At 26.2% G+C, this 44,670-nt stretch carries 40 protein-coding genes (1 of these 40 only partly in view); all 40 read left to right on the forward strand.

Features of this window, described 5'->3' with window-relative positions:
* Positions 1-294: the end of a UDP-N-acetylmuramoyl-L-alanine--D-glutamate ligase gene (gene murD, locus VJI77_RS03970; protein WP_323988361.1), read on the forward strand. 1,032 nt of this gene lie to the left of the window's left edge; 294 of the gene's 1,326 nt are visible here — the last part of the coding sequence; its start codon lies off the left edge, out of view; its stop codon occupies positions 292-294.
* Between the two features lie 71 nt (positions 295-365).
* The gene (locus VJI77_RS03975) at positions 366-1,397 is read left to right on the forward strand and encodes an FtsW/RodA/SpoVE family cell cycle protein (RefSeq protein ID WP_255260942.1); all 1,032 of its coding nucleotides are present in this window, start codon (positions 366-368) and stop codon (positions 1,395-1,397) included.
* A 1-nt stretch (position 1,398) separates the two neighbouring features.
* Entirely contained in the window at positions 1,399-2,508 is a 1,110-nt protein-coding gene (murG, locus tag VJI77_RS03980) for an undecaprenyldiphospho-muramoylpentapeptide beta-N-acetylglucosaminyltransferase (RefSeq protein WP_323988362.1), read from the forward strand.
* A gap of 2 nt (positions 2,509-2,510) precedes the next feature.
* The gene (locus tag VJI77_RS03985; protein ID WP_323988363.1) at positions 2,511-4,019 is read left to right on the forward strand and encodes a cell division protein FtsQ/DivIB; all 1,509 of its coding nucleotides are present in this window, start codon (positions 2,511-2,513) and stop codon (positions 4,017-4,019) included.
* An 80-nt stretch (positions 4,020-4,099) separates the two neighbouring features.
* Positions 4,100-5,155 (forward strand): cell division protein FtsZ, encoded by a 1,056-nt coding sequence (gene ftsZ / locus VJI77_RS03990; protein WP_293439060.1) that lies wholly within the window; start codon positions 4,100-4,102, stop codon positions 5,153-5,155.
* Positions 5,155-5,601, forward strand: coding sequence for a transcriptional regulator NrdR (nrdR, locus tag VJI77_RS03995; protein ID WP_009354837.1), 447 nt, complete (start codon positions 5,155-5,157; stop codon positions 5,599-5,601). The genes ftsZ and nrdR overlap by 1 nt, the downstream gene beginning before the upstream one ends.
* Positions 5,602-5,787: 186 nt before the next feature.
* Positions 5,788-6,279 carry a hypothetical protein gene (locus VJI77_RS04000; protein WP_323988364.1) on the forward strand — a complete coding sequence of 164 codons (492 nt, stop codon included), beginning with the start codon at positions 5,788-5,790 and terminating at the stop codon, positions 6,277-6,279.
* Positions 6,280-6,293: 14 nt separating this feature from the next.
* A complete protein-coding gene (gene prmC / locus VJI77_RS04005) occupies positions 6,294-7,094 on the forward strand; it encodes a peptide chain release factor N(5)-glutamine methyltransferase (protein ID WP_323988365.1) in 801 nt (266 codons plus the stop codon).
* Between the two features lies 1 nt (position 7,095).
* On the forward strand, positions 7,096-7,617 hold the full coding sequence (locus tag VJI77_RS04010) for a chromate transporter (protein ID WP_323988366.1): 522 nt from the start codon (positions 7,096-7,098) through the stop codon (positions 7,615-7,617).
* Between the two features lie 9 nt (positions 7,618-7,626).
* Positions 7,627-8,163, forward strand: coding sequence for a chromate transporter (locus tag VJI77_RS04015; RefSeq protein ID WP_323988367.1), 537 nt, complete (start codon positions 7,627-7,629; stop codon positions 8,161-8,163).
* Between the two features lie 42 nt (positions 8,164-8,205).
* A complete protein-coding gene (lepB, locus tag VJI77_RS04020; RefSeq protein ID WP_323988368.1) occupies positions 8,206-8,778 on the forward strand; it encodes a signal peptidase I in 573 nt (190 codons plus the stop codon).
* Between the two features lie 3 nt (positions 8,779-8,781).
* Positions 8,782-10,590 (forward strand): translation elongation factor 4, encoded by a 1,809-nt coding sequence (gene lepA / locus VJI77_RS04025; RefSeq protein ID WP_004832078.1) that lies wholly within the window; start codon positions 8,782-8,784, stop codon positions 10,588-10,590.
* 48 nt (positions 10,591-10,638) lie between these two features.
* Positions 10,639-11,778 (forward strand): radical SAM family heme chaperone HemW, encoded by a 1,140-nt coding sequence (gene hemW / locus VJI77_RS04030; RefSeq protein WP_323988369.1) that lies wholly within the window; start codon positions 10,639-10,641, stop codon positions 11,776-11,778.
* A gap of 4 nt (positions 11,779-11,782) precedes the next feature.
* Positions 11,783-12,862, forward strand: a complete 1,080-nt coding sequence (locus VJI77_RS04035; RefSeq protein ID WP_323988370.1) for a hypothetical protein — start codon at positions 11,783-11,785, stop codon at positions 12,860-12,862.
* Between the two features lies 1 nt (position 12,863).
* Positions 12,864-13,535 carry an HAD family hydrolase gene (locus tag VJI77_RS04040; protein ID WP_323988371.1) on the forward strand — a complete coding sequence of 224 codons (672 nt, stop codon included), beginning with the start codon at positions 12,864-12,866 and terminating at the stop codon, positions 13,533-13,535.
* An 87-nt stretch (positions 13,536-13,622) separates the two neighbouring features.
* Positions 13,623-14,555, forward strand: coding sequence for a phosphate ABC transporter substrate-binding protein (locus VJI77_RS04045; RefSeq protein ID WP_323988372.1), 933 nt, complete (start codon positions 13,623-13,625; stop codon positions 14,553-14,555).
* Positions 14,556-14,637: 82 nt separating this feature from the next.
* Positions 14,638-15,501, forward strand: coding sequence for a phosphate ABC transporter permease subunit PstC (gene pstC, locus VJI77_RS04050; RefSeq protein ID WP_323988373.1), 864 nt, complete (start codon positions 14,638-14,640; stop codon positions 15,499-15,501).
* The gene (locus VJI77_RS04055; RefSeq protein ID WP_323988374.1) at positions 15,488-16,345 is read left to right on the forward strand and encodes a PstA family ABC transporter permease; all 858 of its coding nucleotides are present in this window, start codon (positions 15,488-15,490) and stop codon (positions 16,343-16,345) included. Before pstC ends, VJI77_RS04055 begins: the two co-directional genes overlap by 14 nt.
* Positions 16,317-16,979: a phosphate ABC transporter ATP-binding protein gene (locus VJI77_RS04060; RefSeq protein ID WP_314720367.1), complete on the forward strand. Its 663-nt coding sequence runs from the start codon at positions 16,317-16,319 to the stop codon at positions 16,977-16,979. Before VJI77_RS04055 ends, VJI77_RS04060 begins: the two co-directional genes overlap by 29 nt.
* Before the next feature lie 126 nt (positions 16,980-17,105).
* Positions 17,106-18,845 (forward strand): ABC transporter ATP-binding protein, encoded by a 1,740-nt coding sequence (locus VJI77_RS04065; protein ID WP_323988375.1) that lies wholly within the window; start codon positions 17,106-17,108, stop codon positions 18,843-18,845.
* Positions 18,835-20,667: an ABC transporter ATP-binding protein gene (locus tag VJI77_RS04070; RefSeq protein ID WP_323988376.1), complete on the forward strand. Its 1,833-nt coding sequence runs from the start codon at positions 18,835-18,837 to the stop codon at positions 20,665-20,667. The genes VJI77_RS04065 and VJI77_RS04070 overlap by 11 nt, the downstream gene beginning before the upstream one ends.
* Before the next feature lie 149 nt (positions 20,668-20,816).
* Positions 20,817-21,716 (forward strand): hypothetical protein, encoded by a 900-nt coding sequence (locus VJI77_RS04075; protein WP_323988377.1) that lies wholly within the window; start codon positions 20,817-20,819, stop codon positions 21,714-21,716.
* Between the two features lie 36 nt (positions 21,717-21,752).
* Positions 21,753-22,064 carry a hypothetical protein gene (locus VJI77_RS04080; protein WP_323988378.1) on the forward strand — a complete coding sequence of 104 codons (312 nt, stop codon included), beginning with the start codon at positions 21,753-21,755 and terminating at the stop codon, positions 22,062-22,064.
* 88 nt (positions 22,065-22,152) lie between these two features.
* Positions 22,153-25,611, forward strand: a complete 3,459-nt coding sequence (locus VJI77_RS04085; protein WP_323988379.1) for a PD-(D/E)XK nuclease family protein — start codon at positions 22,153-22,155, stop codon at positions 25,609-25,611.
* Positions 25,611-29,396 carry a helicase-exonuclease AddAB subunit AddA gene (addA, locus tag VJI77_RS04090; RefSeq protein WP_323988380.1) on the forward strand — a complete coding sequence of 1,262 codons (3,786 nt, stop codon included), beginning with the start codon at positions 25,611-25,613 and terminating at the stop codon, positions 29,394-29,396. Before VJI77_RS04085 ends, addA begins: the two co-directional genes overlap by 1 nt.
* Before the next feature lie 182 nt (positions 29,397-29,578).
* On the forward strand, positions 29,579-31,267 hold the full coding sequence (locus VJI77_RS04095) for an ABC transporter ATP-binding protein (RefSeq protein WP_323988381.1): 1,689 nt from the start codon (positions 29,579-29,581) through the stop codon (positions 31,265-31,267).
* Positions 31,239-32,951, forward strand: a complete 1,713-nt coding sequence (locus VJI77_RS04100; protein WP_323988389.1) for an ATP-binding cassette domain-containing protein — start codon at positions 31,239-31,241, stop codon at positions 32,949-32,951. The genes VJI77_RS04095 and VJI77_RS04100 overlap by 29 nt, the downstream gene beginning before the upstream one ends.
* 37 nt (positions 32,952-32,988) lie before the next feature.
* Positions 32,989-33,468 carry a hypothetical protein gene (locus VJI77_RS04105; protein WP_323988382.1) on the forward strand — a complete coding sequence of 160 codons (480 nt, stop codon included), beginning with the start codon at positions 32,989-32,991 and terminating at the stop codon, positions 33,466-33,468.
* A 212-nt stretch (positions 33,469-33,680) separates the two neighbouring features.
* Positions 33,681-33,938, forward strand: coding sequence for a zinc-ribbon domain-containing protein (locus VJI77_RS04110; RefSeq protein WP_323988383.1), 258 nt, complete (start codon positions 33,681-33,683; stop codon positions 33,936-33,938).
* 300 nt (positions 33,939-34,238) lie between these two features.
* On the forward strand, positions 34,239-34,565 hold the full coding sequence (locus VJI77_RS04115) for a hypothetical protein (protein WP_029949386.1): 327 nt from the start codon (positions 34,239-34,241) through the stop codon (positions 34,563-34,565).
* Positions 34,555-35,595, forward strand: coding sequence for a V-type ATPase subunit (locus tag VJI77_RS04120; protein ID WP_323988384.1), 1,041 nt, complete (start codon positions 34,555-34,557; stop codon positions 35,593-35,595). Before VJI77_RS04115 ends, VJI77_RS04120 begins: the two co-directional genes overlap by 11 nt.
* Before the next feature lie 20 nt (positions 35,596-35,615).
* Positions 35,616-37,598, forward strand: coding sequence for a V-type ATP synthase subunit I (locus VJI77_RS04125; protein ID WP_323988385.1), 1,983 nt, complete (start codon positions 35,616-35,618; stop codon positions 37,596-37,598).
* Positions 37,599-37,608: 10 nt separating this feature from the next.
* Positions 37,609-38,031 carry an ATP synthase subunit C gene (locus tag VJI77_RS04130; RefSeq protein WP_269721045.1) on the forward strand — a complete coding sequence of 141 codons (423 nt, stop codon included), beginning with the start codon at positions 37,609-37,611 and terminating at the stop codon, positions 38,029-38,031.
* Between the two features lie 9 nt (positions 38,032-38,040).
* Complete coding sequence (locus tag VJI77_RS04135) at positions 38,041-38,349, forward strand: V-type ATP synthase subunit F (RefSeq protein WP_004832024.1); 309 nt, start codon at positions 38,041-38,043, stop codon at positions 38,347-38,349.
* 11 nt (positions 38,350-38,360) lie between these two features.
* Positions 38,361-38,963, forward strand: a complete 603-nt coding sequence (locus VJI77_RS04140) for a V-type ATP synthase subunit E (protein ID WP_323988386.1) — start codon at positions 38,361-38,363, stop codon at positions 38,961-38,963.
* 27 nt (positions 38,964-38,990) lie between these two features.
* Complete coding sequence (locus tag VJI77_RS04145; protein ID WP_293438987.1) at positions 38,991-40,766, forward strand: V-type ATP synthase subunit A; 1,776 nt, start codon at positions 38,991-38,993, stop codon at positions 40,764-40,766.
* Between the two features lie 9 nt (positions 40,767-40,775).
* On the forward strand, positions 40,776-42,146 hold the full coding sequence (locus VJI77_RS04150) for a V-type ATP synthase subunit B (RefSeq protein WP_029949394.1): 1,371 nt from the start codon (positions 40,776-40,778) through the stop codon (positions 42,144-42,146).
* 1 nt (position 42,147) lies between these two features.
* Positions 42,148-42,765, forward strand: coding sequence for a V-type ATP synthase subunit D (locus VJI77_RS04155; RefSeq protein WP_009354515.1), 618 nt, complete (start codon positions 42,148-42,150; stop codon positions 42,763-42,765).
* An 89-nt stretch (positions 42,766-42,854) separates the two neighbouring features.
* On the forward strand, positions 42,855-43,655 hold the full coding sequence (locus VJI77_RS04160) for an NAD(+)/NADH kinase (RefSeq protein WP_009354632.1): 801 nt from the start codon (positions 42,855-42,857) through the stop codon (positions 43,653-43,655).
* Positions 43,656-43,898: 243 nt separating this feature from the next.
* Positions 43,899-44,363: a pyridoxamine 5'-phosphate oxidase family protein gene (locus VJI77_RS04165; RefSeq protein WP_323988387.1), complete on the forward strand. Its 465-nt coding sequence runs from the start codon at positions 43,899-43,901 to the stop codon at positions 44,361-44,363.
* Positions 44,364-44,670 lie beyond the last annotated feature (307 nt).

A 44,670-nucleotide genomic window follows, 5' to 3' on the forward strand; every position in this document is an offset into this window, starting at 1 on the left:
GGTGGTTATGATAAAAATGTTGATTTTAATCCATTATTTGAAAGTTTTAATGGAAAGGTAAAGGCATTAATTTTAGTTGGAGATACAAAATATAAATTTTGTGATACTGCGAAGAAGAATGGGTTTGAAAATAATATAATTGTTAATGATTATAAAGAAGTTATAGAAAAATGTATTGAAATTGCTGAAAGAGGTGATAATGTTTTACTTTCTCCTGCTTCTGCAAGTTGGGATATGTTTAAAAGCTATGAAGAAAGAGGAAATTTATTTAAGAAGTTGGTAAATGAATTATAATGAATAAATATGATAAATACACTAAGAAATTAGTCATGGTTGTACTATTTCTACTTCTGTTTGGAGGTATAATGGTATTTAGTACAAGTTGGCCATATAGCTATAGACTAAAAGGAAATGAAATAGAAATAATAAAAAAGCATACATTATTTGTAGCTTTATCTATTATATCGATATTTATTTTTTCACAAGTGAATATTTTGAAATTAAAAAAATATAGTAAAATAATTTTTATATTAGTTTTTTTAATGGGTTTTTTAGTGTATTCTCCAATAGGAATTAATGTTTATAATGCGAGAAGATGGATAAAAATAGGACCTTTAACATTTATGCCTTCTGATTTCATGAAAATTGCATCTATAATGTTAATGGCATATATTATTGATAAATATAAAAATAATTTTACTTTTAAAAATGTATTTTTTAAATATTTAGTAATTGTTGGGTTAGCATCATTCTCTGTTATGATTCAACCTGATTTTTCGAATACATTGATAATTATAGGGACTATAACAGCTATGTATATAATAGCAGGTATGGATAAAAAGGCAATAATGTTTTCTGGACTTGGAATATCTATTGCGAGTTTTGGAGTAATATATTTATTAAATTCAGGATATAGTAGAACTAGTAGAATTCAAGCTTTTATAAATCCTTTAAAGTATAGAGATTCAAAATCTTGGCAACTTATAAAGTCTCTTTTTGCTATAACAAATGGATCTCTTTTAGGTGTTGGTTTAGGAAATGGAAGACAAAAGTATACTTTATCAGAAGCTCATAATGATTTTATTTTTGCAACTATTGCAGAAGAATTTGGATTTATAGGTTCTGTGTTCTTAATTGGAGTATATATTTACTTGGCATATTTAGGAATAATGATTTCAAGAAATATTAAGAACTTATATGGAAGAATGGTAATACTAGGAATAACATTTTCAATAGGATTACAAACATTAGTCAATATTGGAACAGCTACTGGGTCAATTCCTCCAACAGGAGTAACTTTACCTTTTGTAAGTTACGGTGGTTCATCATTGGTTATGACTTCAATAATGATTGGAATTATTCTAGGAATTGTTAGACATGATACTAAAGGGAGATAATATGAAAGTTGTAATATCAGGAGGCGGAACAGGAGGACATATATATCCTGCTGTTGCGATAATTGAAGAATTAAAAAAAAGAGATGAAAATATAGAAATTTTATATATAGGTTCTAAGAACAGTATGGAAAGTGAATTAATTCCAAGTTTGAATATAAATTTTAAATCAATTGAAGTAATGGGATTACCAAGAAAAATTAATAAAAAGTTTTTTAAATCAATTTTTATTCTGTTTAAAGGACTATCACAAGCAAAGAAGATATTGAAGGAGTTTAAACCAGATATTGCAATAGGAACAGGGGGGTTTGTAACAGGACCAGTTTTGTATAAAGCTCATAAACTTGGAATTTATACAATATTTCACGAACAAAATAGTTATCCTGGAATAACTAATAGAATCTTATCTAGATATGTAGATTCAATGGCTGTTACATTTAAAGAATCAATAAAATTTTTTAAGAACAATGAGAAATGTGTAGTTACTGGAAATCCAATTAGAAATAGATTTCAAAATTTGAATAGAGAAGAATCAATAAAATTTTTTGAACTTGATGAAAATTCCAAGAATATTTTTTCTTTTGGGGGAAGTAACGGTAGTGAAGAGCTTAATAAAGCAATTTTAGGAATTTTAGATAAATTCTATGATAATAATAAAATTTCTTTAATTCATGTAACTGGAAAAAGCAATTATGATAAATTTTTAGAAGATATAAAAAATAAAAATATTAAATTAGGAAAGAATGTAAAAATTTTGCCGTATATGATTGAAATGGATAAAGCTTATGGAGTTTCAGATTTGGTTATAACAAGTTCTGGAGCAATAACATTAGCTGAAATATCAAAAATAGGCTTAGCAAGTATACTAATACCAAAAGCATATACTACAGAAAATCACCAAGAATTTAATGCAAGAGCGTATAAAGATATTGGTGCTGCTGAGCTTATACTCGAAAAAGACTTAAATTCTGATTTATTATGGGAAAATATAGAAAAAATAATTTTTGACAATAATAAACTTGAACAAATGAAAAATAGTGCAAAGAAGTTAGCAACTCCTAATGCAGTAAATGATTTTGTTTCAATTTTTTATGATAAATTTAAAGGGAGATAGATATGGCTGGAGATAACAGAAAAGGTAAGAAGCCTAAAATATTTGTAAAGAGTAACAATTCTGATAGTTCAGTAAATGATGAATTTTACGAATATGATAAGTTAAAGGCTAGCAGTAATGTTTTGGATGAATCTTTTTTTGAAGATTTCAAAAGTGTAGATTTTGAAAAATTAAATTACGAGAAAGAACATCCTGTTTCTGAAGAAATGGGGGAAGACACTTTTTCTTCTAATGATAATATTGAAGATGAAGTTATTCAAGAAATTCCTGAAAAAGATAATATGGCAGAAAATGAATTTCAAAGTTCTAGCTATTTAAATTTGAATGATACTAATTCAGATAAACAAGTTGAGTTAGAAGATGATGATGATTTTGGCAGTTTGGAATCCAATGAAAGCATTACACAAAAAGAAGCATCTGAAAATCTTTTTTATGATGAAGAAAATGGAGAAGAAGGTTCAATTTTTAATCAATATGAGATAGCTAATACAGAAGAATCAAGTAAAGAAAATAATTATGAATCATTGTTTGAAACTAGTCAAGTTGTAGCTAATGAATCAGAAGATGATGACGACTTTGGAAGTATAGAAGAAAATAATACTGAAGAAGATGATGATTTTGGCAGTCTAGATAATGATATTGATATGACTCAAACTACTTATGTGAACGTAAATCAAAAGGCAAATTATTATGATGAAGTTATTGATAGTCATAATGAATCAGAAGAAGATGATGACGAAGAAGATGATGATGATGAGTATTATATAGATAAAAAAGGTAATAAAAAGAAGAGAAAAAGAGGATTAAGACTTTTCTTGAAGTTTATGTTAACTTTTTTATTGGCCTGTGCAGGGATAATGGTTTATTTTGGACTTACTCATGATTTATTTAAGATTGATTATGTAAAAGTAGTTGGAAATGTAGCAAATGAAAAAGAACTTATAGTTTCTAAAAGTGGTGTAAATATTGGAGATAATATATTTTTAACATCTTCTAGTAAAATTGAAAAAAATTTAAAGGCTCTTCCAAATATTGAGAATGTAAAGGTTAGAAAAAATTATCCTAATATAATTGAAATAGAAGTAAAAGAAAATTATGTTAGTTCTTATATTAATACTGCTAGCGGGTTAACAACTATTGATAATTACGGTAAGGTAAAAGAGGTTGCAACTGACAATTCTAAGGCATCGGGAGCTCAATTAAAGGGAATTTCAGAAACTGATTTAAAAGTTGGAGAAGATTTTTCAAATGATACTACTAAAGTTAAATTCTTAGTAGACATTTTGTCCAAAGAATATTATCCAAATGTAGTTAGTATTGACTTTACAAATGATAAAGAAATAGTAATCCAAATGAAAAATTCTTTAAAAGTTACATTTGGTGATTTAAATGATTATGCAAAAAAGACACAAATAATTGGAATTTTACTTAAGAAAATTCAAGTAGAAGGAATAAATGCAAAAGAAATTATATTAAATGTTGGAGATAATCCAATAATAGTAAAAAAATAGTGGAATTTTATTTAAAAATTTAGTATAATAACAGTGGTTACCTAAAAAATAAGTAGAAAAGAATATAGGAGGAAATTAAAATGGCATTTGAAATGGAAGTATGTGGAAGTGGCTTAGCTAAAATTAAAGTCTTTGGTATAGGTGGTGGCGGAAACAACGCTATCTCAAGAATGAAACAATCTGGTTTAAGAGGTGTTGATTTCGTTGCAGTAAATACTGATAGACAAATTTTAAATTCTATTGACATAGAAACAAAAATTCAAATAGGAGAAAAGTTAACAAGAGGACTTGGTGCAGGAGCTAACCCATCAATTGGAGAAAAAGCAGCTGAAGAAAGTAAAGAAGAAATAATGAAATCTCTTGAAGGAACTGATATGGTATTTATTACTGCTGGAATGGGTGGTGGAACTGGTACAGGTGCTGCTCCAGTAGTTGCTGGCATTGCAAAGGAAATGGGCGTTTTAACTGTTGGTGTAGTTACTAAACCATTTACATTTGAAGGTAAAAAAAGAGCTGTTCAAGCTGAACAAGGAATTGAAGCACTTAAAGAAAAAGTAGATACATTAATTACTATTCCAAATGATAAATTGATTCAAATTTCTGAAAAGAGAACAACAATGTTAGAAGCTTTTGCTATGGCAGATGAAGTTCTAATGAATGGTATTCAAGGTATTTCAGATTTAATTGCTATTCCTAGTATAATTAATTTAGATTTTGCAGATGTTAAATCAGTAATGCAAGATCAAGGTGTTGCTCATATGGGTATTGGTATTGCAAGTGGAGATAATAGAGCTGTTGAAGCTGCTAAAATGGCAATTAACAGTCCATTACTTGAAACTTCTATAGATGGAGCAAGTGCTGTTCTTCTTAATGTTACTGCAGCTAATGTTGGACTTTTTGAAGCTCATGAAGCTGCCGAATTAATTAGAGAAGCAATAGATGGAGATGCAAATGTAATTTTCGGTACAGGTGTTGATGAATCTCTTGGAGATGATATTAAGATTACTGTTATAGCTACTGGATTTGACCCTCTTGTAGCAGGTGGAATTAGAAAATCATCCGGTATTGAAAAAAAACTTGCATCAGATAAAAAAGATGATGGATTAGAGTTAGATATTCCAAGTTTCTTAAGATAATGAAATGTCCTAACTGCGGAGCGGAAACTACTAGAGTTCTAGATTCTAGAAATTCTATTGATAAAACTTATGTTAAAAGAAGAAGAGTTTGTGAGATTTGTGATTATAAATTTACAACATATGAGAAAATGCCTGAGTTTGTAATTTTTGTGTTAAAAAAAGATGGATCTAGACAAATTTTTTCTAGAAATAAAGTTTTTGCCGGTATAAAAAAATGTTGTGAAAAAAGAACTATTAAAGACAAAGAGATAGAGTCTGTTATAGATAATATTGAAAAAGATATTAGACAAAATTACAAAAATGAAATTAAATCTACTCAGATTGGGGAATTGGTTTTGAAATATTTAAAATCACTTGATGAGGTTTCTTATGTTCGTTTTGCAGCAGTTTATAAGGATTTTAAAGATATAAAATCATTTATGGAGTATTTACAAAAAGAATTTTAAGAGATGAATAAAAAATTCATCTCTTTTTTTGTCAAAAATTTTATAACTATATTTAAACATAATAATTAGAGTTTATGTACTTATTGTCAATTTTAATTTATTTTTTTTCTAAATTGTGATAAAATAATAGTGGATTAAGATTAATATTTTAATTTGTTTGAGGCATAATTGTCAGGGGAGTATTTTATGAAAAAAAATATTAAAAATATTATTATAATAGTTTTTATTATAGAAATTATTGGATTAGGATTAATTACTTATAATTCAATTGTTGAAAGAGGAAGAATTAGAAAAGAGAGAGAAAAGTATTATATTGTTACAGATATAAATCATAATGATGTTTTAAAAATTGAAAAAAAATACCTATCTCCGCAAGAATTAAATAAAATAGTAATTACTAAAGTAGAAAATGATAAAAAATATATTATTGAAGATAAAAAATTAATGGATGATGTTATTTCAAAGTTAGAGTTTAATAAATTTGTTTCTGATTCTAAACTTACTATGGATAACGAAGATATAACAATATCTTTTGAAAGTAATAATAATATTCTTAGTATTACATTATCCTCTGAAGGTAGGACTGCTAGTTTAAAATATAATGATGCGTCATTTTTAATAACTATTTCAGATGATTTTTATAATTTTATTTATGAGTTATATTCTAAAATTTCTTAGGATTGGAGTTTTCTATGAACATAAAAGAATTAATTGAAAAACATGGTAATTCTAATGAAAATTGGTTAATTTTAGAATTTTTAACGGGTAAAAAATCTGTTGAATTAAAAATGGAATTGACATTTTGTGTTGATTCTATATACAATGAATTTCTAGAAATAATAGAAAAAAGAAAACAAAATTATCCATTACAATATATATTTGGAAAATGGGAATTTTATGGTTTGGAGTTGTTTGTTGATGAATCTGCTTTAATTCCAAGATTTGAGACGGAAATTTTGGTTGATGAAATTTTAAAATTGGATTGTAAAAAGGATAAAATTTTAGATATAGGCTGTGGAAGTGGAGCTATAAGTCTTGCACTGGCTGATAATTTGAAAAAATCGTATGTTTATGGTATTGATATAAACAAAGAAGCTATAAAATTATCAAATAAAAATAAAGAGAAGTTGAATCTAAAAAATGTGGATTTTTTTGAAAGTGATATTTTTTCAAATATAAAGGAGAAAAATTTTGATATTATAGTTTCAAATCCTCCTTATATTGATGAGGTCGACATGAAAACACTGGAAAAAGAATTATCTTTTGAGCCTCAAAATGCCTTATATGGTGGAAAAGATGGATTATTCTTTTATAAAAAAATAATTTCGGGTTCTTTGGATTATTTATCTGCAAATGGAGTTTTAGCTTTTGAAATAGGATATAATCAAATGAAAATTATTTCTAATTTACTAATTGAAAATGGATTTGAAATTTTACTTCAAAAAAAAGATTTTGCAGGTTTTGATAGAATAATAATAGGTAAGAGGAGATAAAATGAGTTTAATTAGCTTGTTTTTAGTGTTTTTATTCATTGGAGCATATAATTTTGGTGGAGGATATGCAATGATTCCACTGATTATATCTATGGTTGTAGATAAATATGATTGGATTGGAATGAATGACTTTATAAATTTTGTTACAATTTCACAAATAACACCAGGTCCAATTGCGATAAATCTTGCAACATTTGTAGGATATACTGTAGGTAACGGAGTTATTGGATCTATTATAACTACTATGGCGGTTGTTTTACCAAGTTTTATTTTAATTACTTTAATTGTTTTTTTTATGCAAAAATTTAAAGATAATGTACATATAAAGAACTTTTTTGTTGGGATTAGACCTGTCGTACTTGGATTGATTGCATCTAGTTGTGTGTCTGTTATTGATTCTGACTTTTATACTATATATTCGATAATTACTTTTGGAATAATATTTTACTTAACTACTTATAAAAATTTACATCCGATAATTGCAATTTTTTTAACTGGTATAATCGGAATGTGGATTATTTAGGAGGTAATTATGTTATTTCAATTATTTAAGACGTTTTTGTGGATAAGCACTCTGACGGTTGGTGGTGGAGCTGCGATGATTCCGGTTATAAATAAAGAAATTGTTGAAAAAAGGAAATATATGACTCAAGAAGAGTTTCTAGATGCACTTGGCATAGCACAAAGTGTTCCAGGAGTTTTGGGTTGCAATATTAGTATTATTGTAGGATATAAGATAAAAGGGTTGGCAGGAGCATTAGTTTGTTTATTCTGTTCAATTTTACCTGCATTTTTATCAATTCTTATAATAGCGATGTTTTTTAAGGATATGAGTGCGAATTACTATGTCAGTAAATTTTTTATTGCAGTTAAACCAGCTTTAATAGCAGTGCTAGCTTCTGCTGTTGTAATACTTGGAAAAAAAACAAAGTTAAAGGCTGTTCACTATATTTTTAGTTTATTAGTTTTAATATTAGTTAGTTATTTTAAAATAAGTCCATTTCTAGTAATATTTTTAGGCGGATTTGGTTATGTTTTATATTGTAAGTTTTTAGTGGATAGACATTAATTAAAGATGATAAAATAATTCTATCTGAATTTGGAGGAAATTATGATTGATGATAGATATGATGAAGAAGAGAAAAATAGTCATGAACAGGAAGAAAAGAATTTTTGGAAAATTTTCTTTGATTATGCGAAAGTTATAATTCTTGCACTTTTAATAAGTTTTGGAATAAGAACTTTTGTTGTTACAAGTACTATTGTAGATGGAAGAAGTATGAATCCTACTGTAAATCATGGTGATAGACTTATGGTTAATAAATTGTTTTTTATGAAGAAGAATATAACTCGTGGAGATATTATCGACTTTTATGTTCCTGATGCAAAGAAATACTACTTAAAGAGAGTTATTGCAGTTGAAGGAGATACTGTTGAAATAATTAATGATAGAGTTTATTTGAATGGAAAAATGTTGGAAGAGAACTATGTAAGTACAAATGTTACAACTCCACATAATAATACTACAAAATGGGAAGTTCCTAAAGGCTATGTTTTCGTTTTGGGGGATAATAGGTCAAATAGTAGAGATGGTAGAGATTTAGGAGTTATTCCAAGATCTGACATTGTTGGAAAAATTATATTTAGATACTATCCTTTTAATAATTTTGGAGGTTTAAAATAATTTATGAAAATAGAACAGAAGAATATTAGAAATTTTTCTATAATTGCACATATAGATCATGGAAAATCTACACTTGCAGATAGATTGATAGAAAAAACAGGAATGATGACTAAAAGGGAAATGGAAGAACAGGTTTTAGATAGTATGGATCTTGAGAGAGAAAGAGGAATTACTATAAAGTTAAAAGCTGTAAAACTTTTCTACAAAGCAAAAGACGGAGAAACTTATGTTTTAAATCTTATTGACACTCCGGGACATGTTGACTTTACTTATGAAGTATCAAGAAGTCTTGCTGCTTGTGAGGGAGCTATTTTAGTTGTTGATGCAACTCAAGGTGTTGAAGCTCAGACTCTTGGAAATGTATATTTAGCATTAGAACAAGATTTAGAAATTTTACCAGTTATAAATAAAATAGATTTACCGTCAGCTAGAATTGATGAAGTAAAAGATGAAATTGAAGAAATAACAGGCTTTGATACAGAGGGAATTCCTTTAGTTTCTGCAAAAGAGGGACTTAATATTGAAGATGTACTGGAAGATATTGTAAATAATGTCCCTGCTCCAACTGGAGATGAAAATGCACCACTTAAAGCACTTATCTTTGATTCATATTATGATTCATATAAAGGTGTTGTTTCCTATGTTCGTGTAGTTGAAGGAACTTTAAGAGAGGGAATGACAATTTATATGATGGCAACTAAAGGAAAATTTGAAGTAACTGAAGTTGGTTATACTGCATCAGGAAATGTTCAAACTGGAGAGCTAAAAGCCGGAGATGTAGGTTATGTAGTTGCAAGTATAAAGAATGTAAAAGATGCAAGAGTTGGGGATACTATTACAGATTTTGAAAATATGACTGACTCAGCTTTACCTGGATATAAAAAAGTTATTCCAATGGTTTATTGTGGAATTTATCCCGCAGAAGGGGAGGATTTTAACAGTGTAAGGGAAGCTTTAGAGAAACTTCAAGTAAATGATGCTTCTCTATCTTTTGAACCAGAAAGTTCTGTTGCACTTGGCTTTGGGTTTAGATGTGGATTTTTGGGACTATTGCATATGGAGATTATTCAAGAAAGACTAGATAGAGAGTTTGATTTGAATATAATTACAACAGCTCCATCTGTAATCTATAAAGTTGCCAAAAAAACAGGAGAAATACTTGAAATCCAAAACCCAAGCAATTTGCCTAAAGAAACTGAAATAGAATATATGGAAGAGCCTATTGTTGAGGCAAATATTATGACTCCAAAAGACTATGTCGGAACTATTATGGACTTATGTCAAAACAAAAGAGGAGTTTTTGAAAATATGGAATATCTTGATCAACATAGAGTAAGTCTAAGATATATATTGCCGTTGAATGAAGTTATTTACGACTTTTTTGATGCATTAAAATCAAAAACAAAGGGTTATGCTTCACTTGATTACGAATTAAAAGGATATCAACGTTCAGATTTAGCTAAATTGGATATTTTAATTAATGGAGATTTAGTTGATGCCTTTTCAATAATAGTTCATCGTGAAAAATCTTACGAAAGAGCGAGAAATATAGTTGAAAGACTTAAAGATGAAATTCCTAGACATCAATTTGCAGTACCTATTCAAGCTTCAATAGGTTCTAAAGTAATCGCCAGAGAAACTGTAAGAGCTTTGAGAAAAGACGTACTTGCAAAATGTTATGGTGGAGATATTTCAAGAAAGAGAAAATTACTCGAAAAACAAAAAGAAGGTAAGAAGAAAATGCAACAAATTGGTAGCGTAGAAGTACCTCAACAGGCATTTTTAGCTGTATTGAAATATGATGAAAAATAGATAAGAAAGCCTATTATAAGATAGGCTTTTTGCTTAATAGGAGAAAAAATGAAAAGATTGGGATTATATATTCACATTCCTTTTTGTGATAGAATATGTAATTATTGCGACTTTACAGCATTTCAAGGTGCAAATTCTAAAATTAAAGAGTATGTAGAAGTTTTAAAAAAAGAAATTGAATTAAAAGGAAATAAAAACTTTTTAATAGATTCTATTTTCATTGGAGGAGGAACTCCAAGTTTTATTGACGGAAAATATATCTTTGAAATTTTAGAAAAAGTAAAGAAAAATTTTACAGTTCTTGATAATATTGAAATATCAATTGAAACAAATCCGAAAACTTTTGATGAGAAAAAATTAGAATACTATAAAAAAGCAAAAATAAATAGAATATCAATAGGAGTACAAAGTTTTAATGATGTAATTTTAAAAGAACTTGGAAGAAATCACAATTCCAAAGAAGCCTTTGATAGTATTGAATTGGTAAAAAAATTTGACTTTGATTTAAATTTAGATTTAATTTTCGGTTATCAAAGTCAAACAATAGATGATATTTTGTATGACTTGGAAATGGTAAAAAATATAAATCCTGAACATATCTCTTATTATGCTTTGATTATTGAAGAAAAGACGAAATTTAAGGCATTACAAAATGCAGGAAAATTGGATTTTTTAGATGAAGAAACTGAAAGAAAAATGTATCATCTAATCGTAGAAAAATTAGAAGAAATGGGAATGAATCAATATGAAGTTTCAAATTTTGCTAAAGTCGGGAAAGAATCTGTTCATAATAAAAAGTATTGGAATTGTAAAGAGTATTTAGGACTTGGGATTTCTGCTCATTCCTATTTAAATGATGAAAGATTTTCTAATACAGTTAATCTTTCAAAATACATAAAAGAATTACATAATGGAAATATTCCTGTAGATTTTAGAGAAAAATTGGATATGCCTACAAAAAAATTTGAATATATCATAATGAATATGCGTTTAAAAGAGGGGTTTTTAATTTCAGATTATAATAGACTTTTTGAGTCTGACTTTTTAGAAGAGAATAAAAAAGCTGTAAAAATAGGATTAGAAAATAATGTAGTCGAAATTAAAGATGATAGAATATATTTTACAAAAAGAGGTTTTGACATAATGGACAGCTTTTTTGTAAATTGTAATTTAAAGGAAACAAGGTGATAAAATGGTATTACTTAGAAAAAAATTAGAAAATATCAATTTAAAATATGAAAAAATACTAAGAATTATTAATACCATATTTAATATTTTATGGGTTTTGGTATATTCAATTTATTTTATAATTTCATTTTACTTATTGGATTTTCAATTATCCTATGTGTTTGATTTTTTACAAATTTTATTAGGATTTATTTTTATATTTAACAGTATGAATATGATTTATTTTATGTTAATTAGATATACTAAATTTAAACTTAGTTTTATAAATCCATTAAATATATTAGTAAAAATTTTAGCTTTTTTAAATATGAATTTACTATTATATATTTCTATTTTTAAATCTGAGTTTTTATTTTACAATCACTTTTTAACTTTATTTAATTATTCATATATTATATTTTTAAGTTTTGAGTTATTCTTTATCTTATATAATATTAATGATGTAAAATTTAAAATTAAGGATAATGAATTTCCAAAAAATAATGATGTAAATAAATGGTTTGACAACGAATATTTCGGTTATAGTTTACAACTTAAAGAGTTTCTTAATAGAGATGTAAAAGACTATATTAAGACAAATCACGAGAATTTACAATTTTTAGAAGAATTTATTTTTAGTAAATTTCCAACTGAAAATGATTTGATAAGAGAGAAATTTTTACTTGAAAAAAATAAAAATATTGATATAAATTCATTTGAGCTGATTTCAAAAGCTATAAATAAAGGGGTAACTATAGCAATAGCATTTATAGTAAAAACCGGTTTAATCTCTACAATTATTATTTCATCATTTATTTCTGCTGTTTTTGCGACTATAAGATTAATTTTGACATCAATAGCAGTTAAAATTTCTCTATTTATAGGAAAAAACAATATTACAAAAGCAGAAGATTTGAAAACATATCTAAAGGTAGGATTTTTAGTTTTTTTAATTATGATTTTAATATTGGCTTTGGATAATTTAAATCTTATTATTAAAAATTCAATAAAAAATAAAAAGAATCGAAAATATAAAGAAAACTATTTAAAGCTAGTAAGATATATATGTGATAATTATGATTGTTTAAAAAATAGAGGTAAATAATATGAAAGCTGTACTTTTTGATATGGACGGAGTCCTTATAGATTCAGAAATGTTTTATATGAAGGGAACTTATGATTGGATTTCTAAAAGAGGTTTTAAAGGAAAACTTGAAGACACTTTTAGACTAATTGGTACGAATATGGAAGGAACATATAATTTGCTTTATGAAATGCTCAACAAAAAATATACAATTTCTGAGATAGAAGAAGAAAATAGAAAGTATTTTTTAGAACATCCTATTGACTATAAAGCAATTCTAAAGCCTTTTGTAAAAGAAATTTTAGTATTTTTAAAAGAACATAAACTAAAAACTGCTGTTTGCTCATCAAGTCCTAAAAAGACGATTGAAAAAGCACTAAAAGATTGTGAAATTTTAGAATACTTTGATTTTATAGTAAGCTCAGACGAAGTCAAAAAAAGCAAACCAAATCCCGATGTTTATCTAAAAGCCTGTGAATTTTTAAAAGTTTCCAATGAAGATGCTTTTGTAATAGAAGATTCAACGAGGGGAATAGAAGCAGGAAAAAATGCAAATATAAAAGTAATTGCAATAAAAGATAAATTCTTCGGACAAGATCAAACAAAAGCAGATTATATCTTTGAAGATTTGGGAGAAGTTTTAGAATTTTTTAAAGAAATGAATTTAACAAATTATAATAAGAATTCCTTATAAATAACTAATATCCATTAATAAAATCTATTTTACATTATATTTTCTTTGTTGTAAAATATATGCAGGTATTTATTTTAGGAGGATATTATGAAAAAATATTTAAAAAAATTAACGGCTCTTTTAGCAGTTTGTATTATGTTTACTGCTTGTTCAGGACAAAAACAAAATACTGAAAAGAAAGAGGAAACAAATAAAACTGAAAGCAAGTCTGATACTGTTAATGCACAAATTAGTTTTAGTGGTTCTTCAACTTTAGCTCCTGTAATCAATAAGATTGCTACAGATTTTATTGAAAAATATACAACTTGGGATAAGGTTGATTCTTCATTGCCAAAAGAAAATATAACTATTTTTGTTTCATCTGGTGGTTCAGGTGCAGGAGTTAAGGCTGTTCTTGATAAAGTTGCAAATTTTGGAATGCTTGCTCGTGATATTAAGGATTCAGAAAAAGAAAAGGTTAAGGATTTGGAATCTTATACTTTAGGTCTTGACGCTCTTTGTATTTGTGTTAATCCTGATAATAATATTTTAAAAGCTAAAAATGGAAATTTAACTAAAGAAGAAATCATAAAGATTTTTTCAGGAGAATATAAAACATGGAAACAAGTAGATCCATCTTTACCTGATGAAGAAATTGTAGTTGTAACTCGTGATTTAGGTGGTGGAGCTCATGAAGTTTTCCAAAAGAAAATAATGAAAGATGTTAAGGTTAGAGAAGATGCGATTCAAGCTCCTTCAATGGGTGCATTAGTTTCAAAAATTATTGAAAATAAAAATGCTATTGGATATGCATCATATGGTATTACTAATCAAAACCAAGGAAAGTTAATTCCTATGAAAGTTGATAATGTTGAACCAACTGAAGAAAATATTTTAAATAACAGTTACTATATTTCAAGACCTTTAATCATTATGAAGAGTGGAAAATTAACTGCAACTGAAAAAGTATTTGTTGATTTACTTCAATCAGAAGAAGGAAAGAAAGTTATAAAAAGTATGGGATTCATACCAAGCAAATAATATTGGACAACCTTATTGTTTTGCAATAAAATTTAGAAAATACTGAGGAATACTTTTTGTATTCCTCTTTTTTGGAGTAATTATGAAAAATAAAGTTTTTAAATACACAGTCTATATTTTTACATTATTTACAATCTTACTTTTGTTGACTCTAATAGTCTTTTTGTATAATCAGTCCTTACCATTTTTTCTTAAAAATAATTTTCTAAAATTTATTTTTGGAAGAGTTTGGGATGCGACTGAAGTTTCCGGAAGTTTTGGAATTTTTAATATACTATTAGCAAGTGTATTTATATCTATTCTAGCTTGTATTATTTCACTTCCTATTGCTATTGGAACAGCTTTATATATATGTTTTTATACAAAAAATTCGAAAGTTTTTCTCATATGGCTTATAAACATTTTGGCAGGTATTCCGTCGATAATTTATGGTTTTTTCGGAATGATTATAATTGTAAAAAATATAGAAAGAATATTTAAGATTTCCGCTGGAGAAAGTGTTCTTGCAGGAAGTATTATTTTATCAATAATGATTTTACCTTATTTTGTTTCAAACCTTATTGAAACGATTGAACTTATAAAGAAAAAATACCAAAGAGATTCTGATGCTTTGGGAATAAGTAAAGAGTATTTTATCAGAAAAGTAGTTTTAAAGAAATTGCATTTTTCAATTTTAACAGGCTTTATGATTTCATTCTCCAGAGCAATAGGGGAAACAATGGCAGTTATGATGGTTATAGGAAATGCACCGATTTTTCCAAAATTATTGTCAAAAGCACAGACTATTCCATCGCTTATTGCACTTGAAATAGGGATGAGTGAAGTCTATAGTGAACATTATTATGCACTTTTTGCAAGTGGATTTATACTTTTGATTTTAGTTTTAATCATTAATATTTTATTATTTGTTATCAACAGAAAGAGTAAAAGCTATGATAAGATTTAAAGATAATTTAATTAAACTTTTTGCATATATATCTATTTTTATAGTTATGACAGCAATTTTTTTGATATTTTCTTTTGTGTTTTTTAATGGAATTTCAGGAATAAATTTAAAATTTTTAACGGAAAATCCTAAAGGAATGCCACTTGGAGTAGATGGTGGTATAAGAAATGCGATAATAGGATCATTTTTGTTGATGATATTATCTATGTTTTTTTCAACAGTTTTAGGTATTTGTTTTGCGATTTACAATAAAATTTTTTGCGAATCAAAAATAATTAAGATGCTTTTGAGTTTTCTTATTCAATGTATTTCATCAATTCCTTCAATTATAATTGGACTTTTTGTCTATGGATTTTTTATAGTAACTTTAAATATTCCAAAGAGTTTATTTACAGCAAGTATAGCTCTTTCACTAATGGTTTTTCCTTTTGTGGAGCTAAATGTTGAAAAATTAATTGAAGAATTTGATAGACAATGTATAAGAGATAGCTATGCTTTAGGAATTGATAAAATTTATATGTGTAGGAAGTTAATTTTACCTACTATTTCCAATAAAATAGTTTCAATTTCAATTTTAGCAGGAAGTTATGCCGCAGGGGCAACTGCACCTTTACTTTTGACTGGAGTTGTATTTATGGCAAAACCAAGTGGATTATTTAATCCTGTTATGGCTTTACCATTCCATTTGCATATGTTACTAAGTCAATCAGTTGCAACTAAAAAAGCATATGCGACAGCTATGGTTTTGATTGGACTTTTAATAATATTAAATTTATTATCTGAAATAATAATGAGAAATATAGGAGGTAAAATAGTTGAATATATTAGAAATAAAAAATCTTAGTATCTTCTACAAAGAAAAAAGCATTTTAGAAGATGTCAATTTAGATATAAAGGAAAATGAAATAATCTGTATAATGGGAAGTTCAGGCTCCGGAAAATCTACTTTACTTTCTTGTTTGAACGGATTTTTAATTGAAAATGGTGGAAATTATACGGGAGATGTGTTTTTTAGAGGAGAAAATATTAAAAACATCAAACCAATTGAATTAAAAAGAAAAATCTCTACACTTTTTCAAGACTCTAAACCTTTTGACTTTTCAATAGAAAAAAATATTACCTATGCAATGGAATTTTATGAGGGAAAAATCAAAAACAAAAAGGAAAAAGTTAAAAATTTATTGGAAAGTGTAAATTTATATGATGAGGTAAAAGATAATTTAAGTCTTTCTCCTTCAAAATTATCAGGGGGACAAAGACAAAGACTTTGTATTGCTAGGATGCTTACAACTTGCCCAGAAGTTTTGATTTTTGATGAACCTTGTTCTTCTTTGGATGAAAATAATTCCATAATAATTGAATCTCTTATAAAAGAACTTTCAAAAAAATATACTATAATAATTTCAACACATAATGAAAAACAAGCGAATAGACTTGCAGATAGAATAATTAGAATAGAAAACAAAAAATTAGTTTAAATGTTTATAATCTCACTTTAGTTGGGTATATATTTAAAATGATATTTTTAATTCAAAAATTTATAAAACTTAAGTATTTTTATATTTAAGTTTTTTTCATTGGTACATATTATACGGAGGAAGTTTATGGTAAAAACATTGAGTAAAAGTATAAGAGAATATAAAAAAGACTCGATTATGTCTGTTATTTATATTGTCTTTGAAGTTATTATGGAATGTATAATTCCTTTTATTCTTGCAAATTTGGTAAATGGAATAAGATCAAATATTCCAATTGGAGATTTGTTTAAACAGGGTTTGATTCTTGTAGTTATGGCAATGCTTTCTTTAGCTTTTGGAATTTTGGCAGGTAAAAAAAGTGCGGTTGCATCTGCAGGATTTGCTAGAAATTTAAGAAAAGATATTTTTGAAAAAGTTCAAGGATTTTCTTTTGAAAATATAGATTCTTTTTCTAATTCGTCATTGCTTACAAGACTTACAACTGATGTTACAAATGTTCAAAATGCTTATATGATGACAATTAGAATGGCAATCAGAAGTCCATTTATGTTTGTTTTTTCTTTTGTTATGTCATTTATTATGGGTGGAAAACTTGCATTTATTTTTGTTATAGTTGTTCCAATACTTTTAATTGGACTTGCATTTATACTTATAAAAGCGATGAAAATTTTCAAAAAAATATTTTATAAATATGATGATATGAATAATACTATTCAAGAAAATATAAAGGCTATAAGACTTGTAAAATCTTTAGTTCGCGAGGATTTTGAAATTGAGAAATTTGATAAAGTTGCAAGTGAAGTAAAACATGATTTTACAATTGCAGAAAAAATAATATCATTGTATGCACCTTTAATGCAATTTTGTTTATATGTAGATACTGTTTTGATTTTGTTTTTAGGTTCCTATGTCATAGTAGCTGGAATTAATCCAAGTTTTAATGTTGGACAGATATCTGCACTTATGACTTACAGTTTTATGATTTTGAGCAGTCTAATGATGTTTTCAATGGTTATTGTTATGTTAACAATGGCAATGGAATCTTCAAAGAGAATCTCAGAAGTTTTAAATACAGAATCAACTATAACAGACGAAAAGTCATTGCATAAAGTATTAAATAGTGGAGAAATTGAATTTAAAAATGTAATTTTTAGATATTCAGAAGACGCAAAAGAAAATGTAATTAATGATGTTTCATTTAAAATTCCTTCAGGCAGTACAGTTGGAATAATTGGAGCTACCGGTTCTGGAAAGAGTACATTAGTTCAATTAATTCCTAGACTTTACAATATAAATTCAGGAGAAATTTTAATTGACAATATTAATATCGAAAATATTGACATTGAATTATTAAGAGAAGAAGTTGGTGTGGTTCTTCAAAAGAATACTTTATTCTCTGGAACAATTAGAGAAAATTTAAAATGGGGAAACAAAAATGCAACTGATGAAGACCTTGATTTAGTTTGTAATATTGCTCAAGCAACTGAAATTATAAATAAAATGCCTAATGGATACGATGAATATATTGAACAAGGTGGAGCAAATCTATCAGGTGGTCAAAAACAAAGACTTTGTATTGCAAGAGCATTACTTAAGAAACCAAAAATTTTAATTTTTGACGACTCCACTTCAGCTGTTGATACAAAAACAGATGAATTGATAAGAAGAGGCTTACAATCCTATATGCCTGAAACTACAAAAATTATAATCGCTCAAAGAATATTATCCGTACAAAATGCAGATATAATTTTGGTAATTGAAAAGGGCAAAGTAGTTGCTAGTGGAAATCATGAAACTCTAGTAAGACAAGAAGGATTATATCGTGATTTATATTTAACACAAGGAGGAGTTGTAGATGAAAAATAGTAAAAAATCAATTTTATTCAGAGTAATAAAAGAAGTATTTACAGCTTATCCTGTACTTTTTCCTTTAGTTTTAGTTGGAATAGTATTTACTGCTGGGGTTAGCTCAATTCCAAGTTTATTTATACAAAGAATTGTAAGTTTACTTGAAGCTAGAGATCCTTCAGTTTCATGGTCTGTTTTTTCAAAACAAATGATTACTTTAATCTTAATATTAATTGGAGTAGATATACTTTCTTTGATTCTAACAGCTGTATATAATCTTGCAATGGCAACTATAACACAAGGGACTCTTTATCATATGCGAAAAAAGATGTTTGTAAAAATGCAAACTCTTCCTTTGAAGTATTTTGATACTGAAGGTCATGGGGATATAATGAGTTATTATACAAATGATGTTGATGCTTTAAGACAGATGATTTCACAAAGTTTACCAAATGTATTAGCATCATTAGTTGTTGTTATAACAGTTTTTGGCATAATGTTATATTTTAGTTTTTGGATGACACTTACCGTTCTACTAGGTGTTGTTGCCATGTATTTTGTAACAAAATATGTTGGTAAACATTCAAGAAAATACTTCATTGAGCAACAAAAATCATTGGGTAAAACTGAAGGTTATTTAGAAGAAATGATTTATGGACAAAAAGTTGTAAAAGTTTTTAATTATGAAGATGAATCAATGAAAAAATTTAATGAAGTAAATTATAAATTATTTGACGATTCTCAAAAGGCGAATTCTTATGCTAATATACTTGGACCAATTTTAAATAATATCGGAAATATTCTATATGTTGTTGTTGCAATTGTTGGAGGTCTTTTAATATACTTTAATGTATATAATTTAAGTCTTTCAGGTATGGTAATTAGTATAAGTATAGTAGTTCCATTTTTAAATATGACAAAGCAATTTTCAGGAAATATCAACCAAGTTTCAATGCAACTAAATTCAATTATTATGGGTCTAGCTGGTGTTGAAAGAGTTTTTGCTCTAATTGATCAAGAACCTGAAGTAGATAAGGGTAAAGTTGAAATAGAACAAGAAAATGGCAAATATGAATTTGTAAAAGAAAATGGAGAAAAAGTAGAAGTTCTAGGAAATATTGATATAAAAAATATTGTTTTCGGATATAATAAGGAAAAAACAGTTTTAAAAAATATAAATATTACTGCAAAACAAGGTGAAAAAATTGCACTTGTTGGTGCTACTGGTAGTGGTAAAACAACAATTGCAAACCTTATAAACAGATTTTATGATGTAAATAGTGGAGAAATTTTATTTGACGGAATAAATGTAAATTCAATAAAAAAAGCTGACCTTAGAAAAAATGTAGGAGTTGTATTACAAGAAACTAATTTATTTACGGGAACTGTTTTAGAAAATCTTAGATATGGACATTTAGAAGCTACAAGAGAAGAATGTATCGAAGCTTGTAAAAAAACAGGTGCTCACGAATTTATAATAAAACTTCCTGAACAATATGATACAGTATTAAGAAGTGGTGGAGAAAATTTATCTCAAGGTCAAAGACAGTTGCTTGGAATTTCAAGAGCATTACTTGAAAATAAACCGGTTCTTATTCTTGATGAAGCTACTTCTTCGATAGATACAAAAACAGAAAATGTCGTTCAAAAAGCCATGTATGTTTTAATGGAAGGTAGAACTGTATTTATAATTGCTCATAGACTTTCTACAATTTCAAATTCAGACAGAATAATTGTTTTGGATAATGGAGAAATTTTAGAAATAGGAACTCATGATGAATTGATTGAAAAACAAGGAAGATACTATCAATTATATACAGGAAAATTTGAATTGGATTAATAAGATTAAAAATCAAAGTCTGTAATTTGACTTTGATTTTTTTATGTTATATAATGGTGTTATACATTATCAATATAGAGTATAGAAATTTTATACTTTGTATTCTACAGAACATATAATAAATAATTCAAAGATGGGAATTGATATTTATGAAAAAGAATAATTTAACTTTAGATTTTAGTTTAGAAAATAGATTATATCATAAGAGTTTTAAAAAAATTATTAAAATAATATTGATATATTTAATTTTTAAGCTTATATTAAGTCTATATTTTATGTATAATGTTCATATGTTCAAACAAGAATTTTTGTATGGTAAAAAATTAGTATTTATGGTTGATGAAATAGAATACAAAATAGATACTATTGAAGAAAAAAAAGAAATTATTGACCTGATAACTGATTTTTCTAATAAAAGTGAAAGAATTTATTTTGCACCTTATAAATGCTTACCTAGAGTAGAAATTTCTACAGATAGTTATTATGTAAATGCTTATGAATGCTATGATTATTATTTTAGATTTATGTTAAAGGATTTTTCTGTTGGAGGAAGGTATTTAAAAGAAGAGTCTTTAAATAAGTTATTTGAAAAATATGGGAAAAAAGATTTTTTTGCTCTTGAGGGTGATTTTACAAATATTTCAGATGTTTATAAACAAATAAGGGAAAATAATAGAAGTTTTGATGTCAATTCATATATAGAAGATAAAGAAGATGTTGACGGAAAAACAATTTACCATTTATATAAAAAATATAAAGGTGCAAAAATATTAGATGGTTACGAAATAATCGTTAAAGATAATAAATTTAAAGTTACAAAAGTTGAGAACAAAAAATTTGATATAAAAGTTGATGATGCTCTTTCAAAATTTGGAATAGATAGATATTTAAAGTATAGAGAAAATAAAACTGGGGAAAAATTGAAAGTAATTAAAACTGAATTTATTCATCAAGATGGTAAATTTTATAATCGTTATGAAATAGAAGTTTCTTTTAATGGAAAAAAATCTAGAATTTTTCTATATGAAGAAAAATATGTAGGAAAATAATATTGTAAAGATAAAAAAATTTAAAGGAGACAAATTATGAAAAATAAACCTTTTAAGTTGGTATTAATACTATTTTTGTTTTTAGTTTTAATACTTTTTTATAATCATTTTAAGGTTGAAGTGGATAAAGAAATTTCAAAAACAGAATCTGTAATATTAGAAAAAGAAAAGACTATTAAAGAATATGTAGATAATGCTAATAAAGATGTAAAAGATAAAAAATTGGTAGTTGTTTATCATAAGAAAGTTAAGGATACAAATGGGAAAGTATATACTAGATATGATTTGCAAATTGAAAATGAAGATGGATCAAAATCAAAAATTTTTTCAGTTTATAGAAAAGAATAGTTTACAAAGAGTTACTTAAGTGGTAACTCTTTTTTGTTATATCAAAATATGATAAAATATTCATATCAGATTGAAAGAGGTAATTATTGTGGCAGTTGGATTTATAACAGGAAGATTTGGAGCAGATAGGACTGATAAGATTTTAGAGCTTTGTTTTGAAGAGGCTAAAAGAGAAGATAAAAAGCCTATTTATATTTTAGTTCCGGAAAAATTTACATATGAAATGGAAAAAAGATTAAGTGAAAAGCTTGAAAATAAAAAAAATATTGATCCTAATTTTAGAATTAGAGTTGTAAGTTTTTCAACTTTAAGTAAAATTGTTTTTACCAATGTCGGTGGACTTAAGGAGAGAAGACTTACGACAAGTGCTAGAAGTCTTTTAACTTTTAAAGCTATGGACTTGGTTTCAAAGGATTTGATTACTTTTAAATCCGATGATTTTAAAATGGGTTTTGTAAACAATATTATGGATATGATAATAGAGTTTAAACAAAATGATTTTTCAGTTTCAGATGTTTTTTCACTTACAGAAAATGTTAAAAATGAGTCTTTGAAATTTAAAATGCAAGATTTATATAATATTTATAAATCTTATGAAAATTTGATTGATAAAAAATACTCTGATACTGAAGATACTTTGAATATTTTTGCCGAAAAACTTGATGATTTTGAAAGTATCAAAGGAGCAACTATTTTTGTTGACGAATATATGGACTTTACACCTGCTCAATACTTGGTAATTGAAAAGTTAATCTATTTTTCAAAAAATATTTATTTTTCTCTTTTAACTGATTTTAAAAATTTACATTCAAAAATGAATATGTTTTTAAGAAGTAATTCAACAATCTTGAATATTAAAAATATTTGTGAAAATTATAATATTCCATTGCTTGAAAATATTTCACTTTCAAATGAAAGCTACTATAATTCTAAAGATTTATCTTTTTTGGAAAAAAATATTGGTACTTTTTCTCCAAAACCATATTCTAAAGATTCTGAAAATATTAGACTTTTAAAATTTAAAAATATATATGATGAAGTTTCTTTTGTTGCAGAGGAAATATCAAAATTAGTTAAAACTAAAGGCTATAGATATAATGATATAACTCTATGTATGAGAAGTTTAGACGAATATTCTTATATTATTGAAAGAGTTTTTGACGATTACAATATTGATTATTTCTTGGACGAAAAGATTTCAATTATGGAAAATCCAATTATTATTTTAATTTTATCCATTTTGGATATGAAGGATAAAAATTATTCCTATGATTCTGTTTTTAGATATTTGAAGAGCGGACTTACAGGGATTCCGGATGAGGATATTTTCCTTTTGGAAAATTATGTAATTGCAAATGGTATAAAAGGTAATCGTTGGTTTGACGAATCTTGGAACAGGTCCATCGTTCATAGTATTGAAGAAGAAAGTGATGATGAAACACTTGTAAAGATAAATGAGATAAAAAATATTGTTACTTCTCCTATAAAAAACTTGCATGAAAAGTTAAAAGGTAGAAATACCGTAAAGGATATTTGTAAATATTTATATGAGTTCACTTTGGAAATTGGACTTTTTGATAGAATTAATGAACTTGTAACTAATTTTCAAAATGAAGGAAATTTATATAAGGCGAAAGAGTATTCTCAAGTTTGGGGAAGTTTTACAGCTGTTTTAGATGAAATTGTTGAATTTATGGGAGAGGAGAAGATTGCCTACTCAAAATTTATAAATTTAATTAAGACTGAACTTGAAAATATTGAGCTTGGAATTGTTCCACCTTCAAAGGATGAAGTCTTTATTACAACTGTTGACAGGATGAAAAAACCTTCTACAAAAATAGCTTTTGTATTGGGAGTTAATGATGGAAACTTCCCGAAAAACATAGTGGATAATGACTTAATCAGTGAAAATGAAAAAGAAAGTTTAAAAACTTTAGGCTTTAATTTTTCTAATAACAATTTACTAAAAACTACTGATGAACAATTTTTAAGTTATAAAACTTTCAGTATTGCTAAAGAAAAATTGTATATAACTTTTCCAATTTCAGATTTAGAGGGAAAGAGCCTTTTAGTTTCAAGATTTGTGAAAAAAATTAAATTCATTTTTGAAAATTTGGAAGTTGGAAGCATAGATTATTTAAAAGATTTTTCTATTACGGATATTTTTGAAACTTTTTCTAAAGAGAGATTATATCAAATCTTAGTTTCCAATATTGAGGCTTTAAATTCAAATAAATTGAGCGAAAATGATAAATTCAATTTTAGAGAAATAATTGATTTCTTGATTGAGGATGAAGATTATAAATATAAAATTGAAATTTTAAAGGATAAATTAAATTACAAAAAAGAAGCTGAAAATATCAAAGATTATACTTCATTTCTTTATGAAAGTGGAAATGTAAGTATTTCAAAACTTGAAAACTTTATGCGTTGTCCTTTTTCATATTTTATAAACTATGGACTTAGAGCAAAGGAAAGAGAAGTCTATGACTTTTCTCCTGCAGATTATGGAACTTATTGCCATAAGATTTTTGACGACTTTTTTAAGGGAGTTTTTGAAAATAATATTGATTGGAGTACAATTGATAGAGAATTCATCCAAAGGGAAGTAGAAAAATTAACGGCAAAAATGGCTGAAAAGTCTAATTTTATTCTTGAAAGCTCTCCAAAATATAAATATTTTTCAACTATTACACATAAAAATATTGTTGAAAGCATAGAAATTATGGCTGAACAAGTAAGACGTGGAAACTTTGTTCCAACAGGTTTTGAAACAGAATTTGGAGATAAGTCAATAAAACCTATCACTTATACTTTAAAGAATGGGAAAGAAATTAAATTAGCTGGTAAGATTGACAGAATTGATGTTTTTAAAGGAGAAAATTTTGACTTTTTAAGAATTATTGATTATAAATCTTCAAAAAGAGATATTGACTTAAATCAAGTCTATGCAGGACTACAACTACAACTTTTTGTCTATATGAATGCAATTTTATCTTCCAATAAAGAAAGATATAAACCTGCAGGACTATTTTATAGTGATTTTACAACAAATTTTGTCGGATTTGAAACTTATTCCAAAATGCTTGATATGAACGACGAAAGTTATCATAGTGAAAAACTTAAGAAAAATAAACTTACAGGATTTGTTATAAAGGATATGGAACTTTTGAAGAATTTGGATAGGACATTGGATGCGGATAATTTGACTTCTGAAATATTACCTATTAAATTAAAGTCAAAAGGGCAAGAAATCGGAGCAAGTACATTGGGATTGACTACTGATGAATTTGAAATTGTAAATGAATTTGTTTTAAATAAGACTAAGGATATCTGTGAAGAAATTTATGCAGGGAATATTGATATAAAGCCTTTCAGATATAAAAATAAAAAGCCTTGTGATTATTGTAAATATAAATCCATTTGCAGATTTGATATTAAGCATAATAAATATAATAATATTAAGAATTTATTGACTAAAGATAAACCGAATGAGGTTTTTGAAAAAATGGATTTGGAAAATAAAGAGAAAAGAGGTGAGAGATAGTGAGTGAAGTAAAGTGGACTAAAGAGCAAAGACAGGTAATTGAAAGTAGAAATACGAATTTACTTGTATCTGCAGCAGCGGGTTCGGGAAAAACAGCCGTACTTATCGAAAGAATTATAGAGCTTGTTTTAGATGAAAAAAATCCGATTGATATCAGCAAATTACTTGTCGTAACATTTACAAAATTGGCTGCATCTGAAATGAGAGAAAGAGTAAGTAAGGCTATTGAAAAAAAACTTGAAGAAAATCTGGAAAATGAACATCTTCAAAAACAATTACTGCTCCTTAGCGGTGCTGACATCACAACTATTGACTCTTTTTGTAAAGATGTTTTGATTTCTTATGCTCATTTGGTAAATTTGGACAGCAATATAAAAGTTATAGATCCTAGCGAAAATGAAGTTTTAGCTAAAGAAGTTATGGAAGAATTATTTGAAGGGCTTTATGAAAATAATGATGAGAGCTTTTTGAGATTAGTTGACTGGTATGCCAAGAAAAATACGGATGAAGGACTTTTACAACTTTTATTGAATGTAAATAATTTTGTGAATTCTCATCCTTTTCCAAAAATTTGGCTAAATGAAAAGGCAGAATTTTTTAATACGAGTACAAAGGATGATGATTTTTATTTAGAAAATTACATCTTGTATATAGCAAAAGATGTAGATATGGATTTGGAATTTTTTGAACTTAGTATTAAAAATAATTTGAAAAAAATAGAAAATTATCCTGAACTTGAAAAATATATAGATATTTATAATACTTTGTTGGATGCTTTATCTGTTGTAAAGGAAAGTTTAAAAGACTTTTTGAAGGATAATACAAAATTTGATGAGCTTAAAAAATCATCTTATGAATTTTTAAATTCAAACTTTGGAAGTTTTAGAATTTCAAAATGTGATGAAGAAGTAAAAGAGATATACAATAAAGTTAAAAAAGAATTGGATAGTATAAAGTTGGAGATTGCAGAATCACTAGGAGCTTTAAATTTAGATTTAGAAAATATAAAAAAAGAAAGTGATTTAATCTATCCTTATGTTCGTTCTATTTCCGATGTTGTAATTAAATTTAAGGAGAAGTTTTGGGAGAGAAAACAAAAATTTAATTATGTAGATTTTGCCGATATTGAACATTTGGCATTAGAGATACTTGTAGATATTGATGAAGATGGAAATACTAAACCGTCAAAAACTGCTTTAGAATATCAAGAAAAATATTCTGAAGTTTTTATTGACGAATATCAAGACAGTAACCTAGTTCAAGAAATTCTTTTATCAGCAGTTGCAAAAGAAAATAACAGATTTATGGTTGGAGATGTTAAGCAGAGTATTTATAGATTTAGACAGGCAGATCCGAGTATTTTTATGGAAAAATATGAAAATTATTATAGAGTAGATGAAGATATTGAAAGTTTTAATAGAAAGATAATGCTCTATGCTAATTTTAGAAGCCGAAAGGAAATTCTTGAGGGAACAAATCTGGTTTTTTCAAAAATAATGAAAAAAGAAACAGGAGAACTTGATTATACTGTTGATGAAAGATTAAATCCTATGGCAAGTTTTAAAGAAAGTGATGAAAATGTCGGTGGTGCAGTTGAAATTCTTTTAGTTGATGAAAAATCTGATGATGAGGACGAAGACGAGATAATTTTAACCGATGAATATTCGGAAGATTTTGAAGAGATGAAATCTTTTAAACTTGAATGTATAAAAATTGCAAATACAATCTACAATATGATGAACAATAAAGAAAATTCTTTTAAAGTTTATGATAAAAATTTGGATGATTATAGGAAAGTTGATTACAAAGATATTGTTATTTTGATGCGTTCTCCGAGTAGTAATACAAAAATTTTAGAAGAAGTATTTTTAGAATATAATATTCCGATTTATGCAGAGAGTACGGGAGGGTATTTTGATACTTTCGAAGTTGATACAATAATTAATTTGCTTAAAATTATAGATAATCCTATGCAGGATATTCCTTTAATTTCAATAATGTATTCTCCAATTTATAATTTTACATCAACAGAATTAAGCCAAATAAGACTTGTAGATAGAGAACTTAAATTTTATGAGCTTTTAATAAAAATACTAGAAGATGAAGATATTGAAATTAGAGTAAATCTAAAGGAAAAAATTTCAAAATTTATTTCCGATTTAAAATTATTTATACAAAAAAAATCTTTAGTTTCAGCAGATGAATTAATATGGTTTTTATATAAATATACAGGATACTACAATTATGTCGGACTTTTGGATATGGGAGAGCAGAGAAAAACTAATCTAATGTTACTTTTCGAAAAAGCGAAAAATTATGAAAAAAATTCTTATAAGGGATTATTCAATTTTGTAAATTATATTCAAAAAATCAGTTTAAAAAGTGATGTTTCTGAGGCAAAATTAATTTCTGAAGATGCAAATGTAGTTAAAATTATGAGTATTCATAAGAGCAAGGGCTTGGAATTTCCTATCGTATTTCTCGCAAATACGAATAAGAAATTTAATTTTAGAGCTGATGACAGCAATTTAGTTTTGCATCAAAAACTTGGTTTTGGTGCAGTTGTTTATGATATGGATAAAAAAACTTCTTTTAACAGTATTATGAAGAAAAAAATTGAAAAATTTAAAAAGAATGAACAAATTGCTGAAGAAATGAGACTTCTTTATGTCGCAATGACAAGAGCAAAGGAAAAACTTATAATAACGGGAAGAGTAAAAGATTATGAAAATTTAAAAGAAGAAATAAGCTCCGGAATTGATGAAAGAGGCAATATAAGTAATTATAAAATTCTAAAAATAAATAATTATCTTGATTGGATATTAAGTTCTATTGATAATCTTAGTGTTTATGGAAAGAGTTTGAATTGTTTGGGGAGAGAAGAAAACTTTTTAGGAAATGAAGACTTGAAATTTCAATTAAATGTAAATACTAAAACAGAGGAATTTATAGAATATCAAAGAATTAAAGAAGAAATTAAAACAAATGAAATTATTTCTGACAAAGACGATATTGAAGTTAAACAAGAAATGCGAACTGTTAAACAATTTTTGGAAGATAGATTTAACAAAGAATATGTTTATAAAAATGTTTTAAACAAGCCATCAAGTATTACTGTTTCTGAAATTAAAAAGATGATTCAGGAAGAAGATGAAGAAAAACATCAAAAATATTATAAAGAAAATTTTGTTTTAAAAACTCCGTCATTTATTCATCAAGGTGAGGAAAAAGTCGGATTTAATTCTGCAGAAAAAGGAACTATTTTCCATTTGGCTATGCAACTTCTAGACTTTTCAAAATTTGATACAGAAGATGTTTCAAAAATAAGAGAAGAAATAAAATTGCAAATAAATTCATTCGTTGAAAAAAATATTATGAGCTTGGACGAAATAGATGCGATAAATATTAATTGGATTGTAAAATTTATTCAGTCGGATATTTTTAAGGAAATTTACATTGCAAACAAATCCGAAAAACTATTTAAAGAAAAAGCCATTGACTATAATATAAAATTGAAAAATCTATTTAAAGATGAAAATATTGAAGAAGACGAAAAAATTATGGTAGTTGGAATAATTGACCTTTTCTTTGAAAATGAAAACGGAGAAATAATTTTGTTGGATTATAAGACGGATTATGTAACAAAAGAAAATCTTGAAGAAATAAAGGTAAGATACAAAGTACAATTGGATTTATATAAATCTGCAATTGAAGATATTTCCGGAAAAAAAGTCGCTAAAAAGGGATTATATCTATTTGGAATAAATGAATTTGTTGAAATTTAGCAAAAATCAAAGTCAAAACTTGACTTTGATTTTTTAATGAGATAAAATATGATTATATATGAGAAATATGTAAAATTATATTAAATTCAGGAAAATGAATTATATAATTGATAAAATCATTAAAACATTTTATTTAGGTATAATTATATGGAAATAATATAAGTAGGGAGTTGGGGGAATTAATGAAGTCATTCATTCAAGTTTTTAAGAATTGCATCAATAAAAAAATAATTGTTATATTTGCTTCTTTGATTGTATCACTAGACAGATTAATTTTAATTTCAATATTTCCATTAATTATAACAATAAAGAGAAAAGAAGATATAATCGTTTTATTATATATTTTATTGTTTTTTATTTTCGGAGAATTTTTTAATATTTTTGTAAATTACAGTTTGGAAAAGCATGGAGAAAAACATAAAAAAGTACTAAAATTAAATATGTTAAAATCTTTTGAAAATATTGAGCTTAAAGAATTTGAAAGTGTAAATTTTAAGAATAAAATATTTGTAATAAATAATTATATTGAAAATTATATAAAAATTTCTAAAGATTGCTACAAAACTCTTATAAATTTGTTTTTAGCTCTTTTTGTGTTGCTTATTATTTTTTATATTAATGTATATATGTTTATAGCTTATTTATTCGTAATTACTTTTATTTTGTATTTAAAAAATAATCAATTAAAAGCGTCTAAAGATATTTGGATTAAATATATGGAAAATTGTAAGGAACACAATATAATAAATAATATATTGATAGATAAAGAACATTCCAATGAAAGAAAAATATTTAATGTTTTTAATTTTTATAATAAGATATTTTTACATAAGTATGACGATGCTATTGATGAAAATTTAAAAGATGCCAGAAATCGCCTGAAATTTGATTTTTTATGTGAAGTTTCAAATTATTTTATTATATTATCTATGGTGATAGCGAGTTTATATTTATATAATTTGGGAAGCATTAATATTTCCTATTTTTACTTGTTAAATAGTGGATTAATTATAATAACTGAAATAATTGGTACTGAGTTAAATAAAATATCAGATTATTTTAATTTTACAAATGGTATTAATTTATATCACGAATTTATTACAAAGAAAAAATTAGTAAAAAAAGATGTAAAATTAAGTAATTATAATATAGAATTTGATAGAGTTTTCTTTAGATATCCTAATTCAGATGAATATATAATTAAGAATTTTTCATTTACCTTTGAGTTTGGAAAGAATTATTCAATTTTAGGTAGAAATGGTTCAGGAAAGAGCACTTTAATTAAGTTGCTATTAGGATTGTATAGAGTTGAAAAAGGTAATATAAGAATAGGTGGTGTTGATATAAATGATATATCATTAGAACAGAAGTCAAAAATATTTTCTGTACTTTTTCAACATCCTAAAAAGTATCCATTTACTATTTTTGAAAATATAAATTTAGAAGAATCTCAAAAAGGAGATTTAGACATAGATAAGAGCATTGTTGAATTTGTTGAAAATTTTAATGATGGAATAGATTCATACACCAGTATTAATTACAAGAATAATGTTAATCTTTCAGGGGGTCAGTGGAAAAATATATTTTTTAATAGAGTTTTTTTGAGAAAATCAAAAGTTTTTATTTTTGATGAACCTACTTCTAATTTAGATCCTTTTTTAGAATTAGAATATTATAAAAATATACAAGATAAAATTTCTGGAAGCTTAAATATATTTATTTCTCATAGACTTGGAATTGTTAAATATACTGATATAATTTTATTGATTGAAGATGGAAATTTGATTGAATCGGGAACACATAATGAATTAATTTCTTATGGAGGAAAATATTTTGAAATGTATGAAATTCAAAAATCAATTTTTGACTAATATAAAGATGATATCTAGGTGTATTAATCTATTTTATAGTACATATAGAAAAGAGTTATTTATTATGATATTAGTTACAATAATAACCGCTTTGACTTATATGTTTGGTATGATTTATACTAGAGAATTTTTTAAAGGGATAGTTATTTTTAAAAATGAGGATTTTAATATTTTTTTTAAGAATATTGTGTTTTCATTTCTTCCATATGTTACATTTTTATTTATAATAGCTATAAAGAAAATTTACTTTGATAGATACTATATACAATATATCTTAATTCCAAATTTTGAAAAAATTTTAAAAACAAAAATTCAAAAAAAGTGCTCTGAAATTGAAATTATAGACTATGAAAAAAATAATATAAATGAAAAAATTCATGAAGCAACAGTTTGTAGCACAAATATATTTAGACTTGTAGAGACTGTTATTTCATACTTTGGTTTAATTTTGAATATTGTATTAATTTCAAATTTTATTATTTTTATTAATATAAAATATCTATTTTTTTTAATACTAATATTATTTCCTTTAATTTTAGAAAATTATTTTAAAGGAAGATACATTACTAAATATCGTTTAGACTTGAACTTATATGAAAGAAGAGAAAAAGAGATTGAGAATTGTATTTTAGAAGATTCAACTTATGCAGAATTTAAAATATATAATACTTTAGATTTTGTTTTAAAAAAATTAAATAAGGTATTTAATGAACACAATAAGAAGTTTTCTATTTTGAATAAGAAGATATATATCATAGAATTAATTTCGAAATTATTAATATATTTAGGAAAAATATCAATATATCTACTGGCTACATTCGATTATATAAATACCAATGATATCGGTAATTTGATTATCGTTATAGTGGGTGTAAATATAATTTCAAAATTTATTGAAGAAATTTTTTCACTACAAGGATATATTATGATGTTCTCTAAATTATCTGTACCATACTTTGAATTTATGAGCTTAGAATTTGACAAAGAAAGCTTGTATAATGATGATTCTGTGGAATTATCTAATTTGAATTTTAAATATCCAAATGCTAAAAATTATTGTTTAAAGAATATAAATTTGAAGATAAATAAAGGAGAGATTATTGCTATAGTAGGTAAAAATGGTTCTGGAAAAAGCACTTTAGCAAAGATTTTACTTGGATTATATAAGTCTAATGAGTCTGGAGGTACTAGATTAATTTCAAAAAATTCAGTTGTTTTTCAAGATTTTTGCAAATATCCTTTAGATGTTAGAAATAATATCGAGTTAGGCAGTGAATCTAGTGAAGATTCTTTTTCTATTATGAAATCAATGGGATTTAAAAATGAATATTACAAAAAACTATTAGGAAAAGAAATAGGCGGACTAGAGCTGTCGGGAGGACAGTGGCAAAAACTTGCTATATGTAGAGGAATTTACAAAGATAGCGATTTTTTAGTTTTAGATGAACCAACAGCAGAAATAGACCCTATTTTTGAAAAAGATATTTACAATATTTTCAAAAAAATTTTATCTGGCAAAACAGGTGTAATTATAACTCATAGATTAGGTAGTATAAAATTTGTAGATAAGATTATAATATTAGATGATGGAGAAATTTTAGCTTATAATACTCATAACAATTTATTAAAAAATTGTGATTATTATAAGAAAATGTGGGATGCACAAAAGCAAAATTATTTATAATTAATATCTTATATACTTTAAAGGAGAAGTTTCATTTATGAAAAATAAGAAATTTTTTAAAACCATATCAATAATTTTGGCTCTAATATGTATAGTATTTTTATCCATATTTTTAAGGTATAGATATGAATTACATTCTTTAAAAAATGAGATTATAAATAATAAAGTGGTTAAAGTATATTTTGATGGAAGTGGATATACTGCAAATTTAGAGTCTGATGAGGATAAAAAAGAATTTTTTAATTTAATTTCTGATTTTAAATTTAGATTTAAAAATACAATGGAAGACACAGAAAAATCTTCTCCTTCTGTAGAAACAGAATTTAATGGAAATGAAATATTTCTTTTTGTTTATTCAAAAACTTCAAGGATTGATTTTAATCTTAAAAATAAATATTATTTGTTGAATTATAAGAGAAAAGATATTTTTGAAAAAAGTTTGATTAAATTATATGAAAAATTTTGCAAAAATTACAAAGAAGACAGTAATTATATTAAGTTAAAACAGAGAAATTAATTTTTAAAAAATCTTATAATTTTGTGATTTGAGTTCTTGATTTTATAAAAACATAGGTGTATAATATATATGTTTTCAAGGGTGATGAAAATAATTCTTGAAAAATATATTTTAAATAGATTGTAATTTTGACAATCTGATTTAAATATAATCTTATTTAATTTTTTGATGGGTATATTACTAAATATAAATTATAGTATTTAGGAGGAAAAATGATAATTTTTTATGGTTCAAAAGTAAGAAGTAAAAAAATAGGAGAAACAAAAGAAGAGTGTTATTGTGATCATTGTAATAATACATCAATATGGACACTTTATAATGATAAAAGATGGTTTACACTATTTTTTATTCCAATTTTTCCATTTTCATCAAAGAAGTTTTTAGCCTGTCCAGTTTGTGGATGGGGAATTAATATAGATGATAAAAATTCTGATAAAATAATGCCATTAGTAAAATTATATGATAAGTAGCTTTATGCTAAAAAATATATTTTAAATATATAGGGTAAATAATAACTGATTGAACAATTAAAATTTTTATATTGAAAATTGTTGGTTAAGGCAAGATTAAGTTTATTATATATGAACTTATTGTAAATTAAAATATTACACTAGATAATAAAATTTCAAAATTGTTTACAATAATTGAACTTGTCATTCCGTGAACAATTTTGAAATTTTTTATCGCAAATTTGGAAGTGCATTTTTACGAATGCGCTTTTGTTTTGGAGAAATTTTTAAAAATTTAATATTTTTAGAAAGGAGGCATTTATGGAAAGTTTTATAAAAAATATATTTGATATTGATAAGGGTGCTGAGGATTATCAACAAAGATTAGAAGTTGAGAAACAAAAGCTACTTAAAGATAGAAAAGATAAGATGAAAGTTATAGATGACGAGTATAACAAAGTTTTGGAAGAAGAACAAGAAAATCTTAAATTACATCTATCTTCAATAGAAAATGAAGATAAAAATAAGCTTGTTGAATATAATGAAAAATCTGAAGCAATAAAGAGTGTTTTTGAAGATAAAAAAGAAATCTTGATTAAAAATTTTGCTGATTCTCTTTTAGAAAGCGGTGAGTTTTATGGGGAATAATTTTCATTCAATTAATGCAAAAATTGGAGTTTTAAGAAAAGGAATTTTGAATCAGTCCGATTATGATAAAATTTTATCTTTTGAACAAAGGCATGAGATTGTGGATTATTTAAAGAATAATATATTATATAAATATGAAATTCCTATGTATGAAGAAAAATCTATGAGAAATAGATATGATACAGAATTTATGATTAATAAGATTGAGGCAGAATTGCTTGAAAAATTAAAGTTTTTCCTTTTTGGTGATGATAAAAAGATTATAGAAGCTATGCTTATGAAGTATGAATTTAAAGATATAAAAATAATTCTTAGAAGTATTGTTGAAAATGAAAAGATAGACTTGGAAAGAGATACAATAATGTATAAGAAAAATAAGCATATTGATTATTCTAAACTTGTAAATTGTGAAAATTTTAATCAGGCTCTAGATGTATTGAAAGGTACAATTTACAAAAAGGCAATTGCTTCTCTAACTGATGAAGATATATTTAGATTGCATTTTCATGTTGAAATGAAATTGGACAGTTTGTATTTTTTAACTATGAAAAATGCTATAGATAAATTATCAAAATCAAGTCAAGCAATTTTTAATGATTATTTTTCTACTTTAATAGATACAATAAATCTTCAATGGATAATCAGAGCTAAAAAATATTATGATTTACCGAATGAAGAGATTTACAGTTATAGTTTACGATACGGTAAATACATTACAGGTGATTTTTTAAAGGACTTGGTATATAGTGATAGCGTTGAGGCTATTATTGAGAAAATAAAGAAAACTAAATTAAGACATACTCTTGAAGATGCAAATGGAAATACTATTGTTTCGAATAGAAATATCAAAGAATATGTTTATCTTAGCCATTTAAAGAAACTTAAAGACTATGATAATTCGATTTCAACTTTACTTAAGTTTATTATTCAGCTGAATATTCAAAATGAAAATTTAATTAGAATAGCAGAAGCAAATAAGTATAAACTAAGTAAAAGTGAAGTAAAAGAATATTTAATAAATATTCATTGATTTAGTTAGGGGGTGCTAAATTGGCTGTTGAAAAAATGAAAATGATGAATCTCGTTGCTTTAAAACAGGATGCACACAGTATTCTTAGAGAAATTGTTTTGAATGGCTCGATTCATATTACAAATGCAGGAAATTCAGAAAATTTCACAATGAAGTATATGGATTCTCAAATAGGAATTTTTAATGATATGGGTGTTGCTGTTGATAAAATAAGACCATATCATAGAGAAAAAGTTTTTAAAAAGAGAAAATATAAAGAACTTTTAGATCAGATGTTTGATTTCTTTAACATTAAAGAAGATGATGTTACTTTAAATGATTTAAAGAATTTAAATTATAGTGAAAAACTTAAATTATTAGATGATATATCTTTGAAATCTTCTTCAATAAAGACTAGGGAAGATGAGAATAGAAAAAAGAGAGCAGAAATTAAAATATTATTAAATGCTGTTGAATATTTTTCTGATAGTGATATGAAAATATCTGAGTTTTACAATTTAAAACATATTAATTTTGATATGGGAGAAATTTCAAAAAATTCTTGGATAAAATTAAAGGCAAATTATGAAAATATTAAGGGAATAGTTGTGCATTTAGGAACTAGTAGCTATGGGGAAACTGTGATAATCTTTACTCCTTCCGTTTATGCAAAAGATACAAAATATTTTATTCGTTCTTTGTCCTTTGATAGAATTGAACTTCCTAATGTAGATATTTCTTTTAAGGATTTTATAAAGAATAAAAATGCTGAATTGGAAAGTTTAGAAAGAGAACAAGATGAAATTTTAAAGGAAAAAGCTGAATTTAAGGATAAATATTTGCAAGATATTTTAGGTTTCTATTACAGATATAAAATTATTGAAAAGATTGAGGAACTTGAAGGACATATTGCAGAAAGCAAAAATTTTATTTTATTAAGTGCTTTTGTTCCTGAATCTAAAGTTGAAAGTATAAAGAATTCAGTAGAAAAAGTTTCAGAAAGTGCTTTGATATATTTTGAAGATGATAATGAAATTCCTTCAAAATTTAAGATACCAACAAAGTTAAAAAATAATTTTATTTTAAGACCTTTTGAAGCATTGGTAAAGATGTATTCAATTCCAGATTATAAGGAAACGGATCCTACACCATTTTTTGCAATAACATATTTACTTTTATTCGGAATGATGTTTGGAGATGTAGGACAGGGTTTAATTTTTGTAATAGCAGGAATGTTATTATCTAAAAAATTTGGTGTTATTGCTAAAATTATTCAAAGAATTGGACTTTCATCAATGTTTTTCGGATTTGTATATGGAAGTGTTTTTGGAATTGAAGAGTTAATTCCTGCATTGGTTATAAGGCCGATGAATGATATTAACACAATACTTGTCGCAACAATTGGACTTGGTATTTTAATGATATTAATTGCATATATTATCAACTTTAGAAACTTAAAGATGAGAAAAGAATTTGGAAAATTATTTTTTGATAAAAATGGATTATCAGGATTTTTATTCTATATCTCATTTATAGTAATTGTTTTAAATACTGTTTTGTTAAAAAATTATGTAAGTGTAAATGTATCTTCAATGATTACAATAGTAAGTGTTGTAGTTTTGGTTGTAACTTCAACATTGATGTTTATGAAGCCAAAACTGGTTCCGATAATTAGTAAGACAGAAGAAAAGGAAGAATTTTCTCCTGTTGAAAGTGGTTTTGAAATGTTTGAAACTGTTATGGGATTCTTTTCAAATACTCTTTCTTTTATTAGAGTTGGAGCTTTTGCGATTAACCACGTCGGACTTTTTATGGCATTTCATGCTTTAGGACAAATGCTGGGTTCAAGTATTGGAAATATATTTATGATTGTTTTAGGAAATATATTTATTGTTTGTCTTGAAGGACTAATAGTTTTCATTCAAGCAATAAGATTGGAATATTATGAATTATTCAGTAAATATTTTAATGGCGAAGGAATAAATTATGAACCATTAAGAGTAGAATTAAAAGAAGAAATTTAGGAGGGAAAATATGAAAATTACTTTATTATTAATAACATTAGGAATAGGAACAACTATTTTAACAGGTATATCTTATTTAAGAAAAGGAAAGAAAACTACAAAATCAGGGTTAAAAAAGGCAATAGCGATTAATGTCGTTTCAATTTTAGCTTTATTTTTAATGGGACTTATTCCAGATATTGCATTTGCAGCAGAAACTACACAAAGCACATCAAGTTCAGCGAGTGGAATGGGATATTTAGCAGCTGCCTTATCAACTGGTCTTGCAGCAATTGGTACTGGAATTGGTGTTGGTCAAGCAGGTTCAGCAGCAATCGGTGCAGTTTCAGAAGATTCTTCAATTTTAGGTAAAACACTTATTATTCTTGGACTTGCAGAAGGTATTGCTATTTACGGACTTATAATTTCAATTATGATTTTACAAAGAGTTTAGGAGAATTCTATGATAAGTTATCTTATATCTGATAATACAGATACACTTGTAGGAATGAGATTAGCCGGTATAACTGGAGTTGTTTTAAAGACTAGGGAAGAGGCTTTGGAAGAATTTAATGATTGTCTAAATAATAAGGAAATTGGAATTTTAATTTTAACTGAAAATATTTTTAACCTTATTAGCGAAGAAGTTATGGAAGTTAAATTAAAAAATACTTTTCCACTTATAGTTGAGATACCGGATAGAACAGGTTTGAAAAGAGATCCAAATTTCATTACAAACTATATAAACGAATCAATAGGAATTAATATTTAAGGAGAAATCTTATGATAACAATTGAAGATAAGATAGAGTCATTCAAAAGAATACTAAATGAAGAAATTGATGAAAAGTATGATGAAGAGTTGAAAAAAATTGCTTCCGAAACTGAAAGATTAATTACAGAATATAAAGCTAAAAAATATGAAGAAATTGAAAAATTAAAGAGAGAATATAGAACAAAACTTGAAAATAAGACAGATAAAATTCGTTCAAAGACTTTAAAAGAAGGACAAGATATCATTTTAAATACGAATAAAGAAATTTACGATGAATTTTTTAAAGCTCTAAAAGAAGAATTAAATACCTTATATATGACTGAAAAAGGCGCAGAATATTTAAAAAACACATTAAAAAATGTGAAGTCAGAAATAAATTCTAATGATATTGTTTATGTTTATGAAAAAAGTTTTGAAAGAGATAAGGAAATAGTAAAAAATGTCTTAGGAGATATCAAGGTTGAAAAAAGTCTTGATATAAAAGTTGGAGGTTTTGAAATAGAAAATGTGGAAAAAACATATAGATTGAATTATTCACTAGATTTTCTGTTGACAACAAAATACCAAAAGATTTTAGCTAAGTTGAAAAAAGAATTAGGAATAAACAATTAGTTAATAATTGTAATGAGGAGAAAGGTAATGTATAATATACCTAAAATAATTGATATAAATGGTCCTGTTGTTAAAGCAGACAGTATGGGAATTTACAAAGTTAGAGATATGGTTTTGGTTGGAGATAAAAAGCTAATTGGAGAAATCATATCTATTGACGAAGATGTAGCAACTATACAAGTTTACGAAGAAACACAAGGACTAAAAGTTGGAGAAACTATAGAAAGTACAAATGTTCCACTATCAGTAACATTAGGTCCGGGAATTATAGGAAATATATTTGACGGTATTCAAAGACCGCTTGAAAAAATATATTCAATGACAGGAGAATTTATTGCAGAAGGAATAGGTCTTGTGTCTATTGATAAAGAAAAACAATGGGATGTTGAAATGCTTGTTAAAGTTGGTGATAAATTATCTGCAGGAGAAATTTTTGCAACAACTCAAGAAACAAGTTTTATAGAACATAAAATTTTAGTTCCACCAACTGTTAGTGGTGAAGTAATTGAAGCTTTACCATCAGGAAAATATAATTTAGAGACTGATTTAGTAACAATAAAAGATGAAGATGGAAAAATTCATAATTTAAAAATGTATCATCAATGGCCTGTAAGAATACCGCGTCCAATAGATGTGAGAATGCCAATTTCAAGACCTTTAGTAACAGGACAAAGAGTACTTGATGTTTTCTTTCCAATAGCAAAAGGAGGAACTTCAGCACTTCCGGGTGGATTTGGTACAGGAAAAACTATGACTCAACATCAACTTGCAAAATGGTCTGATGCTGATATTATAGTTTATATCGGCTGTGGAGAACGTGGTAATGAAATGACAGATGTTCTTGAAGAATTTCCAAAGTTAATTGACCCAAGAACTTCAAAACCGCTTATGGAAAGAACAATTTTAATAGCAAATACTTCAAATATGCCAGTTGCTGCTCGTGAAGCTTCAATCTATACTGGAATAACTATTGCAGAGTATTATAGAGATATGGGTTACCATGTTGCAATAATGGCTGACTCAACTTCAAGATGGGCAGAAGCGTTAAGAGAAATTTCTGGAAGACTTGAAGAAATGCCTGCAGAAGAAGGATATCCAGCATATCTTCCTTCAAGAATTGCACAATTTTATGAAAGAGCGGGTTATGTTGAAACTCTTTCCAAAAGAGAAGGTTCAATTACAGTAATTGGTGCTGTTTCTCCACCAGGTGGAGATTTTTCTGAACCGGTAACTGAAAATACTAAAAGATTTGTTTCAGCTTTTATAGGTTTGGATAAGAATTTAGCATATATAAGACACTATCCTGCTGTAAACTATCTTACAAGTTATAGTGGTTATACTACATTGATTAAAGAATATTATGATGAAAATGTATCTCCTGAACTTTTGAAATTAAGAGCAAAGATGATGGAACTTCTTTCAGAGGATAATAAATTGAACCAAATTGTTCAATTAGTTGGTGAAGATGTTTTACCAAATGATCAAAGAATTGTTATAGAAATTGCAAAAGTTTTAAAAAAGGGATTTTTACAACAAAATGCAATGCATGAAACAGACAGCTATGTTCCTTTAAAAAAACAATTTGAAATGTTAAAAGTAATAGATAATTTATATATGAATTGTACTTTAGCGGTAAAACAACAGGTTGCACTTACTCGTATAAAAAATGATGATTTATTTGAAGAAGTTATTAAGATGAAATATAATATTCCAAATGAAAACTATGATGAAGCATTTGAAAAGTTAAATGCAAAAATCAATAGCTATTATACTGCTTTGATAGACGAAAATCAGGGAGAGTAGGTGATAATTATGCAAAGACAATATTTAAAACTAGAAAAAATAGATGGACCTTTGATTGTGCTTAAAGGTGTAGATAATGTCAGCTATGATGAAATGATGGATATAGTAATAGATGGAAGTGAAAGAAGAAGAGCCAAGGTTGTTAGAATTCAAGGAGATAAGGTAATTGCTCAAGTTTTTGAGGGAACAACTGGAATTTCAACACAAAATTCTGCTGTTACTTTTACAGGAACTCCACTTGAAATTTGTCTTAGTAAAGATATTTTAGGAAGAACTTTTAATGGTGTAGGAGAACCAATTGACAATGGAGATTATATTATTTCAGAGAAAAAATATAATGTTAATGGAAGACCTATGAATCCAGTTGCAAGAGAATATCCAAGAGATTATTTGGAAACTGGAATTTCAGCTATTGATACTCTTACTACTTTAATTAGAGGACAAAAACTTCCGATATTTTCATCAAATGGTTTGACACATAATGCATTAGCGGCTCAAATAGTTAGACAATCCAAATTAAAAAATTCTGACGACAAATTTGCGATAGTATTTGCAGGAATGGGAATTAAATATGATGATTATGAATTCTTTAAAAGTGCATTTGAAGAATCAGGAGCATCATCAAGAGTTGTTTCATATATAAATCTTGCTGATGCACCAATTGTTGAAAGAATTTCAACACCTAGAACTGCATTAACTGCTGCAGAATATCTTGCCTTTGAAGAAGGAATGCATATCTTAGTAGTTATGACTGATATTACAAGTTATGCAGAGGCCTTAAGAGAAATTTCTTCTGCAAGAGAAGAAGTTCCTAGTAGAAAGGGATATCCTGGATATTTGTATTCAGATCTTTCTACATTATATGAAAGAGCAGGAATGGTGAAGGGAAAGAAAGGTTCAATTACTTTAATTCCTATATTAACAATGCCTAATGATGATATAACACATCCAATTCCTGACCTTACAGGTTTTATTACTGAAGGACAAATAGTTTTATCAAGAGAATTATTTCAAAAGAATATTTATCCACCTGTAAATATTTTGCCTTCACTATCAAGGCTTATGAAAGATGGTATTGGAGATGGATATACAAGAGAAGATCATGATCAGGTACAATCTCAATTATTTGCACTTTATTCAAAAGTTATCGAAGTTCGTTCGCTATCACAAATAATTGGAGAAGATGATTTAACACAAATAGATAAAATTTATATGGAATTTGGTAGACAGTTTGAACAAAACTTTTTAAGTCAAGATTTTGATGAGTCCAGAACTATTGAAGAATCACTTGATATTGCTTGGGATTTATTCAAACTATTCCCTAAAATTGAACTAGACAGATTGGAAAGTAAATATATAGAAAAATATGGAAGGTGGTAATATGATTCAAAATATTGCTCCTACAAAGTCAAATCTATTAAAAATCAAACAGGATTTAAAATTATCTAAGGTAGGCTATAATCTAATAGATAAAAAAAGAACTGTACTAATAAAAGAAATGATGCAACAAATTGAAAAGGCAAAAGAAATTCAAGAAGATGTAAAAGTACTATTTGAAAAGGCATATTCAACATTAGAAGAAGCAAATATAACTATGGGAGTTATGAATGTGCAAGACATTTCCTTATCAATAGATAAGTCAGAAAATTTTGAAATTTCTTATAAATCCATTATGGGACTTGATGTTCCAAGTGTAAAATACGAGCATGGAACTTTAAGACCTCATTATGGAATGTATATGACAAGCCCCGCAATTGATGAGGCTATAAAAATGTTTCAAAAAATAAAAAGACTTGTATATAGACTTGCGGAGACTGAAAATACAGTTTATAAATTGTCTATAGAAATAAAAAAGAACCAAAAAAGAGCAAATGCTTTAGATAAAATTCAAATTCCAAATCTTGAAGAAACTGAAAAATATATATCAGAGGTTCTCGAAGAAAAAGAAAGAGAAGATTTTTATAGATTAAAAAAGATTAAGAAAAAGAAAAATGTGTAGTATTAAAGGAGCAAAAGCTCCTTTTTTCTTGCTTATATATGTTTAATGTGTTAAAATTAATTTAATAGATTAAAATAAAAGGTGAAATTATGAAAAGATTAATTAATATTTTCTTTAATGACAATATAAAATCCTTAGAAGCTTTTATCAAGACAAAAGAACTATTTGAAAAAAGAGGCTTTGAAATTTCTGAAACATTTAGAGAAGAGGCAGAACTTAGCATTTGTATAGGTGGAGACGGAGCTTTTATAAGAGGTGTACACAATTCTGACTTTCCTAAAGTTCCTTTTGTTGGAATAAATACAGGAACTCTTGGATTCTTTCAAGAAATTAGTTTTGATAAAATAGAAAAATTTATAGATGATTATATAGAAGAAAAATATATTATTGATAAAATTAGATTATTGGAATGTGATTTAAAAACAAATGATATTGTGTTTTCTAATAAATGTTTAAATGATTTTGTTATTAAGTCAAACAGTTCTGAAATAATTCATTTAGATGTTTATATAGACGATAATCATCTTGAAACATTTGCTGGAGATGGTTTAATAATCTCAACGCCTTCAGGAAGTACTGCTTACAATATGTCTGCAGGAGGAAGTATTATGCATCCATCATTAAGAGGATTTCAATTAACACCATTAGCTCCAATATTTTCAAAAGTTTATAGGACTATTTCAAATTCATTGGTAATTCCTGATACATCTACTTTAAAAATAGTTCCGTTGGAAAATCAACACAAAAAAATTAGTTTTGTTGCCGATGGGATTGAAAAAGACTATACAGATGTATCATACTTTGAATTTAAAAAATCAAGGTTTAAATTGTATAAATTAGTATTCAATGAAAACTGGTACTGGATAAATATGAAAGATAAGTTCTTATAAGAAAATCTTATAATAGACTTTATATCTATAGAAAATTAATATAAATAAAATGTTGAAATATTCTTTAAATATGTTATAATGGAATTAGATATAAAGCTTAAATAAATAAAAATATTATATGATTATATAATAATGAGTTTATTTAGTTGCTTTTTCATATAATGTTCCGATATAAAACAGAGAAGATGAGCCATTTTAAGCTTGTCTTTTTTGTTATCTAAAAAAATTAGAAGGAGAAAATTTATGGAAATGAGAAGAAAGGATAGAGAACTAAGTATAGAAGAGGGAAAAGAATTACTAAAAAACGGAGAATATGGAATTCTTTCAACATCTGATAGCTGTAATCAACCTTATGGAATACCATTGAGTTATGCATATTGTAATGATGTTATATACATTCATTGTACAAACCAAGGTGGACATAAATTAAAAAATATAGAAGAAAATTCTAAAATTTCTTTTACAGTGGTAGATAAAGTTGAGAGATTACCAAACCAATTTTCAACAAAATATATGTCTGTAATTGTATTTGGAAAAATTTCTATAGTTGATGATGAGGAAAAAAATAAGGGTATTCAGTCAATCTTGTTTAAATATTCTCCTGATTTTGTAGAGTCAGGAATGAAATATATTGAAAAAAATATTGAAAAAATTCATATACTAAAAATAATTATAGATAAAATTTCTACTAAAGGACGAAAAAAGTAATAATTATAATATAAAAAAGAAAGAAAACACTAAAAATATGACAAAAAGGTATTGACTGAAAGGCGGAAGGCTGATATAATATTAAGGCACTCAAGAAGGGACTAGATAGGAAGATACCAAAGAGTAGTTTAAAAGCATAAAAAATAATAAAAAAAGTGTTGACAAACGAAAACAATGGTGATATAATATTAAGGTCGCAACAAGAGTGACACGAACCAAGAAAAGTAAACAGTGATAAAAACTTTGAGAGTACAAAGAAAAACAATAATTTAGGTGTAAAAAAGTCAGCGAGAGCAGACGAACTTTT

This window comes from Parvimonas sp. D2, assembly GCF_035282635.1.
In the GTDB taxonomy this organism is placed as follows: domain Bacteria; phylum Bacillota; class Clostridia; order Tissierellales; family Peptoniphilaceae; genus Parvimonas.

Bases quoted from the DNA above. Each gene is read 5' to 3' on its own strand.
- VJI77_RS03975 (WP_255260942.1), top strand. From the start codon at position 366: ATGGTATTTAGTACAAGTTGGCCATATAGCTATAGACTAAAAGGAAAT.
- murG (WP_323988362.1), top strand. From the start codon at position 1,399: ATGAAAGTTGTAATATCAGGAGGCGGAACAGGAGGACATATATATCCT.
- VJI77_RS03985 (WP_323988363.1), top strand. From the start codon at position 2,511: ATGGCTGGAGATAACAGAAAAGGTAAGAAGCCTAAAATATTTGTAAAG.
- ftsZ (WP_293439060.1), top strand. From the start codon at position 4,100: ATGGCATTTGAAATGGAAGTATGTGGAAGTGGCTTAGCTAAAATTAAA.
- nrdR (WP_009354837.1), top strand. From the start codon at position 5,155: ATGAAATGTCCTAACTGCGGAGCGGAAACTACTAGAGTTCTAGATTCT.
- VJI77_RS04000 (WP_323988364.1), top strand. From the start codon at position 5,788: ATGAAAAAAAATATTAAAAATATTATTATAATAGTTTTTATTATAGAA.
- prmC (WP_323988365.1), top strand. From the start codon at position 6,294: ATGAACATAAAAGAATTAATTGAAAAACATGGTAATTCTAATGAAAAT.
- VJI77_RS04010 (WP_323988366.1), top strand. From the start codon at position 7,096: ATGAGTTTAATTAGCTTGTTTTTAGTGTTTTTATTCATTGGAGCATAT.
- VJI77_RS04015 (WP_323988367.1), top strand. From the start codon at position 7,627: ATGTTATTTCAATTATTTAAGACGTTTTTGTGGATAAGCACTCTGACG.
- lepB (WP_323988368.1), top strand. From the start codon at position 8,206: ATGATTGATGATAGATATGATGAAGAAGAGAAAAATAGTCATGAACAG.
- lepA (WP_004832078.1), top strand. From the start codon at position 8,782: ATGAAAATAGAACAGAAGAATATTAGAAATTTTTCTATAATTGCACAT.
- hemW (WP_323988369.1), top strand. From the start codon at position 10,639: ATGAAAAGATTGGGATTATATATTCACATTCCTTTTTGTGATAGAATA.
- VJI77_RS04035 (WP_323988370.1), top strand. From the start codon at position 11,783: ATGGTATTACTTAGAAAAAAATTAGAAAATATCAATTTAAAATATGAA.
- VJI77_RS04040 (WP_323988371.1), top strand. From the start codon at position 12,864: ATGAAAGCTGTACTTTTTGATATGGACGGAGTCCTTATAGATTCAGAA.
- VJI77_RS04045 (WP_323988372.1), top strand. From the start codon at position 13,623: ATGAAAAAATATTTAAAAAAATTAACGGCTCTTTTAGCAGTTTGTATT.
- pstC (WP_323988373.1), top strand. From the start codon at position 14,638: ATGAAAAATAAAGTTTTTAAATACACAGTCTATATTTTTACATTATTT.
- VJI77_RS04055 (WP_323988374.1), top strand. From the start codon at position 15,488: ATGATAAGATTTAAAGATAATTTAATTAAACTTTTTGCATATATATCT.
- VJI77_RS04065 (WP_323988375.1), top strand. From the start codon at position 17,106: ATGGTAAAAACATTGAGTAAAAGTATAAGAGAATATAAAAAAGACTCG.
- VJI77_RS04070 (WP_323988376.1), top strand. From the start codon at position 18,835: ATGAAAAATAGTAAAAAATCAATTTTATTCAGAGTAATAAAAGAAGTA.
- VJI77_RS04075 (WP_323988377.1), top strand. From the start codon at position 20,817: ATGAAAAAGAATAATTTAACTTTAGATTTTAGTTTAGAAAATAGATTA.
- VJI77_RS04080 (WP_323988378.1), top strand. From the start codon at position 21,753: ATGAAAAATAAACCTTTTAAGTTGGTATTAATACTATTTTTGTTTTTA.
- VJI77_RS04095 (WP_323988381.1), top strand. From the start codon at position 29,579: ATGAAGTCATTCATTCAAGTTTTTAAGAATTGCATCAATAAAAAAATA.
- VJI77_RS04100 (WP_323988389.1), top strand. From the start codon at position 31,239: ATGAAATTCAAAAATCAATTTTTGACTAATATAAAGATGATATCTAGG.
- VJI77_RS04105 (WP_323988382.1), top strand. From the start codon at position 32,989: ATGAAAAATAAGAAATTTTTTAAAACCATATCAATAATTTTGGCTCTA.
- VJI77_RS04110 (WP_323988383.1), top strand. From the start codon at position 33,681: ATGATAATTTTTTATGGTTCAAAAGTAAGAAGTAAAAAAATAGGAGAA.
- VJI77_RS04115 (WP_029949386.1), top strand. From the start codon at position 34,239: ATGGAAAGTTTTATAAAAAATATATTTGATATTGATAAGGGTGCTGAG.
- VJI77_RS04120 (WP_323988384.1), top strand. From the start codon at position 34,555: ATGGGGAATAATTTTCATTCAATTAATGCAAAAATTGGAGTTTTAAGA.
- VJI77_RS04130 (WP_269721045.1), top strand. From the start codon at position 37,609: ATGAAAATTACTTTATTATTAATAACATTAGGAATAGGAACAACTATT.
- VJI77_RS04135 (WP_004832024.1), top strand. From the start codon at position 38,041: ATGATAAGTTATCTTATATCTGATAATACAGATACACTTGTAGGAATG.
- VJI77_RS04140 (WP_323988386.1), top strand. From the start codon at position 38,361: ATGATAACAATTGAAGATAAGATAGAGTCATTCAAAAGAATACTAAAT.
- VJI77_RS04145 (WP_293438987.1), top strand. From the start codon at position 38,991: ATGTATAATATACCTAAAATAATTGATATAAATGGTCCTGTTGTTAAA.
- VJI77_RS04150 (WP_029949394.1), top strand. From the start codon at position 40,776: ATGCAAAGACAATATTTAAAACTAGAAAAAATAGATGGACCTTTGATT.
- VJI77_RS04155 (WP_009354515.1), top strand. From the start codon at position 42,148: ATGATTCAAAATATTGCTCCTACAAAGTCAAATCTATTAAAAATCAAA.
- VJI77_RS04160 (WP_009354632.1), top strand. From the start codon at position 42,855: ATGAAAAGATTAATTAATATTTTCTTTAATGACAATATAAAATCCTTA.
- VJI77_RS04165 (WP_323988387.1), top strand. From the start codon at position 43,899: ATGGAAATGAGAAGAAAGGATAGAGAACTAAGTATAGAAGAGGGAAAA.